The 54,422-nt window shown below is 67.5% G+C and carries 59 protein-coding genes (2 of these 59 cut by a window edge); 31 read left to right on the top strand and 28 right to left on the bottom strand.

Features of this window, described 5'->3' with window-relative positions:
• Positions 1-633 carry the 5' portion of an HPP family protein gene (locus JI745_RS23990; RefSeq protein ID WP_201812911.1) on the bottom strand. Its footprint begins 531 nt before the window's first position, so only the first 633 of its 1,164 coding nucleotides appear in the window; the start codon lies at positions 631-633; the stop codon falls past the left edge of the window.
• A 133-nt stretch (positions 634-766) separates the two neighbouring features.
• On the opposite strand from JI745_RS23990, the gene JI745_RS23995 reads away from it, so the two are divergent.
• Complete coding sequence (locus JI745_RS23995; protein WP_201812913.1) at positions 767-1,894, top strand: aminotransferase class V-fold PLP-dependent enzyme; 1,128 nt, start codon at positions 767-769, stop codon at positions 1,892-1,894.
• Between the two features lie 12 nt (positions 1,895-1,906).
• Here the strand turns inward: JI745_RS23995 and JI745_RS26850 are convergent, their stop codons facing one another.
• Positions 1,907-3,484 carry a methyl-accepting chemotaxis protein gene (locus tag JI745_RS26850; RefSeq protein WP_201812915.1) on the bottom strand — a complete coding sequence of 526 codons (1,578 nt, stop codon included), beginning with the start codon at positions 3,482-3,484 and terminating at the stop codon, positions 1,907-1,909.
• A gap of 163 nt (positions 3,485-3,647) precedes the next feature.
• Here JI745_RS26850 and JI745_RS24005 point away from each other — a divergent pair, with 163 nt between their 5' ends.
• Positions 3,648-4,358 carry a winged helix-turn-helix domain-containing protein gene (locus JI745_RS24005; protein ID WP_201812917.1) on the top strand — a complete coding sequence of 237 codons (711 nt, stop codon included), beginning with the start codon at positions 3,648-3,650 and terminating at the stop codon, positions 4,356-4,358.
• Here the strand turns inward: JI745_RS24005 and JI745_RS24010 are convergent.
• Entirely contained in the window at positions 4,348-4,737 is a 390-nt protein-coding gene (locus JI745_RS24010; protein WP_201812919.1) for a BLUF domain-containing protein, read from the bottom strand. The two genes, JI745_RS24005 and JI745_RS24010, sit on opposite strands and share 11 nt — an antisense overlap.
• An 86-nt stretch (positions 4,738-4,823) precedes the next feature.
• Positions 4,824-7,502 (bottom strand): excinuclease ABC subunit UvrA, encoded by a 2,679-nt coding sequence (locus tag JI745_RS24015; protein WP_201812921.1) that lies wholly within the window; start codon positions 7,500-7,502, stop codon positions 4,824-4,826.
• A gap of 96 nt (positions 7,503-7,598) precedes the next feature.
• Here JI745_RS24015 and JI745_RS24020 point away from each other — a divergent pair, with 96 nt between their 5' ends.
• On the top strand, positions 7,599-8,492 hold the full coding sequence (locus tag JI745_RS24020) for an ion transporter (protein WP_201812922.1): 894 nt from the start codon (positions 7,599-7,601) through the stop codon (positions 8,490-8,492).
• 2 nt (positions 8,493-8,494) lie between these two features.
• Here JI745_RS24020 and JI745_RS24025 read toward each other — a convergent pair whose 3' ends face one another.
• Complete coding sequence (locus JI745_RS24025; RefSeq protein WP_201812923.1) at positions 8,495-8,887, bottom strand: BLUF domain-containing protein; 393 nt, start codon at positions 8,885-8,887, stop codon at positions 8,495-8,497.
• A 187-nt stretch (positions 8,888-9,074) separates the two neighbouring features.
• Between JI745_RS24025 and JI745_RS24030 the strand changes: the two genes are divergently transcribed.
• On the top strand, positions 9,075-10,640 hold the full coding sequence (locus JI745_RS24030; protein WP_201812927.1) for a Do family serine endopeptidase: 1,566 nt from the start codon (positions 9,075-9,077) through the stop codon (positions 10,638-10,640).
• A gap of 100 nt (positions 10,641-10,740) precedes the next feature.
• Positions 10,741-11,247, top strand: coding sequence for a hypothetical protein (locus tag JI745_RS24035; protein ID WP_201812929.1), 507 nt, complete (start codon positions 10,741-10,743; stop codon positions 11,245-11,247).
• 30 nt (positions 11,248-11,277) lie between these two features.
• On the opposite strand, the gene JI745_RS24040 is transcribed toward JI745_RS24035, so the two are convergent.
• The 6 genes from JI745_RS24040 to JI745_RS24065 form a co-directional block, all read right to left on the bottom strand.
• Positions 11,278-11,733, bottom strand: a complete 456-nt coding sequence (locus JI745_RS24040; RefSeq protein ID WP_201812931.1) for a VOC family protein — start codon at positions 11,731-11,733, stop codon at positions 11,278-11,280.
• A 66-nt stretch (positions 11,734-11,799) separates the two neighbouring features.
• Positions 11,800-12,630 (bottom strand): AraC family transcriptional regulator, encoded by an 831-nt coding sequence (locus JI745_RS24045; protein ID WP_201812933.1) that lies wholly within the window; start codon positions 12,628-12,630, stop codon positions 11,800-11,802.
• Between the two features lie 10 nt (positions 12,631-12,640).
• Positions 12,641-14,134, bottom strand: coding sequence for a bifunctional serine/threonine-protein kinase/universal stress protein (locus tag JI745_RS24050; protein WP_201812937.1), 1,494 nt, complete (start codon positions 14,132-14,134; stop codon positions 12,641-12,643).
• On the bottom strand, positions 14,124-14,867 hold the full coding sequence (locus JI745_RS24055) for a metallophosphoesterase (RefSeq protein ID WP_201812938.1): 744 nt from the start codon (positions 14,865-14,867) through the stop codon (positions 14,124-14,126). Before JI745_RS24055 ends, JI745_RS24050 begins: the two co-directional genes overlap by 11 nt.
• 10 nt (positions 14,868-14,877) lie before the next feature.
• A complete protein-coding gene (argF, locus tag JI745_RS24060) occupies positions 14,878-15,810 on the bottom strand; it encodes an ornithine carbamoyltransferase (RefSeq protein WP_201812939.1) in 933 nt (310 codons plus the stop codon).
• Positions 15,807-17,021 carry an aspartate aminotransferase family protein gene (locus JI745_RS24065; RefSeq protein ID WP_236675426.1) on the bottom strand — a complete coding sequence of 405 codons (1,215 nt, stop codon included), beginning with the start codon at positions 17,019-17,021 and terminating at the stop codon, positions 15,807-15,809. The genes argF and JI745_RS24065 overlap by 4 nt, the downstream gene beginning before the upstream one ends.
• Before the next feature lie 260 nt (positions 17,022-17,281).
• Here JI745_RS24065 and JI745_RS24070 point away from each other — a divergent pair, with 260 nt between their 5' ends.
• Positions 17,282-17,614 (top strand): DUF3579 domain-containing protein, encoded by a 333-nt coding sequence (locus JI745_RS24070; RefSeq protein WP_201812941.1) that lies wholly within the window; start codon positions 17,282-17,284, stop codon positions 17,612-17,614.
• Positions 17,615-17,712: 98 nt separating this feature from the next.
• Here the strand turns inward: JI745_RS24070 and rpsT are convergent, their stop codons facing one another.
• Positions 17,713-18,012, bottom strand: coding sequence for a 30S ribosomal protein S20 (rpsT, locus tag JI745_RS24075; RefSeq protein ID WP_201813457.1), 300 nt, complete (start codon positions 18,010-18,012; stop codon positions 17,713-17,715).
• Between the two features lie 97 nt (positions 18,013-18,109).
• Between rpsT and murJ the strand changes: the two genes are divergently transcribed.
• The 12 genes from murJ (at position 18,110) to JI745_RS24135 (ending at position 29,113) form a co-directional block, all read left to right on the top strand.
• A complete protein-coding gene (gene murJ, locus JI745_RS24080) occupies positions 18,110-19,660 on the top strand; it encodes a murein biosynthesis integral membrane protein MurJ (protein ID WP_201812943.1) in 1,551 nt (516 codons plus the stop codon).
• A gap of 9 nt (positions 19,661-19,669) precedes the next feature.
• Entirely contained in the window at positions 19,670-20,539 is an 870-nt protein-coding gene (locus JI745_RS24085; protein WP_201812945.1) for a SirB1 family protein, read from the top strand.
• A 103-nt stretch (positions 20,540-20,642) separates the two neighbouring features.
• On the top strand, positions 20,643-21,704 hold the full coding sequence (locus JI745_RS24090) for an AI-2E family transporter (protein ID WP_201812946.1): 1,062 nt from the start codon (positions 20,643-20,645) through the stop codon (positions 21,702-21,704).
• A 2-nt stretch (positions 21,705-21,706) separates the two neighbouring features.
• Positions 21,707-22,381 (top strand): DnaA regulatory inactivator Hda, encoded by a 675-nt coding sequence (hda, locus tag JI745_RS24095; RefSeq protein WP_201812948.1) that lies wholly within the window; start codon positions 21,707-21,709, stop codon positions 22,379-22,381.
• A complete protein-coding gene (locus JI745_RS24100; protein WP_201812950.1) occupies positions 22,378-23,046 on the top strand; it encodes an HAD family phosphatase in 669 nt (222 codons plus the stop codon). Before hda ends, JI745_RS24100 begins: the two co-directional genes overlap by 4 nt.
• Positions 23,046-24,587: a polynucleotide adenylyltransferase PcnB gene (pcnB, locus tag JI745_RS24105; RefSeq protein WP_201812952.1), complete on the top strand. Its 1,542-nt coding sequence runs from the start codon at positions 23,046-23,048 to the stop codon at positions 24,585-24,587. The genes JI745_RS24100 and pcnB overlap by 1 nt, the downstream gene beginning before the upstream one ends.
• Before the next feature lie 11 nt (positions 24,588-24,598).
• Positions 24,599-25,090: a 2-amino-4-hydroxy-6-hydroxymethyldihydropteridine diphosphokinase gene (gene folK / locus JI745_RS24110; protein WP_310738761.1), complete on the top strand. Its 492-nt coding sequence runs from the start codon at positions 24,599-24,601 to the stop codon at positions 25,088-25,090.
• A complete protein-coding gene (locus JI745_RS24115; protein WP_236675427.1) occupies positions 25,087-26,286 on the top strand; it encodes a serine hydrolase in 1,200 nt (399 codons plus the stop codon). The genes folK and JI745_RS24115 overlap by 4 nt, the downstream gene beginning before the upstream one ends.
• Before the next feature lie 38 nt (positions 26,287-26,324).
• Positions 26,325-26,678, top strand: a complete 354-nt coding sequence (locus JI745_RS24120) for a DMT family protein (RefSeq protein WP_201812954.1) — start codon at positions 26,325-26,327, stop codon at positions 26,676-26,678.
• The gene (locus JI745_RS24125; RefSeq protein WP_236675428.1) at positions 26,678-27,340 is read left to right on the top strand and encodes a deoxynucleoside kinase; all 663 of its coding nucleotides are present in this window, start codon (positions 26,678-26,680) and stop codon (positions 27,338-27,340) included. Before JI745_RS24120 ends, JI745_RS24125 begins: the two co-directional genes overlap by 1 nt.
• Positions 27,341-27,433: 93 nt before the next feature.
• Positions 27,434-28,081, top strand: a complete 648-nt coding sequence (locus JI745_RS24130; protein WP_201812956.1) for a DUF47 domain-containing protein — start codon at positions 27,434-27,436, stop codon at positions 28,079-28,081.
• An 18-nt stretch (positions 28,082-28,099) separates the two neighbouring features.
• Positions 28,100-29,113 (top strand): inorganic phosphate transporter, encoded by a 1,014-nt coding sequence (locus JI745_RS24135; protein WP_201812958.1) that lies wholly within the window; start codon positions 28,100-28,102, stop codon positions 29,111-29,113.
• A gap of 15 nt (positions 29,114-29,128) precedes the next feature.
• Here the strand turns inward: JI745_RS24135 and JI745_RS24140 are convergent, their stop codons facing one another.
• The gene (locus JI745_RS24140) at positions 29,129-29,575 is read right to left on the bottom strand and encodes an NINE protein (protein ID WP_201812960.1); all 447 of its coding nucleotides are present in this window, start codon (positions 29,573-29,575) and stop codon (positions 29,129-29,131) included.
• Between the two features lie 219 nt (positions 29,576-29,794).
• Between JI745_RS24140 and rpsP the strand changes: the two genes are divergently transcribed.
• The 6 genes from rpsP to JI745_RS24170 all read left to right on the top strand — a co-directional run bounded on the left by rpsP (position 29,795) and on the right by JI745_RS24170 (position 33,640).
• Positions 29,795-30,046 (top strand): 30S ribosomal protein S16, encoded by a 252-nt coding sequence (rpsP, locus tag JI745_RS24145; protein WP_201812962.1) that lies wholly within the window; start codon positions 29,795-29,797, stop codon positions 30,044-30,046.
• A gap of 8 nt (positions 30,047-30,054) precedes the next feature.
• On the top strand, positions 30,055-30,651 hold the full coding sequence (rimM, locus tag JI745_RS24150; protein WP_201812963.1) for a ribosome maturation factor RimM: 597 nt from the start codon (positions 30,055-30,057) through the stop codon (positions 30,649-30,651).
• Between the two features lie 12 nt (positions 30,652-30,663).
• Positions 30,664-31,416, top strand: a complete 753-nt coding sequence (gene trmD, locus JI745_RS24155; RefSeq protein ID WP_201812964.1) for a tRNA (guanosine(37)-N1)-methyltransferase TrmD — start codon at positions 30,664-30,666, stop codon at positions 31,414-31,416.
• Positions 31,417-31,510: 94 nt separating this feature from the next.
• On the top strand, positions 31,511-31,864 hold the full coding sequence (rplS, locus tag JI745_RS24160) for a 50S ribosomal protein L19 (RefSeq protein ID WP_201812965.1): 354 nt from the start codon (positions 31,511-31,513) through the stop codon (positions 31,862-31,864).
• A 73-nt stretch (positions 31,865-31,937) separates the two neighbouring features.
• Entirely contained in the window at positions 31,938-32,624 is a 687-nt protein-coding gene (locus tag JI745_RS24165) for a CoA pyrophosphatase (protein WP_201812966.1), read from the top strand.
• Positions 32,625-32,650: 26 nt separating this feature from the next.
• Positions 32,651-33,640, top strand: coding sequence for a CobD/CbiB family protein (locus JI745_RS24170; protein WP_201812967.1), 990 nt, complete (start codon positions 32,651-32,653; stop codon positions 33,638-33,640).
• Here JI745_RS24170 and rsgA read toward each other — a convergent pair whose 3' ends face one another.
• Genes rsgA through JI745_RS24185 form a run of 3 tightly spaced genes read right to left on the bottom strand, consistent with a single transcriptional unit; the run spans position 33,641 to position 36,148 of the window.
• Positions 33,641-34,543 carry a ribosome small subunit-dependent GTPase A gene (gene rsgA / locus JI745_RS24175; protein ID WP_201812970.1) on the bottom strand — a complete coding sequence of 301 codons (903 nt, stop codon included), beginning with the start codon at positions 34,541-34,543 and terminating at the stop codon, positions 33,641-33,643.
• Positions 34,533-34,862 (bottom strand): 4a-hydroxytetrahydrobiopterin dehydratase, encoded by a 330-nt coding sequence (locus JI745_RS24180; protein WP_201812971.1) that lies wholly within the window; start codon positions 34,860-34,862, stop codon positions 34,533-34,535. The genes rsgA and JI745_RS24180 overlap by 11 nt, the downstream gene beginning before the upstream one ends.
• Complete coding sequence (locus JI745_RS24185; RefSeq protein WP_201812972.1) at positions 34,859-36,148, bottom strand: M48 family metallopeptidase; 1,290 nt, start codon at positions 36,146-36,148, stop codon at positions 34,859-34,861. The genes JI745_RS24180 and JI745_RS24185 overlap by 4 nt, the downstream gene beginning before the upstream one ends.
• Before the next feature lie 49 nt (positions 36,149-36,197).
• Between JI745_RS24185 and orn the strand changes: the two genes are divergently transcribed.
• Together orn and JI745_RS24195 are read left to right on the top strand one after the other, a co-directional pair.
• Positions 36,198-36,773 (top strand): oligoribonuclease, encoded by a 576-nt coding sequence (gene orn / locus JI745_RS24190; RefSeq protein WP_201812973.1) that lies wholly within the window; start codon positions 36,198-36,200, stop codon positions 36,771-36,773.
• A 348-nt stretch (positions 36,774-37,121) separates the two neighbouring features.
• Positions 37,122-38,717 carry a DEAD/DEAH box helicase gene (locus JI745_RS24195; RefSeq protein WP_201812974.1) on the top strand — a complete coding sequence of 532 codons (1,596 nt, stop codon included), beginning with the start codon at positions 37,122-37,124 and terminating at the stop codon, positions 38,715-38,717.
• Between the two features lie 12 nt (positions 38,718-38,729).
• On the opposite strand, the gene JI745_RS24200 is transcribed toward JI745_RS24195, so the two are convergent.
• Both JI745_RS24200 and JI745_RS24205 read right to left on the bottom strand, forming a co-directional pair.
• Positions 38,730-39,623 (bottom strand): transglutaminase family protein, encoded by an 894-nt coding sequence (locus JI745_RS24200; protein WP_201812975.1) that lies wholly within the window; start codon positions 39,621-39,623, stop codon positions 38,730-38,732.
• Between the two features lie 77 nt (positions 39,624-39,700).
• Positions 39,701-40,048, bottom strand: a complete 348-nt coding sequence (locus tag JI745_RS24205; protein WP_201812976.1) for an FKBP-type peptidyl-prolyl cis-trans isomerase — start codon at positions 40,046-40,048, stop codon at positions 39,701-39,703.
• 141 nt (positions 40,049-40,189) lie between these two features.
• Here JI745_RS24205 and JI745_RS24210 point away from each other — a divergent pair, with 141 nt between their 5' ends.
• Positions 40,190-40,759, top strand: coding sequence for an NADPH-dependent FMN reductase (locus JI745_RS24210; RefSeq protein ID WP_201812977.1), 570 nt, complete (start codon positions 40,190-40,192; stop codon positions 40,757-40,759).
• On the opposite strand, the gene gluQRS is transcribed toward JI745_RS24210, so the two are convergent.
• Both gluQRS and JI745_RS24220 read right to left on the bottom strand, forming a co-directional pair.
• Complete coding sequence (gene gluQRS, locus JI745_RS24215; protein ID WP_404932856.1) at positions 40,717-41,628, bottom strand: tRNA glutamyl-Q(34) synthetase GluQRS; 912 nt, start codon at positions 41,626-41,628, stop codon at positions 40,717-40,719. The genes JI745_RS24210 and gluQRS overlap by 43 nt on opposite strands.
• 2 nt (positions 41,629-41,630) lie before the next feature.
• Positions 41,631-42,635 carry a LysR substrate-binding domain-containing protein gene (locus JI745_RS24220; protein WP_201812979.1) on the bottom strand — a complete coding sequence of 335 codons (1,005 nt, stop codon included), beginning with the start codon at positions 42,633-42,635 and terminating at the stop codon, positions 41,631-41,633.
• 93 nt (positions 42,636-42,728) lie between these two features.
• Here JI745_RS24220 and JI745_RS24225 point away from each other — a divergent pair, with 93 nt between their 5' ends.
• The gene (locus tag JI745_RS24225; RefSeq protein WP_201812981.1) at positions 42,729-43,430 is read left to right on the top strand and encodes a pirin family protein; all 702 of its coding nucleotides are present in this window, start codon (positions 42,729-42,731) and stop codon (positions 43,428-43,430) included.
• 34 nt (positions 43,431-43,464) lie between these two features.
• The gene (locus JI745_RS24230; RefSeq protein WP_201812983.1) at positions 43,465-44,184 is read left to right on the top strand and encodes a DUF599 domain-containing protein; all 720 of its coding nucleotides are present in this window, start codon (positions 43,465-43,467) and stop codon (positions 44,182-44,184) included.
• Here the strand turns inward: JI745_RS24230 and JI745_RS24235 are convergent.
• The gene (locus JI745_RS24235; protein ID WP_201812985.1) at positions 44,151-44,909 is read right to left on the bottom strand and encodes a sulfurtransferase; all 759 of its coding nucleotides are present in this window, start codon (positions 44,907-44,909) and stop codon (positions 44,151-44,153) included. The genes JI745_RS24230 and JI745_RS24235 overlap by 34 nt on opposite strands.
• 42 nt (positions 44,910-44,951) lie before the next feature.
• On the opposite strand from JI745_RS24235, the gene dnaE reads away from it, so the two are divergent.
• Positions 44,952-48,452, top strand: coding sequence for a DNA polymerase III subunit alpha (gene dnaE / locus JI745_RS24240; protein ID WP_201812987.1), 3,501 nt, complete (start codon positions 44,952-44,954; stop codon positions 48,450-48,452).
• Positions 48,453-48,538: 86 nt separating this feature from the next.
• Positions 48,539-49,786, top strand: coding sequence for a patatin-like phospholipase family protein (locus JI745_RS24245; RefSeq protein WP_201812996.1), 1,248 nt, complete (start codon positions 48,539-48,541; stop codon positions 49,784-49,786).
• Positions 49,787-49,855: 69 nt separating this feature from the next.
• On the opposite strand, the gene JI745_RS24250 is transcribed toward JI745_RS24245, so the two are convergent.
• From JI745_RS24250 to rpsA, 7 genes are all read right to left on the bottom strand, one after another.
• On the bottom strand, positions 49,856-50,164 hold the full coding sequence (locus JI745_RS24250; RefSeq protein ID WP_201812998.1) for a DUF655 domain-containing protein: 309 nt from the start codon (positions 50,162-50,164) through the stop codon (positions 49,856-49,858).
• 142 nt (positions 50,165-50,306) lie between these two features.
• Positions 50,307-51,308, bottom strand: coding sequence for an ADP-glyceromanno-heptose 6-epimerase (gene rfaD, locus JI745_RS24255; protein WP_201812999.1), 1,002 nt, complete (start codon positions 51,306-51,308; stop codon positions 50,307-50,309).
• Positions 51,305-52,243: a D-glycero-beta-D-manno-heptose-7-phosphate kinase gene (gene rfaE1 / locus JI745_RS24260; protein WP_201813000.1), complete on the bottom strand. Its 939-nt coding sequence runs from the start codon at positions 52,241-52,243 to the stop codon at positions 51,305-51,307. Before rfaE1 ends, rfaD begins: the two co-directional genes overlap by 4 nt.
• A complete protein-coding gene (lapB, locus tag JI745_RS24265) occupies positions 52,243-53,400 on the bottom strand; it encodes a lipopolysaccharide assembly protein LapB (RefSeq protein WP_201813001.1) in 1,158 nt (385 codons plus the stop codon). Before lapB ends, rfaE1 begins: the two co-directional genes overlap by 1 nt.
• On the bottom strand, positions 53,390-53,707 hold the full coding sequence (locus JI745_RS24270) for a lipopolysaccharide assembly LapA domain-containing protein (RefSeq protein WP_201813002.1): 318 nt from the start codon (positions 53,705-53,707) through the stop codon (positions 53,390-53,392). Before JI745_RS24270 ends, lapB begins: the two co-directional genes overlap by 11 nt.
• Before the next feature lie 55 nt (positions 53,708-53,762).
• A complete protein-coding gene (locus tag JI745_RS24275) occupies positions 53,763-54,116 on the bottom strand; it encodes an integration host factor subunit beta (protein WP_201813003.1) in 354 nt (117 codons plus the stop codon).
• A 55-nt stretch (positions 54,117-54,171) separates the two neighbouring features.
• Positions 54,172-54,422 carry the 3' end of a 30S ribosomal protein S1 gene (rpsA, locus tag JI745_RS24280; RefSeq protein WP_201813004.1) on the bottom strand. 1,468 nt of this gene lie beyond the right edge of the window, so only the last 251 of its 1,719 coding nucleotides appear in the window; its start codon lies off the right edge, out of view; it ends in the stop codon at positions 54,172-54,174.

Consider the following 54,422-nt stretch of genomic DNA (forward strand, 5'->3'; position numbering starts at 1 on the left):
GCGCAGCACGGCGTCGAGGTCGGCCTCGCTGAAGACGGGCCTTGGCGCGCTCGGGGCCGGCGTGGCCAGGCTCTGGCCGTGCGGGTAGCGTTTGCCGGTCGCGTTGTTGTAGACGATGCCGGCGGCCGCGAGTGCCAGCGAATGCGTGAAGACCGGCGTGAGCGCGAAGACCGGATCGTGCACGTTCGACAGCACCACCAGCAGCGCACTCGCACCCCCCGGCGGGTGCAGGCAGCGCGTGGCAAACATCGCCCCGATGGCGAGCGCGACCGCGAGCGCCGCGGTGCTGGGCGTGCTGCCGAGCGTGGTCGTGACGGCGATGCCCACCAGGGCCGACACCGAGTTGCCGCCCACCACCGACCACGGCTGCGCCAGCGGGCTGGCCGGCAGGCCGAACACCAGCACCGCGCTCGCACCGAGCGGGGCGATCAGCCACTGCAGGCCAGCCTGGCCGCCGAGGCTTGGTGCGACCGCAGCGCTCAGCAGCGCGGTGAACAGCAACCCGAGGCCCGCACCCGCGGCCACCCGCCAGCGCTCGCGCGCGTCCACCGGCAGGGCGGCGGGCCTGAGGTCGGCGAGTCGCTGTGCGAGACGCGCACGCCACGTCGGGGTGCTGAGGTCGGTGCTGGACATGGAGGGGCGAAGGGCGCGGTGCGCCTGTCTGGGAGGCCGGCATTGTGGCCGGCCACCTGTTCGCGCGTGCACGCGCGGGAATCGACGGTGCTAAGCTGGCCCGCGCTTGTCCACTCTCTCACGCGAGACCACCATGCCCGGATTGCTGCCCCACGTCGACCCCGAAGGCCTGCTCGAGTTCTCGGTCGTCTACACCGATCGTGCGCTCAACCACATGTCAAAGAAGTTCCAGGGCGTGATGCGCGACATCTCGGCCACGCTGAAGGAGGCCTACAACGCCAAGGCCGCGATCGTGGTGCCGGGCAGCGGCACCTTTGGCATGGAAGCGGTGGCGCGGCAGTTCGCCAGCAACCAGAAGGTGCTCGTGATCCGCAACGGCTGGTTCAGCTTCCGCTGGACGCAGATCTTCGAGATGGGGAACATCCCCTCGTCGGCCACCGTGCTCAAGGCCAAGCGCATCGGGGCGGCACCCGACGCACCGTTTGCCCCCGCGACCCTCGACGAGGTGGTGGCCGCCATCGAGCGCGAGAAGCCTGCCGCGGTGTTTGCCGCGCATGTGGAAACCGCGAGCGGCATGCTGCTGCCCGACGACTACCTGCGCGCCGTGGGCCAGGCCGTCACGGCGGCGGGCGGGCTCTTCGTGCTCGACTGCATCGCCTCCGGCGCGTTGTGGGTCGACATGGTGAAGAACCACGTCGACGTGCTGATCAGCGCGCCGCAGAAGGGCTGGAGCGGCTCGCCCGGCTGCGCCTTCGTGATGCTCGGCGAGCGTGCGCGCGCCCGCATCGACCAGACCACCAGCACCAGCTTCGCCTGCGACCTGAAGAAGTGGCTCACCATCATGGAAAGCTACGAGGGCGGCGCCTACAGCTACCACACGACCATGCCGACCGATGCGCTCACGCGCGTGCGCGACGTGATGCTCGAAACCAAGGCCTTCGGTTTCGAGAAGGCGCGTGCGGCGCAGCAGGAACTCGGCAGCAAGGTGCGCGCGCTGCTCGCAAAGAACGGCTTCAAGAGCGTGGCCGCGCCGGGCTTCGAAGCCCCCGGCGTGGTGGTGAGCTACACCACCGACCCCGAGATCCAGTCGTCGAAGAAATTCCTCGGCGCTGGCTTGCAGACGGCCGCCGGCGTGCCGCTGCAGTGCGACGAAGGCGCCGACTTCAAGACCTGGCGCATCGGCCTCTTCGGGCTCGACAAGCTCGGCAACATCGACCGCACCGTCAGCCAGCTCGACGCGGCGCTCAAGCACATTCGCTGACGGCGCGCTTCTTCAAGCCTCGGCCAGCTTGAAGACGTTGACCGCCTCCGAGAGGCGCGTGGCCTGATCGCGCAGGCTGGCGGCCGCGGCGGCGCTTTCTTCCACGAGCGCCGCGTTCTGCTGCGTCGCGCGGTCGAGCTGGGTCACTGCGTCGCTCACCTGGCCGATGCCGGCCGTCTGCTCCGAAGTGGCGCGAGAGATCTGGTCGATGAACCGGCTCACGTTCTGGATCTCGGCCACGATGGCGCCCATGGCGCGGCCCGCTTCGTGCACCTGGCGTTCGCCCTGTTCCACGTTGTCGACGCTCGCGCCGATGAGCGCCTTGATCTCACGTGCTGCACCGGCCGAGCGCTGCGCGAGCGAACGCACTTCGCTCGCCACCACCGCGAAGCCCCGGCCTTGTTCGCCGGCGCGCGCCGCTTCCACCGCCGCATTGAGCGCCAGGATGTTGGTCTGGAAGGCGATGCCGTCGATCACGCCGATGATGTCGGCGATCTTCTTCGACGAGGCGGCGATGTCCTGCATGGTGGTGATCACCTGGTGCATCGCCCCGCCGCCATCGACTGCCGCCTGCGAGGCCTTTGACGCAAGCGCGTTGGCCTGCTGCGCCGTCGCGGCGTTCTCGCGCACGGTGCCGGTCAGCTGCTCCATCGACGAGCTCGTCTGCTGCAGATGGCTTGCCTGGTGCTCGGTGCGCTGGCTGAGGTCGGCGTTGCCGGTCGCGATCTGTTGCGACCCGGTGGCGATCGAGTCGGAGGCGTCCCGCACATGCGACACGAGCTGCGCCAGGCTCGTCTGCATCGTGGCGAGCGATGCCAGCACGCTGCCCTCGGGCGCCTGCTCGGCTTTGGGCAAGGGGCTCAGGTCGCCGCTTGCCACGCGCTGGGCGGCGCGGCCCAGCTCGGCCGGCTCGGCGCCGAGCGCGCGGGTGAGGCTGCGGGTGATCGCCACGCCGCAGCCCACGGCCACGGCGAAGGCAAGCACGCAGGCCGCCAGGAGCAGCCGCTGCTGCGCCTGGTAGTCGGCGGTGGCCTGTGCCACCTGGGCCTGCGCGCGTCGCTCGGTGTATTCGGCATAGCGGCTCGAGGCCTGCAGCAGCGCGGCGAGCCTGGGCCGGCACTCCTGCGCCAGCTTGGTGAGCGCCGCCTCGCGCTGGCCCTTGTTCGCCAGGTCGACGATGGCCAGGGCGACGGGGCCGTAGTCCTGCTCCACGCGGGCCAGGCCGGCGATGAGTTCGCGCGCTTCGGCGGTGACCTGGGTGTCTTCGGTGGCCAGGCGGTTCAGCTCGGCGAGGCCTTGCTGCACGGTCTCATGGGCGCGGGCGGCTGCCTGGCGCTCCGACTCGAGCTCGCCTGGGTCGGTGAGCAGCAACAGGTTGCGCGCCGCAATGGCGCGGGCGTCGACCGCCTTGTGCACCTTGACCGCTGCGTTGGCGCGAGCCGTCACGCCTTGCACGTAGTCGACGAACGCGCGGTCCGTCTGGGCCAGCGCTTGCAGCGACAGGGTGGACACCAGCAGCACGAAAGCGGCGAGCAGCCCGAAGGCCAGGGCCAGCCGGGTCTTGACGGTGAGGGAGTGGGTGGAGTGCATGACGGTGCGAAATCAAAGTGAGGTCGCCACGATAGTTCATCAGAACTGACGTGACAAGCGTCAGAAATGATCGCCTGTGAACTACTTCACCCTCTTGGTGCAGGCGAACTTGATCCATATCAAAGGTCTTGTATTTCGTCAGAACTGACGTATGCTCTCGCGCATGACGCGACCCCCGACCGCTTCAGACACGGCGCCCCGCATCCTCCCGAGCCGACTGGCCTGGGTGGGCGAGGGTGTGCCGCGCCGCGCCGCGGTGGCAGGCGAACTCACGCGCTTCGACGACAGCGACGACTTCCTGCTCGCCCCCGATGCCTTTGGCTACGACTTCTACGTGGTGCACCTGTCACAGCGTGGCGTGCCGGGGCTCGACCTGGTGCGCCTGATCCGCAAACGTTCGGCGGCGGGCCTGGTGGCGCTCGACAAGGGCCCAGCCCTCGCCTTCGCGGCAGCGCTGGACCTCGGTGCCGACATGGTGCTGCCCGAGACGTGCAGTGCCGACGAGCTGGCCGCCGCGATCGCCAGCGTCCACCGCCGCGCGCAGGTGGCGCAGGCACCCGCCTCCACGAGGCCCTGGACCCTGGTCGAAGCCCGCTCCGCCTTGCAGGCGCCAGACGGCACGGAGATCTCCCTCAGCGCGAGCGACTTGGTGTTGCTGCAGTGCTTCGCCGAATCGGCGGACGGCAAGGTCAGGCGCGAGGCGCTGGTCAGGCGGCTGTGGGGCCAGGGCGTCGACGGGGCGATGGAGAACGCCTTGCACGCGACCGTGTACCGTCTACGCAAGCGCATCGAGCAGGCCGGCCATCCGCTCGTGCCGCTGCACTCGGTGGCGAAGGTCGGCTACGAATTCCGCGCGCCCCTCGTCAAGGCTTGAAGAGGCGCTCGAGCAGGCGCTCGATGCGCTCCTGCGGCAGGTCGGATGACGCGAGCAGGCTGGCCAGCAGGTCGTCGGTGCCCGGCGCTTCGGCGAAAGCCATCTGCCAGGCGGCAAAGCGGCGTGCCGGCAGCTTGCCCTCGCGCAAGGTCCTCACGGCTTCGTGGCGCGTGTCGGCCGTGATGGCTGCCAGGGTGTCGGCGACCGCACCGGCCGGGCCTTCCAGCCATTGCGCGAAGTGTCCGCCGGTGAAAACGAGAGACCCGGTCAGCCCGCGCCCGGCATTCGCGGGGCGTGCACGCGCGAGGATGTCTTCCACCTCCAGCGGCGTGGCCAGTGAGCGGCTGATGTAGACGATGTGGTGGAGGGGGGCGTGCATGGGGCGGGCGGTGAAGCGAACCGAGGGTAGCGCCGGCGTCGGGCGCGGATGCCGGGAACAGCGCCCGGCAATGGGGCCTGTTCTGGCTATCCGGTGCGGCGTTGCTTCCCGGGCGTCTCGTCCGTGCCCAAGGCCTGCGCCAGGTAGGGCGCGGTGCGGCTCTCAGTAGCCTGCGCCACCTCCGCTGGCCGGCCACAGGCCACCTGCCGGCCGCCATCCTGCCCGGCGCCGGGGCCCATGTCGATGACCCAGTCGCTCGCGGCCGCCACGCGCATGTCGTGCTCGACCACGACCACCGTGTTGCCGGCGTCGACCAGCCCGTTGAGCTGCGTCATCAGCCGGTCGACGTCTGATGCATGGAGGCCGGTCGTCGGCTCGTCGAGCACATAGAGCGTCTCGCCGCGCTGCGTGCGCTGCAGCTCGGTGGCGAGCTTAATGCGCTGGGCCTCGCCGCCCGAGAGCTCGGTGGCCGGCTGGCCGAGGCGCAGGTAACCGAGGCCGATGTCCTGCAGCAAGTGCAGCGGACGGCGCAGCGCCGCTTCGTCGGCGAAGAAGGCGAGTGCTTCGCCGACCGTCATGCCCAGCACTTCGGCGATGTTCTTCTCGCGCCAGGTCACCGTCAGGGTCTGCTCGTTGTAGCGCGCGCCGTGGCAGGTGGGGCAGGGGGCGTAGACGCTCGGCATGAAGAGCAGCTCGACGCTGACGAAGCCTTCGCCCTCGCAGGTGTCGCAGCGGCCCTTGGCCACGTTGAACGAGAAACGGCCGGCGTCGAAGCGGCGCCGGCGGGCCGCGGGCGTGGCGGCGAAGAGCTTGCGCACATGGTCGAAGAGGCCGGTGTAGGTGGCGAGGTTGGAGCGTGGCGTGCGGCCGATGGGCTTCTGGTCGACGCGCACCAGGCGGCGGATCGCCTCCATGCCCGAGCCGATGTGGCCGCGTGCGGTCTCGGTGATCTCGCCGGCGGCATCGTCACCCTCGTCGTCGGCCGGGGGCGGCTCGTGGCCGAGTTGTGCCGACACCAGTTGCACCAGCGCCTGGCTCACCAGGCTCGACTTGCCCGAGCCCGACACCCCGGTGACGCAGGTGAAGGCGCCGATCGGGAAACGCGCATCGAGCCCGTGCAGGTTGTGGCAGGTGACGCCTTCGAGCGTGAGCCAGCGGGTGACCGCGCGCTGCGGCGCGGCGAGGCGCCGCTCGCCGAAGAGGTGTTTCGCGGTGTGCGAGGCCGTGACATGGCGCAGGCCCTCCGGCGGCCCGCTGTACAGCACCTGGCCGCCGAGCTCGCCCGCATCGGGGCCCACGTCGACCAGCCAGTCGGCACGGCGCATCAGCGACACGTCGTGCTCCACGACGAAGATCGAGTTGCCGCCATCCTTGAGCCGCCCGAGCGCGCGCAGCAGCGCTTCGCCATCGGCAGGGTGCAGGCCGGCCGATGGTTCGTCGAGCACGTAGACCACGCCGAAGAGGTTGGAACGGATCTGTGTCGCCAGCCGCACCCGCTGCAGCTCGCCGGGCGAGAGCGTGGGCGTGCTGCGGTCGAGCGAGAGGTAGCCCAGGCCCAGGTCGCACAGCGTGCTCACGCGCTCGAGCACGTCGTGGGCGATGCGCTGGGCGGCGATGCGCTTTTCTTCCGAAAGGTGGGGCGTGAGCCGCACGTCGGGCGCGGCGGCGTGCGCCGGCCCGCCGGCGGCCACGCGGCGGGCCGTGTGCTCGCGGCTGGCCGTGCGGCTCAGGCTGGGCGACGCGGGGGTGTCGCTGTCGAAGCGGCCTTGCGCGGCGGGCAGCAGCGCGTCGGCCAGCCGGGTGAGCGGCATCTGCGAGAGCTCGCCGATGTCGACCCCGGCGAAGGTCACCGACAGCGCCTCGCGCTTGAGCCGCTTGCCGTGGCATTCGGCGCAGAGGCTGCCCACCATGTAGCGCGAGACGCGCTTCTTCATCAGCGCACTCTGCGAGGTGGCGAAGGTCTGCAGCACGTACTTGCGCGCGCCGGTGAAGGTGCCGTGGTAGCTCGGCTCTTCCTTGCGGCGCAGCGCGGCGCGGGTCTCGGCGGGCGTGAAGCCGGCGTAGACGGGCACTGTCGGCTGCTCGTCGGTGAAGAGGATCCAGTCGCGGTCTTTCTTCGGCAGGTCGCGCCAGGGCGTGTCGACGTCGTAGCCGAGGCTGACGAGGATGTCGCGCAGGTTCTGCCCATGCCAGGCGGGGGGCCACGCGGCCACCGCGCGCTCGCGGATGGTGAGCGAATCGTCGGGGACCATGGACTTCTCGGTCACCGCGTACACATGCCCGAGCCCGTGGCAGACCGGGCAGGCGCCCTGGGGTGTGTTGGGCGAGAAGTCTTCGGCATAGAGCATCGGCTGCCCGCGCGGGTAGGTGCCGGCGCGTGAATACAGCATGCGAAGCAGGCTGCCGATGGTGGTGACGCTTGCCACGGTCGAGCGGGTGCTGGGCGTGCCGCGCTGCTGCTGCAGCGCCACCGCCGGCGGCAGGCCGTCGATCGAGTCGACATCGGGCACGCCCACCTGGTCGATCAGGCGGCGGGCGTAGGGCGCAACCGATTCGAAATATCGGCGCTGCGCCTCGGCGTAGAGCGTGCCGAAGGCGAGCGACGACTTGCCCGAGCCCGAGACGCCGCTGAAGACGACGAGCGCGTTGCGTGGCACGTCGAGGTCGACGTTCTTGAGGTTGTGCTCGCGTGCGCCGCGCACGCGCACGAAGCCGTCGTCTTGTGGGGCGCGGATCGGGGTCTGGGCAACGGTGGGCTTGGGCATGGCAGAGGGCTTCGGCAATTCACATACCGCGGGGGTGGATGGTCCGGCCTGGCTCCTGACGCCCTCCTGTCGCGTGCTCGCATACGATCGGCGCCCATGAGCATCGCCACACCAACCCGCGCCGAGACGCGCGAGGGCTCCGACGCTGAACTCCACCCTTACGGCCGCCCGGCGGGTGGATGGCGGCGCCGCCTCTTCCGCGTCATCTTCGAGTCTGACACGCGGGCGGGAAAGTTGTTCGACGAAGTGCTGATCGGGCTCATCCTCGCGAGCCTGGCGGTGGTGGTGCTCGACAGCATCGCCTCCATCCACGCGAAGTATGGTCGCTTGTTCACCGTGCTGGAGTGGAGCTTCACCCTGCTCTTCACCGTGGAATACATCGCACGGCTCGTCTGCGTGCAACGCCCGATGCGCTACGCGCGCAGCGTGTTCGGCGTGATCGACCTGGTGGCGGTGCTGCCCACCTACCTGGCCATCCTCGTGCCGGGGCTGCACGCGCTGATCGACGTGCGGATGCTGCGGCTGCTGCGCGTCTTCCGCATCTTCAAGCTCAGCGCCTACATCGCCGAGTACGGTGCGCTCGGCCGGGCGCTCTACGAGTCACGCCGCAAGATCTTCGTCTTCCTGTCGTTCGTGATGATCGTGGTGCTCATCATGGGCACGCTGATGTACGTGGTGGAAGGGCCGCAGAACGGCTTCCACAACATCCCGACCGGCGTGTACTGGGCGATCACCACGATGACGACGGTGGGTTTCGGCGACATCACGCCGAAGACGGACCTCGGGCGCTTCATCGCGTCGATCATGATGCTGCTGGGCTGGGGCACGCTGGCCGTGCCGACGGGCATCGTGAGCGCCGAGTTCACCGCGCAGAAGCTGCGGCCCCGCACCCGCCATTGCCTGGCCTGTGGCAGCGACGGGCATTCGATGTCGGATCGCTTCTGCCGCGATTGCGGTGCCGCGCTGCCGCCGACGACCACGGCGCGCTGAACTCAGGGCTGGAACATCAAGTCCAGCACACGCTGGGCACGCTTGGTGTTCACACGGCGGGTGTCGATCAGGTTGGCGATCAGCTCGTTGGCGCCCGGGGCTTCGGTGTAGGCCATCTGCGTCTCGCCGTGGCGGCGCTCGGCGAGGCGGCCCTTGACGAGCGTGCGCACGTTGTCGTGCCGGCTGTCGGCGGCGATCGCCACCATGGTCTCGGCCAGCGTGGCCGCAGGGCCTTCGATCACCTGGGCGAAATGGCCTCCGGTGTAGAGCAGCGAGCCCGTCACCTGGCGGCGGGCGTTGAGTTCACGCGAGTGCTGGAGGATGTCCTGCACCTGCTGGGGCGACGCGAGCGAGCGGCTCACGTAGAAGATCTGGTAAAGGTCGGGACGGTCCACAGGCTGAAGCGTATCGGCGGACGACCGTGCGGCATGCCGAGAAGACACGCCTCAAACCTGCCCTATTCGCGCGGCACGTTCTTAACGTTCGCCTAACCCTGGCCTAAGCCAGCCTTCATCCAGGCTTTCTATCTTTCGCGGCATGGCGGGGGAGGCCCCGCGTGGTTCTTGAGACGAAAGGCTCGCGATGAAACTCAATCCCTTGAATGCCACGCTCGTGGCAGCCGGTGTGCTCGCCATGGGCGCAGCCGGTGCGTTCAGCCTGAAGCCCTGGGGCCAGGACGAGGCCAAGGCTTCCACCCCGCCCGCGGTCGTGGCGATGGCCACGCCGGCGGCAGCCGCCACCACCCCCGCAGCGGCGACGGCGCCGATCGCGCCCGTGCCGGCGCAGGGCATGGTGCCCAACTACCGCGCGATCTTTGCCCAGGCCGGGCCGGCGGTGGTCGGCGTCACGGTGTCGGGCACGCACAAGCTGTCGCAGGAAGAGCAGCAGATGCAGCAGCGCCTGCCGCCCGGCATCGAGAACGACCCCTTCTTCCAGTTCTTCCGCGGCCTGCCGCACATGCAGCCGCGCGGCCGCGGCGGCGTGCCCGAGCAGCCCTTCCGCGGCCAGGGCTCGGGCTTCATCATCAGCTCCGACGGCCTGATCCTCACCAACGCGCACGTGGTGCGCGACGCCAAGGAGGTGACGGTCAAGCTGAGCGACCGGCGCGAATTCAGCGCCAAGGTGCTCGGCGCCGACCTGGCGACCGACGTGGCGGTGTTGCGCATCAACGCGAAGGACCTGCCCACCGTGCGCCTGGGCAACCCCAAGCAGCTGCAGGTGGGCGACCCGGTGATGGCCATCGGCTCGCCGTTCGGCTTCGAGCAGACGGCCACGCAGGGCATCGTGAGCGCCAAGGGCCGCTCGTTGCCGGAGGTGTCGACGACCACCGGCCGGGTCTCGAGCGCGGTGGTGCCCTTCATCCAGACCGACGCGGCGGTGAACCCCGGCAACTCGGGCGGCCCCCTCTTCGACGGCACCGGCGCGGTCGTGGGCATCAACGCGCAGATCTACTCGCAGTCGGGCGGCTACCAGGGCCTGTCGTTCGCGATCCCGATCGACGTGGCGCTGAAGGTCAAGGACCAGATCGTGGCCACCGGTCGCGCTCAGCACGGGCGGCTCGGGGTCTCGGTGCAGGACGTGACGCACTCGCTGGCCGAATCCTTCGGCATGCCGAAGCCGGATGGCGCCCTGATCTCGGGCGTGGCCCGTGACAGCGCGGCGGCCAAGGCCGGCCTCAAGCCCGGCGACGTGATCACCGAAGTGAACGGCGAGCCGATCGTGCGCTCGGGTGCGCTCAGCAGCACCATCGGCATGTCGAGCCCTGGCGAGAAGGTGAAGCTCAAGGTGTGGCGCGACCGTGCGCCCATCGAGATCGAGGCCACGCTCGGCAGCGCCGAGGAGGCGAAGCAGGTGGCGGCCAACGAGGAGAAGGGCAACGCGGCCGGCCAGCTCGGCCTTGCGCTGCGGCCCCTCTCGCGAGACGAGCGCCGGCAGATCGGCAGCGAGGGTGTGCTGCTGATCGAGAACGCGACCGGTGCCGCCGCACGCGCCGGCATCGAGCGGGGCGACGTGCTGCTGGCGATCAACGGCAAGCCGGTCACCTCTGTCGAGCAGGTGCGCAGCCTGATGTCGGGCAAACCCAAGAGCGTGGCGCTGCTGGTCGAGCGTGACGGAGATCAGCTCTTCGTCCCGGTGAACCTCGGCTGATGAGACCGTAGGACTTGGCCGCGATCTGGCTGGGCGGTGAAACAGCAGGCTGGTTTTGAGCGACAAATGGCGACCCTTCCAACAACCTTGAGAGGACGCCATGAAGAACGCGATGACCCACCTGCTGATTCCTGCCGCCATCGCGGCGCTGGCCCTGACCACCCACCCCGTCAGGGCGCAGGACGACGCTGCTTCACCGCCGCCGGGGGCTTCGGCCCGCTCGGTGCTGCCGGGTGAAGCCGTCCCGCTGCCCGAAGTGCAGACCTCGGGCAACGTGAGCTACGTGTCGGGTGGCATCCCCTACGAGCAGCTGCCGGCCTTCCATGCGGCGCGCAGCCAGTTCCCGCTCAACATCGAGGTGTACGAGCGCGACGGCAACCGCAATGCCTTCACGGCCGAAGCCGACGTGCGCGTGATCAACGTGAAGACCGGCGACGTGGTGCTCGAGACCAAGACCGAAGGCCCGTACCTCTGGGCCAAGGTGCCTCCGGGGCAGTACAAGGTCGAGACCACGCTCAACGGCAAGGTCAAGGAAGCGCGTGTGGCGGTGAGCGGCTCCAAGACGGCCCGCACCATCGTCGTGTTCCCGGACGGGACCACGGAGTGACCAACGGCACGGGGGCTCAGCCCCCGTTTTTCATGCGCTCCCGTTCATGAGTTCGGTGTAGCGCCGCTGCATCTCTTCGGGTTCGACCTTCTCGATCGAGTGACCGATGAGCCAGGTGTGGCCGAACGGGTCGCGCACCTTGCACGAGCGCTCGCCGTAGAACTGGTTGGTGGGCGGGCTCACCATCGTGGCCCCGCAGGCCACGGCCTGTTCGCCCATCGCATCGCAGTCGTCCACGTGCAGGTGGATCACCATGCCCGAAAGGCCCTGCGGTGGCGGGGCGGTGATGCCGTACTCGGGGTACTCCTCCGAGACCATCAGGATGGCGCTCGGCCCCATCTGCAGCTCCACGTGGCCCACGCGGCCCGAGGGCTCGGTCAGGCGGTACAGCTCCTCGGCGCCGAAGGCGCGGGTGTAGAAGTCGATCGCCTTCTGCGCGCTGGGCACGCAGAGGTAGGCATACAACTCGTGGATGGAATTCTTCATGGGCGTCTCCTGGTGGTCGATGGACCCATGCTAGGAACGCCAGGGCTGCGTGTATTGGAGATTTTTTCAGCGGGCCCCGGGCGCGGCCATGTGCGTGGGCTGGTCCGGTTGCAAGGGGGCGTAGGCGGTGGGCGTCATGCCGGCGATGCGCCTGAACTCGTGGATGAGGTGCGACTGGTCGGCGTAGCCGGCCTGTACGGCGGTAAGGGCCCAGTCGCTGGGCGGGGCGGTCGCGATCTGCGACAGCAGCGTGTGGAAGCGCAGCACGCGCAGGTAGCGCTTCGGCGTGAGGCCCACCTGCCGCTCGAAGCGTGAGATGAAGCGCGTGGGCCCGAGGCCGCTGGCGCGTTGCAAGGGCTCGATGCTGGCGGTGGCCGGGTCTTGCGCCATGGTGTGCAGGGCCTGGGCCACGAGCGCGTCGCCGGGCCGGGCGAGCGACAGGCGCGCCATCAGGTAGGCCTCGAGCCGCAGCAGCCGCGCATGCGGGCCGCTCGTGTCCTGCAACTCGTCGCGCAGGGCACGGGCACTCGGGCCCCACAGCGCCTCGAGCGTCACGGTGCGGTTGCGCAGGCTGGGCAAGGCGCCGCCGAAGAAGGCGGCCGCACCGCCCGGCTTGAAATGCACGCCGACCACGCTCGAGGCGCCGGTGGTGTCGCGCTGGGTCGCGTGGTCTTGTGCGCCGTGGACCACGCCGCCGGGGTGGTGCTCGCCGACCGTGTCGCTGCTGCCCTGGTAGCGGCTGATGCACTGGCCGTCGAGCAGGGGGATCACGATGTCCACGCGCCCGGTCGGGAGGTTGAACTCGCGCGCGTGGGGCAGGGCGGCGCCGCGCTCGTTGGCCCACAGCGTCTCGACGTACGGCACCAGCGGGGCGGTGGGGCGGCGCGTCAGCAGCATGGTGGGCGGGCTATTTGCTGCGGGCCGACGCGCGCACGACAGTCACGCTGCACTCGGCCTGCGAGGCGACCTCGGTCGACACGCTGCCGAGGTAGCGGCGCAGGCCGCCGCTGCTGCGCGCGCCCATCACGATGTGGTCGACCTGGTTCTTGCGCGCGTAGTCGACGATGGCCGTCGCCGGGTCGGGCGCTTCGAGCACGTGGCAGGTGATGCGCGTGGCCTGCACCTCGGGTGGCAGCTTCATCGCCTGCGCGATGGGCCGCGCCCAGTGCTTCAGCTGCACCAGCAGGTTGACGTGCTTGCTGCTGCCATCGGCTTCGAGCAGGTCGTCCATGCCGATGCGGGCGGTCCTCATCACGGCCAGGCAGGCCAGGCGCGCATTGGGCTCGGTCTGCAGCAGTCGCAGGGCGGTCAGGCGCAGGGTCTCGAGCAGCTCGGCCTCGGCGCCGCCCACGTCGACCGCGGCCAGCACGATGGGGCTGCGGGCGAGCTGCGTCGTCGCACTGGCACGCGCGTTGGGCTCGGCGCCGAGGGCGGAGAACCAGCGCGACATGCGCTTCATCGTGCCGCTGCGTTCGCGCCTTTTCGCGCGCTCGGTGAGCGGCACCTGGGCCGGGTTTTGCAGCTGGAAGGCGAGCTGGGCACCCGTCTGCTGGCGCTGCTCGGGCTTGGGCTCGAGGGCCTGCAGGATGATCTCCTGCAGCCAGGGCGGGCAATCCTTGCGCAACGTGATCGGTGGCACCGGGTCTTGGTACAGGCGCTCGCGCAGGCCGCGCACCGAGTCGGGCGCGCCGAAGGGCCGCTCGCCGGTGGTCAGGTGGTAGAGGATCACGCCGAGCGCGAAGAGATCGCTGCGCGGGTCGTTGCGCACGAACTGAACCTGCTCGGGCGAGATGTACGGGCCGGTGCCCATCGGCAGCTCGAACTCTTCGTCGAGCAGGTCGGGCAGCTGGTCGTGGCGCGAGAGGCCGAAGTCGACGAGCACCGCCTCGCCGGTGATGCGGAACATGATGTTGCTCGGCTTCACGTCGAGGTGCACCAGGTGCTGGCGGTGCAGGTCGTGCAGGGCGGTGGCGACCCTCACGCCGATGTCGACCACCTTGGCGATGGGCAGCGGCGCATCGTCGAGCAGCGGGCGCAGCGAATCGCCGGGGATGCGCTCCATCACGATGTAGGGCTGCGAGGTGAAGTCGCCCTTGGCCACGAAGCGCGGCACGTGCGGGCCGCTGAGCTTGGGCAGGATCATCTGCTCGACCTCGAAGCCGACGATGCTCGCCGGGTCTTCGCCGCCGAGGATGCGCGGCACCTTCATGATGAGGTCCATCGGGTCGTCGCTGGCGACGTCGACCACCTTCCACAGGTGCGCCATGCCGCCCTGGTGCAGATGGCGTTCGAGCTTGAAGCTGTCGATCAGCTCGCCGGCCTGCAAGGGGCGCAGCGGGTGCGTCGCGGGTGCGGCCGCTGCCCCGAAGTTGCTGGGAGGGTTGCCGAGCTCAGCCGCCATCTTCGAGCCGTTTCGCGAGACGTTGAGGCAGGCCGGCCGCACGCACCTTGGCGGCGGCGGTCTCGTGGTCGTAGGGCACGCGGAAGTAGGTGAGCTCGGAGCCCTCGCTGTCGTAGAGGGCGTAGCAGGCGGCGGGGTTGTTGTCGCGCGGCTGGCCGGCGGAGCCGGGGATCACGAGCCACTGGCGCTGCAGCGACAGCGGGATGGGCACGCCGGGGACCGGCTGGAACTCGCCGATCTTGCCGGTCGGCGCCAGGTGGTACAGGCGGGGCTCGTGCACATGCCCGCAGAAGGTGAAGCGGCAGGCGGTGGCCTGCATGCTGCGCACCGCGTCGACCCGCGCATGGATGTAGCCCCACTCGCCGGGCGCGTACGCGTTGGCGTGCACGTAGAGGCGGCCGTCGTCGATGGCGGTCAGCGGCAGGGTGGCAAGGAAGTCGATCTGCGCGGCGTCGAGCTGCTCGCGCGTCCACGCGACGGTGAAGCGGGCGTCTTCCACCATCGAGGGCTGCGGGCCGGCCACGGTGGCGGCGTCGTGGTTGCCACGGATGGCGATCGCGCCTTTCGCCACGTGCTCGCGGATCTGGTCGACCACCCAGGCCGGGTCGGCACCGTAGCCGACGAAGTCACCGAGGAAGACGTACTTGGTCGCCTGCTGTGCCTTGGCATGCGCGAGGACCTCCGACACCGCCTCTCGGTTGGCATGGAGGTCGGTGATGAGGGCGATCTTCATAAAGCGGCGTTCAGCCGATCCTGCCAATCAAGAGGAACTCCATCAGCGCCTTCTGGACGTGCATCCGGTTCTCGGCTTCGTCCCAGACCACGCTCTGCGGGCCGTCGATCACCTCGGCTTCGACTTCCTCGCCGCGATGGGCCGGCAGGCAGTGCATGAAGACCGCGTCGGGCTGGGCCGCGGCCATCATTTCGCGGTCGACGCACCAGTCGGCAAAGGCCTTCTTGCGCGTCTCGTTCTCGGCCTCGTAGCCCATGCTCGTCCACACGTCGGTGGTCACGAGGTGGGCGCCACGGCACGCGTCGAGCGGGTTCTTGAAGGTCTTGAGGCACTTGGTGTTGGACACACCGGCGACCTTGGGGTCGATCTCGTAGCCCGACGGCGTGCTCACGTGCAGCGTGAAGCCGAGGATGTCGGCCGCCTGCAGCCAGGTGTTGGCCATGTTGTTGCCGTCGCCGACCCAGGCGACGACCTTGCCCTTGATGGAGCCACGGTGCTCGATGAAGGTGTAGACGTCGGCCAGGATCTGGCACGGGTGGTACTCGTTGGTGAGGCCGTTGATCACCGGCACGCGCGAGCTGGCGGCGAAGCGCTCGATCTTCGACTGCTCGTAGGTGCGGATCATCACCAGGTCGACCATGCGGCTGATGACCTTGGCCGAGTCTTCCACCGGCTCGGCGCGGCCCAGCTGGCTGTCGCCGGTGGTGAGGTGCACCACCGAGCCGCCCATCTGGTACATGCCGGCCTCGAAGCTGACGCGGGTGCGCGTGCTGGCCTTCTCGAAGATCATGGCCAGCGTGCGGTCGGTCAGCGGCGTGTACTTCTCGTAGTTTTTGAAGCGCTTCTTGATGACGGCGGTGCGCTCGAAGAGGTAGGCGTACTCCTCCGCGCGCAGGTCCTTGAACTGCAGGTAGTGCTTGATGAGACTCATGCCGGGCTTCATGACGCAGGTTTGGCGAGGAAGGCCTTGACCAGCGGGCAGAGGATCGCCAGCAGCTGCTTCACTTCGTCTTCGTTGATGATGAGCGCGGGCAGCAGGCGCACGACCTTGTCGGCAGTCACGCTGATGAAGAGGCCGGCTTCGGCGGCCTGGCCCAGCAGCTCGCCGCAGGGGCGGTCGAGCTCCATGCCGATCATCAGGCCCTGGCCGCGGATCTCGACCACGCCGGGCAACGAGCCCAGCTCGCGCTTCAACCCATCGGTGAGCAGCTTGCCCATGTTGGCGGCGTTGTCGAGCAGCTTGTCTTCTTCGACGATGCGCAGCGTTTCCACACCGGCGCGCATGGCGAGCGGGTTGCCGCCGAAGGTGGTGCCGTGGTTGCCAGGGCCGAACACGTTGGCCGCGCGCGGGCCGCAGACGAAGGCGCCGATGGGCACGCCCGAGCCCAGGCCCTTGGCGAGCGGCATTACGTCGGGCTTGATGCCGGCCCACTGGTGGGCGAACCACTTGCCGGTGCGGCCCATGCCACATTGCACCTCGTCGAGCATCAGGAGCCAGCCCTTTTCGTCGCAGATGCGGCGGGCCTGGCGCAGGTATTCGGCGTGTGTGGGGTTGATGCCGCCTTCGCCCTGGATCACCTCCAGGAAGATGGCGACCACGTTGGGGTTGCTTGCGGCGACCTTCTCGATGGCGGCGATGTCGTTGAGCGGCACCCGCACGAAACCTTCGACCAGCGGTCCGAAGCCGGCCTGCACCTTGGGGTTGCCGGTGGCCGAGAGCGTGGCGATCGAGCGGCCGTGGAAGGCGCGCTCGTAGACGATGATCTCGGGCTTCTCGATGCCCTTGTCGTGGCCGAACTTGCGCGCGACCTTGATGGCGCCCTCGTTGGCTTCGAGCCCCGAGTTGCAGAAGAACACGTTGGTGAGGCCGGAGATCTCGACGAGCTTGGCCGCCAGCTGCTCCTGCAGCGGCACCTGGTAGTAGTTGGAGCTGTGCATCAGCTTGCCGACCTGGTCTTGCAGCGCGGGCACGAGCTTGGGGTGGGCGTGGCCCAAGGTGTTGACGGCAATGCCGGAGAGGCCGTCGAGGTACTTCTTGCCGTTGGTGTCCCACAGCCAGACCCCTCGGCCGTAGGCCAGCGCCATCGGCAGGCGGCCATAGGTTGGCATCACGTGCGGCATGGGGGAGGCAGACAGCTTGTCGGGGGCGTTCATGGAGGGGCTCCGGAGGGAAGGACGCTGAAAGAGACAAGGCCCGCAGGAGATGCGGGCCTGGCGCGTTTGATTCTAGAGGGGGCGTGTGACCCCGGTTCACGGTGTGAAGTGCGTCGCTCTTTGAGAATCGCAAAGGGGTCATTCAGCGATGGCAACGTGCTGCATCGCAGCACATGCGAGGCACAATAGCGCCTTCACCGCAGGCCGTACCAGGGCACGACCCGATCGCGGCGCGCCGTGCCGACCCCGCGTGCCACCGCATGACTCCCTCCAAACCCCGCGAAGTCTTCATCCAGGGCCTGACCAAAGACGGCAGGACCTTCCGCCCGAGCGACTGGGCCGAGCGTCTGGCGGGGGCGATGTCATGCTTTCGACCCGGTGGCACCACCGGCGGCCCCGGCGCCTTCATCGGCTACTCGCCGTACTGCGTGCCGCGGGTGATCAACGGCGTCAAATGCGTGATCGTCAACGAGGCGCTGCGCGAGGTCGAGATCATGGCCTGGGACTTCGTCATGAACTTCGCGCGTGACAACGAACTGCAGGTGACCGAGGCCTGCCTGCTGCCCGAGACGCCCCCGAAGCGCTCCGAGTGAAAAGCTCGCACCCATGAAAAACCCGCCGAGAGGCGGGCCTGAAAACGAAAAACCCGCCAAGAGGCGGGTTTTGTCTTCGCGGTACCGGGAAATCAGTGTCAGGCGGCGGTGGCGAGGGCCTTGACCTTGGCCGAAAGGCGGCTCTTGTGGCGAGCGGCCTTGTTCTTGTGGAAGAGGCCCTTGTCGGCCACGGAATCGATCACGCTCTGGGCGGCCTTGAAGATCTCGGTGGCTTTCGCCTTGTCGCCAGCGGCAACTGCCTTCTGGACGTTCTTGATGACTGTGCGGAACTTCGAACGCAGCGCGGTGTTGGCGGCGTTGAGCTTGACGTCTTGACGCGCGCGCTTGCGGCCGGAGGCAATGCGGACGGTCTTTTTGGCTTTGGAGGAGGTGGCCATTGAGCTTTTACCCGGGTTGAGCGAAGTCCGCGAGTATAGCAGGCACTGGTATGCGGCCGCAAACTGTGAGCAGGCGCTACCTATAATCCCGCCGCCCATGAACCTGCTGCGCGCCGCGTCCACCGTCTCCCTGCTGACCCTGGCGTCGCGCATCACGGGGCTCGGCCGCGAGCTCGTCATCGCCGCCGCCTTCGGGGCCGGCGCCTGGACCGATGCGTTCAACGCCGCCTTCCGCATCCCCAACATGCTGCGCCGGCTGTTTGCCGAAGGCGCATTCGCGCAGGCCTTCGTGCCGTTGCTGGGCAACACGCGCGCGAAGGAGGGCGATGAGCCCACCAAGCTGCTCGTCAGCGCGGTGGCCACGGTGCTCTTCTGGGCGCTGGTCGTGACCTGCGTCGTCGGCGTGGTGGTGTCGCCGGTCATCGTGTGGCTGATGGCCTCGGGACTGCAGGAATTCGACGCCGCCGTTCTGATGACGCGCTGGATGTTCCCCTACATCGGCTTCGTGTCGTTGGTGGCGCTGTCGGCCGGCATCCTCAACACCTGGAAGCATTTCGCGGTGCCTGCGGCGTCGCCGGTGTTGCTCAACCTCGCGATGATCGGCGCCGGCTGGTGGCTCGCGCCCTGGTTCGGGCGTTGGGGACTGCAGCCGATCTATGCGATGGCCGCCGGCGTGATGCTGGGGGGTGTGCTGCAGCTGGCGGTGCAGATTCCCGCGCTCAAGCGGCTGGGCGTGTTGCCCCGCATCGGCCTCTCCTGGGGTGCGCTGAAGGCGGCCTGGGGCCATCCCGGTGTGCACACGGTGTTGCGCAAGATGGCGCCGGCGCTGCTGGGCGTGTCGGTCGCACAGATCTCGCTGATGATCAACACGCACATCGCCTCGCGCATCGGGGTTGGCGCGGTCTCGTGGCTCACCTATGCCGACCGCCTGATGGAGTTCCCGACCGCGCTGCTCGGAGTGGCGCTCGGGGTGGTGCTGATCCCTCAGCTCTCGGCGGCGCAGGGCAAGGGCGACACCCGGGAATATTCGGCCATGCTCGACTGGGGCCTGCGCCTGACGCTCATGCTGGCGCTGCCCTGTGCGGTGGCGCTGCTGGTGTTCGCGCAGCCGCTGGTGGCGGTGCTGTACCACCGCGGAGCCTTCGTCGCGCGCGACGTGGTGCAGACCCAGTACGCGTTGATGGCCTATGGCGTGGGCCTCCTCGGCCTGATCGGGGTGAAGGTGCTCGCGCCTGGCTTCTATGCGCGCCAGGAGCTGCGCACGCCGGTGAAGATCGCCATCGGTGTGCTCATCGTCACGCAGCTGCTCAATCTGTGTCTCGTGCCCTGGCTGGGCCACGCCGCGCTCGCGTTGTCCATCAGCCTGGGGGCGATCCTCAATGCGAGCCTGCTCTACGTCGGGCTGCGCCGGCGTGGTGCCTACCGCCCGGAGCCCGGCTGGTGGGGCTTCAGCGCGCGGGTGGTGCTGGCCAGTGCGGTGCTGGGCGGCGGGCTGGCCTGGGCCAGCCGCGCGGTGTCGTGGGTGCATGCCGACGAGTGGCTGCGCATCGGTGTGATGACGGCTTGCCTGGTGCTCGGAGTGCTGGTGTACTTCGCCACCTTGCTGGCCACCGGGCTCAAGTTCCGGCAGTTCATGCGGCGCGGATAATCGCCCGCCATGCCTTCCTTCCCGCAGTTTCAGGCGCAGACACCGCTGGAGTATTTCGGCCTGCTCGTCGCCGACGACGACAATTTTTCCCTGCTCGAAGCGGCCATCTCCATCGGGCAGGACGACAACCCCACGCTCGACACCCAGGCGGTGCTGCACCAGATCGACCTGCTGGCGCAGCGGCTCAAGGTGCGGGTGCCGGCGGATGCCGGGCCCCGCCAGCGCCTGCGGGTGCTGAACCAATTCTTCTTCAACGAGCTGGGCTTTGCCGGGAACGTCAACAACTACTACGACCCGGCGAACAGCATGCTCGCCACCGTGCTGGAGACGCGGCGCGGCATCCCGATCACACTGGCACTGCTGTACATCGAGTTCGCCACGCAGGCCGGCCTGGTGGCGCGGGGCGTCTCCTTTCCGGGCCACTTCCTCGTGAAGCTCAAGCTGAGCGAAGGCGAAGTGGTGATCGACCCCTTCACCGGCCAGTCGCTGTCGCGCGAGCGCCTCGACGAGCTGCTGCAGCCCTATCGCCGCCGCCAGGGCCTGACGGGCGACCTGGACGTGCCACTCGGCGTCTTCCTGCAGGCGGCGCAGCCACGCGACGTGCTCGCCCGCATGCTGCGCAACCTGAAGGAGATCTACCGCACGTCCGGCGACACCGCGCGCCTGCTGGCCGTGCTGAACCGGCTGGTGGTGCTGTTGCCGCAGGCATGGGACGAGCGGCGCGACCGGGGCCTGGCCCAAGCCGAGCTGGGCGCATTCGACGCCGCCCTCCACGACCTCGGCGCCTACCTCGCGCACAACCCGCAAGCGCCCGACCGCGAGGCCATCGGCCAGCGCCTCCTCGCACTGCGACAGCCTGGAGCGGGCCCGCTCCACTGAGAGTCCTGTATGGACGGCCAGCACACGGTTGCATGGCCCTAGAATTCGCCCCGTTCCGCGAGGCCCGGGCTTCGCTCCTCGCTCTGCTTCTTCCTGGGCAAAGATGCAACTCACACCCGCTCAGCGGCAAACCCTCTCCTGGCTCCTGATCGCCGCGGCCGGCGTGTTGCTGGTGTGGCTGCTGGCGCCGGTGCTCACGCCCTTCCTGTTCGCCGGCATCCTGGCCTACATCCTCGAGCCGGCGGTCGAGAAGCTGGTCAAGCGACGGGTGCCGCGTGTATTGGCCGTCACGCTGGTCGAGGTGGCCGCCTTCGTGGTGATCCTGTCGGTGCTGCTGCTGATCGTGCCCATCGTGTCGAAGGAGCTGCCGTTGCTGCGCGAGCAGCTGCCGCTCCTGGCCGACAAGTTGAACCAGACGGTCTCGCCCTGGCTCGCGCAATACGGCATCTCCGTGGCGCTTGATGTCGCGAGCATCAAGGCCTTCATCGTGAAGTACCTCGGGGCCAACATCGAAGACGGCCTGACCACGCTGCTCAGTTCCGCCCGCATCGGCGGCAGCTTTCTGCTGGCCCTGATCGGCAACGCGGTACTGATCCCGGCGGTGCTCTTCTACCTGCTGATGGACTGGCCCCAGCTCCTCAACCGCATCGATGGCCTGGTGCCGCCGCGCCTGCGCGACAACGTGCGCAGCTTCATGCGCGAGAGCGACGAGATGCTCGGCCAGTACCTGCGCGGCCAGCTTCTGGTGATGGTGATCCTGGCGGTGTTCTACAGCGTCGGGCTGGCGCTTTTCGGCTTTGATCTGGCGGTGCCGGTCGGTGTCTTCACCGGGCTCGCGGTCTTCATTCCCTACCTCGGCTACGGCCTCGGGATGCTGCTGGCGCTGATCGCCGGGGTGCTGCAGTTCGCCAGCTGGTACGGCGTGGTCGCCGTGGCGGTGGTCTACGGGCTCGGGCAGGTGATCGAAAGCTTCTTCCTCACGCCGCGCCTGGTGGGCGAGCGCATCGGCATCAACCCGTTGACGGTGATCTTTGCGCTGCTGGCCTTTGGCCACCTCGCCGGGTTCGTCGGCGTGCTGCTCGCGCTGCCGGTGTGCGCGGTGCTGGTCGTGGCGGGCAAGCGGGTGCTGGCTTGGTACACCGGCAGCAAGCTTTATCTGGGCTGAGCGTGAGACAGATTCCCCTGGCCATCGCCGACGAGCCGGTCCGGTCATTCGACAGTTATGTCTCCGGGCCGAATGCAGCGGCGGTGGAGCACCTGCGCGGCGTGATGCAGCAGGCGGCGCCGGTCTACCTGTGGGGCCCCTCGGGCGTGGGCAAGACGCACCTGCTCCAATCGCTCGCGCACCAGGTGCAACGCACGGGCGGGCGGGTGGGGTGGTTCAACGCCGCCTCGGCCACGCCCTGGGAGTTCGACGAAAGCGATGCGCTCATCGTGTTCGATGACTGCGACCGCTTTGACGAGGCCCGCCAGCACGCGGCGTTCGCCCTCTTCGTCGAAGCGACGACGCACCGCATTCCGGTGGCCGCGGCGGGCCGCGTGCCCCCCGTTGACCTGGCCTTGCGCGATGACCTGCGTACCCGCCTGGGCTGGGGCCACATCTTCGCGCTGGAACCGCTGGCCGAGCCTGAAGCGCGTGCCGCGATGCGCCGCGAGGCCGACCGGCGCGGCCTCTTTCTTTCCGATGACGTGATGAGCTACCTCCTGACGCGCTTTGCGCGCGACCTCAAGCACCTGATGACGGTGCTCGACCGACTCGACGAATTCGCCCTCGTCCACAAGCGCGCGATCACCGTGCCGCTGCTCAAGCAGATGCTGGCCGAAGAGAAGGGCATCGCGTGAACCTCTGTCTCTTCGACCTCGACGACACGCTGATCCCACTCGACTCCGACCACGCCTGGGGACGCTTCATGATCCGCCAGGGCTGGGTCGACGGCGAGGCGTTCGACAAGCAGAACGACGTCTTCTTCGCCCACTACAAGGCCGGCACGCTCGACATCCACGCCTACATCGCCTTCTCCACCGCCCCCTGGCGCGACCGCTCGGCGGCTGACCAGAGAGCCGCGCAAGACCTTTTCATGGCGGAAGTGATCTCGCCCCAGCTGCGCCCCGCGGCGCGGGAGCTGGTCCAGCAGCACCAGCAGCAGGGCGACCTGGTGGCCATCGTGACCGCCACCAACGAGTTCGTCACCGCCCCGATTGCCCGCGCCTTCGGCGTGGAGCACCTGCTGGCCGTCCAGCTTGAAAAAGACCCCGGGGGTAACATCACCGGCCGCATCGCCGGGGTGCCCTCGTTCCGCGAAGGCAAGACGGTGCGCACGCACGAGTGGCTCGCAAGCCTTGGTCACAAGCTGCAGGACTTCGAGCGCATCAGCGTCTACAGCGATTCGGCCAACGACCTGCCGCTGCTCGAAATGGCGACCGACCCCGTGGCCACCAACCCTTCCGCACCGCTCGAAGCCATCGCTCGCGAGCGGGGCTGGCGCATTCTTCGGTTGTTCGACTGATGATCAAGAAGTTCATAGACAAATTGCTCGGCAAGACCGCCAAGCCCGCGGTGCCCAAGGGCAAGCGCGTGGAAGTGCCTCTGGCTGAGCACAACATCGACCTCAAGCTCGTCGACGACAACGCCATCCGCGTGGTCAAGACCCTGGCCGACGCTGGCTACGAGGCCTACATCGTGGGCGGCGCGGTGCGCGACCTCCTGCTGGGCCTGCGTCCGAAGGACTTCGACGTGGCGACCAACGCCACGCCCGAGCAGGTGAAGGCGCTGTTCCGCCGTGCTTTCATCATCGGCCGGCGCTTCCGCATCGTGCACGTGGTGTTCGGCCGTGGGCGCGAGCATGAAGTGATCGAGGTGTCGACCTTCCGCGCGGTGCTCGATGCCTCGGCCTCGGAGCAGGTGGCCGGCAACGAGAAGACCTCCAAGGCCGAGCTCGCCGACAAGCACCACGCGGTGGACGCGAGCGGCCGCGTGCTGCGCGACAACGTGTGGGGCCCGCAGATCGACGACGCCGCCCGCCGCGACTTCACTGTCAACGCGATGTACTACGACCCGCAGAAGCAGATCGTGGTCGACTACCACGGCGGCATCAAGGACGCGAAGAAGAAGGTTCTGCGCATGATCGGCGATCCGGTCACGCGCTACCGCGAAGACCCGGTGCGCATCGTGCGCGTGGTGCGCTTCGCGGCCAAGCTCGGCTTCACGATCGACCCGAAGACACGCGCCCCGATCCGCGAGCTGGCAGGCCTGCTCGACGACGTGCCGGCCTCGCGCACCTTCGACGAGATGATCAAGCTCCTGCAGACCGGCCATGCGCTGGCGAGCATCGAAGAACTGCGCAACCAGGGCCTGGTGGGCGAGCGCACCGGCGTGTTCCCCATCCTCGACGTGGTGCTGGCCGATGCCAACAAGCACCCCGAGCGGCAGAAGTTCGTGGAGCTGGCGCTCGCGGACACCGACCGCAGGGTCAACGAAGGCAAGCCGGTCGCACCGAGCTTCATGCTCGCCTGCATGCTGTGGCACGACGTGCTCGACCGCTGGGAAAAGCTGAAGAAGAAGGGCGAGCCGCCGTTCCCGGCGCTGCAGCAGTCGGTGGATGCGGTGTTCGATGCACGCATCGGCGACATCTCCGGCCGCGGCAAGCTGGCCGCCGACATGCGCGAGATCTGGCTCATGCAGCCGCGCTTCGAGCGCCGCACCGGCAACGGCCCGTTCGCGCTCGTCGAGCAGCCTCGCTTCCGTGCGGGATTCGACTTCCTGCGCCTGCGGGCCGACGCGGGCGAGAGCGATCCGGAACTCGCGCGCTGGTGGGAAGAGTTCTCGCTGGCCGACGAGGACAAGCGCGCACGCCTCATGGAGCAGGTGCGCGGGCCGGGCGGCTCGCGCAAGCGCACCCCGGCGCCGGCGGCTCCCGCGGCGGCCGAGGGCGACGCCGAGGGCGAAACCCTCGAGGCGAGCAGCGGCGACGCGCCTCGCAAGCGCCGCCGCCGGCGCCGCAAGCCCGCAGGCGCTGCCGGTACGGCCACGCCACCATCCAACGCCTGACGCGCCGCCCCGTGGTGCCGTTGCTCGCCTATGTGGGCCTGGGCGCCAATCTGGGCGACCCGGCGGAGGCCGTGCGCACGGCCGTCGACGCGCTGGGACGCATGCCGGCGAGCCGTGTCGAGGCGGTGTCAGGTCTGTACCGCAGCGCGCCCATCGACGCTGAAGGGCCGGACTTCATCAACGCCGTGGCGGCGCTGCACACCACGCTCACGGCGTATGAACTGCTCGCGCAGTTGCAGGCCATCGAAGCCGAGTTCGGCCGCGAGCGCCCTTACACCAACGCCCCGCGCACGCTCGACCTCGACCTGCTGCTCTACGGCGACCGCGAGATCGTGTCCGACGACCTCACCGTGCCGCATGCACGCATGCACGAGCGGGCCTTCGTGCTGAGGCCCTTGGCCGAGTTGACGGGCGAGACTTTTCCAATTCCGGGGCGCGGGCCCATCGCAAGCTTGCTCGAAGCCGTGTCGGCGCAACCCATCACGAAACTGGAGAACGAATGAACATGACCCGCACCCGGCTGCCCGAGCGTGCCTCGCCGCAGGAGGCGGGCTTCCGGCCCGAGGGCTTGGCCCGGCTGACGGCCGCCTTCCAGGAGCAGATCGACCGCCAGCGCATCCCGGGTGTCGTGGCGATGGTGGTGCGGGGCGGCAAGCTCGCCTACTTCGAGGCGCTGGGCCGGCGCGACCCCACGCAGCCCGACCCGATGCAGCGCGACAGCATCTTCCGCATCTACTCGATGACCAAGCCGGTAGTGTCGGTGGCGGCGATGATGCTGTTCGACGAAGGGCGGCTCTTCCTCCACGATCCGGTGGCGAAGTACCTGCCCGTGTTCAAGAGCGTGCAGGTCGGCACCGTGCGCGCCGACGGGCAGATCGACCTCACGCCGCCCGCGCGGGCGATGACGGTGCAGGACCTGCTGCGCCACACCTCTGGCCTGACCTACGAGATCCTGGCCGAAGCGCCGATCCGCAAGCTCTACGCCCGCGCCAAGATCTACCGCCGCGACTGGACCAACGACGAGTTCAGCCACGCCCTGGCCCAGCTGCCGCTGATGTACCAGCCCGGCACGGTGTGGGACTACAGCCGCGCGACCGACCTGCTGGCGCGCGTGGTGGAGGTCGTATCGGGCGAGCCGCTGCGCGATTTCTTCGCACGGCGCATCTTCGGCCCGCTTCGCATGGTGGACACCGGCTTCCACGTGCCGGCGATGTCACACCCACGGCTAGCCGAACCGTTTGCGCAGGACCCCGACACCGGCGCCGACGTGCGAGTGCTCGAAGTGCGCGAGCCGGTGGCGATGGACATGGGCGGCGGCGGCCTCGTCTCGACCGCCACCGACTACGCCCGCTTCACTCAGATGCTGCTGAACAAGGGCGTGCTCGATGGGCAGCGGCTGCTCAGCCGCAAGACCGTCGAACTGATGACGAGCGACCACCTCGGCGCCATCCCGAGCGTCAACGACCTGCTGCCGCCGGGGCACGGCTTTGGCCTGGGGTTTGCTGTGCGTCTGCAAACAGGCATCGCGCCGGTGGCGGGCTCGGCCGGTGCCTACTTCTGGGGCGGCATGGCCGGCACGACCTTCTGGGTCGACCCGGCCGAGGACATGCACGCCGTGCTGATGGTGCAGGCGCCGGGTCAGCGCGACGAGGTGCGGGCCTTGTTCCGCAACCTGGTCTATGGCGCGATCGGCGATTGAGTTTGGTGACGATTCAGACAGAAAAAGGGCAGCTCGACATGACCGGCATTTCGATCCCATTGCAGACGGTGGTGCTGCTCGTGGCCTCGAACGTCTTCATGACGTTCGCCTGGTACGGGCACCTGAAGAGTCTGTCGGCGAGCCCCTGGTACATCGCCGCGCTCGTGAGCTGGGGCATCGCGCTCTTCGAGTACCTGCTGCAGGTGCCGGCCAACCGCATCGGCTACAGCGGCGGCTTCACGCTTGCGCAACTCAAGATCACGCAGGAGGTGATCACGCTCGCGGTCTTCGTGCCCTTTGCGATGTTCTACATGAAGGAGCCGTTCAAGCTCGACTACCTGTGGGCCGGCTTGTGCCTCGTCGGGGCCGTGTACTTCATCTTCCGCAGCTGATGGAAGAGCTGGGCCTCGAGCGCTTCCGTCACATCGCCATCGAAGGCCCGATCGGCGCGGGCAAGAGCTCGCTTGCCCGTCGCCTGGCGGCCCACCTTGGCGCCGAGCTGATGCTGGAAAAGGCCGAGGAGAACCCGTACCTCGAGCGCTTCTACGCCGACGTGCCGGGCTATGCGTTCCAGACGCAGGTCTTCTTCCTGTTCCAGCGCATGCGCCAGGTGCGCGAGCTCGCGCAGCCCCGCCTGCTCGCGCCGGCGGTGGTCAGCGATTTCATGCTGGCGAAAGACGCACTCTTCGCCCGCATGAACCTGAGCGACGAGGAATACCACCTGTACAGCCAGATGTACGCCCAGGTGTCTGCGCAGCTGCCGCAGCCGGACCTCGTCATCTGGCTGCAAGCCACCCCGCACACGCTGATCCAGCGCATCAAGCAGCGTGGCATCGCGATGGAGCAGCGCATTTCCCCCGAGTACTTGCAAAAGCTCTGCGATGCGTATGCCGACCACTTCCGGAGCTTCGAGGGGGCGCCGTTGATGGTGGTGAACAGCGAGAACTTCAATCCGGTGGAGCGGGATGGGGATTTCCACGCGCTGGTCAACGCCTTGGCCCAGTTCCGAGGCCCCCGGGCGATGTTCGACCTGCGCCAGCCCGGCTCAGGGTGAACCCCGGCGCTACACTCTGCGCCTTGTCGTTGTGACCGTTTCGTGACAGAGCCGCATCAAGCGGCCTCAAGACCCCCTCCCTGGAGAACAACCATGTTGTTTGGCAAGCTGCTGCCACGCGAAGGCAATTTTTTTGAGCTTTTCAACCAGCATGCGAACTTCATCGTCGAAGGTGCCCGTGCCTTCATCTCGATGATCGAGAACTACAGCAACCTCGACCAGCGTGAGAAGTACGCCAACCTGGTGGTGTCGGCCGAGCGTTCGGCCGACAAGGTGACCGCCGAGGTCAACCGGCTGCTGCACAAGACCTTCATCACGCCGATCGACCGTGAGCAGATCCACAGCCTGATCAATGCGATGGACGACATCGTCGACCTGCTGCAGGACGCGACCGAGACCATGCAGCTCTACGACGTGAAGGCGATGACGGAAGAGGTGCTGCGCCTGGGTGACCTGAGTGCCAAGTGCTGCGAGCGCGTTCAGCACGCCGTCTCGCTGCTGCCCAAGCTGAGCCAGAGCGATGCGGCCGAGGCTGCCATCAAGACCTGCGAAGAGATTGACAAGCTCGAGTCGGACGCCGACCGGGTGATGCGCTCGGCGATGTCGAAGCTCTTCCGCGAAGAGACCGACGTGCGCGAGCTCATCAAGCTGAAGGCGATCTACGAGCAGCTCGAGTCCATCTCCGACCGCTGCGAAGACGTGGCCAATCTCATCGAGGGCGTCGTCCTCGAAAATTCCTGATCCCACCCGGAGCTTCGGATGCAAACGATCCAGGTGGCGTTCTGGGTGGTGGCGATGCTTGTCGTGCTCGCCCTCATGTTCGACTTCATGAACGGCTTCCACGACGCGGCGAACTCGATCGCGACGGTCGTGTCCACCGGCGTGTTGAAGCCGCAGCAGGCGGTGCTGTTCGCGGCCTTCTTCAACGTGCTGGCGATCATGGTGTTCCACCTCAACGTGGCGGCCACGGTGGGCAAGGGCATCGTCGACGCGGGCGTGGTCGACCACCACGTGGTCTTTGGGGCACTGATCGGGGCGATCACCTGGAACGTGATCACTTGGTGGTACGGCATCCCGTCGAGTTCCTCGCATGCCTTGATCGGCGGCATCTGCGGTGCGGTGATCGGCAAGGCCGGTGTCGGCGCGCTGATCGGCAAGGGTGTGCTGAAGGTGGTGGCCTTCATCTTCGTGTCGCCGCTGCTGGGCTTCATCCTGGGGTCGCTGCTGATGGTGGTGGTGGCCTGGGTCTGCCGGCGCAGCTCGCCGCTGCGCGTCGACAACTGGTTCCGGCGCTTGCAGCTGGTGTCGGCGGGGCTCTACAGCCTTGGCCATGGTGGCAACGACGCCCAGAAGACAATCGGCATCATCTGGATGCTGCTGATCGCGACCGGCTACTCGACGGTGGGCGACAAGCTGCCGCCGAACTGGGTGATCTGGTCCTGCTACCTCGCGATCGGCTTCGGCACGATGTTCGGGGGTTGGCGCATCGTGAAGACCATGGGGCAGAAGATCACCAAGCTGAAGCCGGTAGGCGGCTTCTGTGCCGAGACGGGTGGGGCGATGACGCTCTTTCTCGCCACGGCGCTGGGCGTGCCGGTGTCGACCACCCACACCATCACCGGCGCCATCGTGGGCGTGGGGTCGGTGCGCAGCGCGTCCTCGGTGCGCTGGGGCGTGGCCGGCAACATCGTCTGGGCCTGGGTCTTCACCATCCCGGCCTCGGCCTTCGTGGCAGCCATCTTCTACTGGATCAGCCTGACGCTGTTCCCCTGACCGCACGCCACCGGATCACTGGCTGATCTTGCGGCCTTCTTCCACCTGGTATTCGAAGTAGCGCTGGCCACCGTAAGCGATGGTGGCCATGAGCACGGTTGCCCCGATCCCCAGGCACAGCACGAGCGCGAACACCACACCCCAGCCCGCCTGGTGCTGCCGTCCTGCATTCGTGTTGTAGCGGGCGTTCCATTGCTCGTCGGGCGTCAGGCCATAAACGATGCCGGCCAGCATGGCGCCCGCCAGGGCCAAGCCGAGCAGTGGCACCAGCGCCCAGGAGAGGTGGTCATCCTGGCCAAGGGTGTAGGCACGCAGCACACCGTAGAGGCCGATGAGGGTGGGCACCGGCCAGAGCCACGCCCAGGGGTCGCGCGAGCCGTAGAGGTAGAAGCGGTGAAGCCCGAAGCCGCCGGCGATCAGGGCCAACCAGGCGGCCAGGGTCTTGGATTTGTAGGCGTTCATGCGTGAGCGCTTGCGCGTTTCGGGTGCCGCGCCGGTGCGCCAAAGGGAGCCGGTGAGTTTATAATGCGCGGTTTCGATGGCGGTGGGCCCTGAACCTCAGGGCCTGCGTATCTACGACATCGAGCCCATTGGCAGGAGTCTCACTTCTGCTTGTCGATCTGCCTGGCCCTGAGTGTCTCCTGTGGTGCGGTGGATGTTGTCAGGAATCGAGGAAACAACATGGTCGTGATTCGACTCGCACGTGGTGGCGCCAAGAAGCGCCCCTTCTACAACATCGTCGTCGCTGATTCGCGCAACCGTCGTGACGGCCGCTTCATCGAGCGCGTCGGCTTCTACAACCCCGTGGCTTCCGGCGCCGAGCAGCCGTTGCGCGTGGCTTTCGATCGCGTCGACTACTGGACCGGCAACGGCGCCCAGCTGTCGCCGACCGTGGCGCGCCTGGTGGCCGACGCCAAGGCCAAGGCGGCCTGACGACGGCCGTGGCTTCCGCTGCACCGCCGGTCGGCACCCCAGCCGATTGGCCTGAAGACGCGGTGGAAGTCGGTCGCATCGTCGATGCCTGGGGTGTGAAAGGCTGGATCAAGGTCCAGCCTTTTGCATCTGATCCCCAGGCTTTGTTCTCGTCGAAACGCTGGTACCTCCAGCCGCCCGAGGACTCGGCCGTCAAGCGGCCCGCTGCCGCCAAACCGGCGGCAGCCTTCCCCTCCTTGCTCAAGATCACGCAGGCGAAGGACCACGGCGACGTCGTGGTCGCGCAGGTGCAGGAAGTCGAGGACCGCAGCGCGGCCGAAGCCCTGCGGGGCGGGCGCATCTTCATTGCGCGGTCCAGCTTTCCCACGGCCGATGCCGATGAGTACTACTGGGTCGACCTGATCGGCATGGCCGTGGTCAATCGAAAAGGCGAAGCCTTGGGCACCGTGGTCGGCTTGATCGACACCGGTCCGCACAGCGTCTTGCGCATCCAGCCGGCCGACGCCAAGGCGGAAGAGCGGCTCGTGCCCTTCGTCTCGGCCTATGTCGACGAGGTGAAGACGGCCGACAAGCTGATCACGGTCGATTGGGGCCTCGACTACTGAGGCTCGAGAAGCATGCGCTTCGATGTCGTCACGATCTTTCCCGAGCTGTTCACTCCGCACCTGACGCAGGGGGTGACGCGCCGTGCCTTCGAGTCGGGGCAGGTCGACGTCCGCTTGTGGCCGTTGCGCGACCACGCCGACAACAACTACCGTCGTGTCGACGACCGCCCGTACGGCGGCGGGCCGGGCATGGTGATGCTGGTGGAGCCGCTCCAGAGGGCGCTGGCGGCGATCCGAGCGTCTCGTGCTGACCACGCGCCTGTGGTGCATTTCACGCCCACTGGTCGCCGATTGGACCAGTCGGTTGTGCAGGAATTCGCGCAAGGCGAGGGCGCCGTGCTGCTTTGCGGCCGCTACGAGGGCATCGATCAGCGCTTCATCGACCGCCACGTGGACATTGAATTGAGCCTGGGGGACTTCGTGCTTTCCGGCGGCGAAATCCCGGCCCTGAGCCTGCTGGACGCGGTGGCCCGCCTGCAAGACGGCGTGCTGAACGATGCACAGTCGCACCAGCAGGACAGCTTCTCCGACGGGCTGCTCGACTGCCCCCACTACAGCCGACCCGAAGTGCTGGAAACGCCCGAAGGCCCGGCGCCGGTGCCGCCGGTGCTGCTGTCCGGGCACCACGCGGCGATTGCCCGATGGCGGCGTGAGCAGTCGCTCGCCTTGACCGCCCGCCGCCGGCCTGACCTGATCGAGGCGGCCCGGGCGCGGGGCACGCTGTCGGCCGCGGATGAGAAGTACTTGCTCTCGCTTGGGCTATAATCCCGGGTTTTCCGATCCTCTGCCCCGGAGAGGTGAGCCACCTGGCCACCCAGATCAATCAAGACCCGCGCTGGCACGATCACTAGGAGCATCTGTGGACCTCATCCAAACCCTCGAGCAAGAAGAGATTGCTCGCCTCGGCAAGAAGATCCCCGCGTTCGCCCCAGGCGACACCGTGATCGTCAGCGTCAACGTCGTTGAAGGCACCCGCAAGCGTGTCCAGGCCTACGAAGGCGTGGTCATCGCCAAGCGCAACCGTGGCCTCAATTCCAGCTTCATCGTGCGCAAGATCTCCAGCGGCGAAGGCGTGGAGCGTACGTTCCAGCTGTACAGCCCGCTGATCTCGAACATCGAAGTGAAGCGCCGCGGCGATGTGCGCCGTGCCAAGCTTTACTTCCTGCGCGACCGTTCGGGCAAGTCGGCTCGCATCAAGGAGAAGCTGGCCTGATACCCCTGGTATCTGCCCCCTTCGGAAAGCCGCCCCTCACAGGGCGGCTTTTTCGTTTCCAATCCAATTCCGTATGGCCCTGAGTTTCGATCCGCTGGAGTTGCCGGTCGCGTCGATCGACGATCACTTGCCGCCGGTGTCGCTGGAAGAGCTGCGCGCGGAAGCCTTGCGCCGCCGCTTCGTGGCGCCGCCGGTGTGGTCGCCCGAAATCGCGGTCGAGCGGCAGTTCACGCAGCGTGAGCCGACCCATGCCTCGGTGCTGGTGCCGCTCACCCAGCGAGACGAAGGCCTCGCTGTCTTGCTGACCCAGCGCACCGATCACTTGCACGACCACCCCGGGCAGGTGAGCTTTCCCGGTGGACGCGCAGAACCGGAAGATACCGACGCGGTGGCAACCGCACTGCGTGAAGCCGAGGAAGAGATCGGCCTCCGGCCCGCGTTCGTCGACGTGATCGGCCAGCTGCCCACCTACACCACCGGCACCGGCTTCATCGTCACACCGGTCGTGGGCGTGCTGCAGCCGGGCTACAGCCTGGAGCCTGATCCGTTCGAGGTGGCTGAGGTGTTCGAGGTGCCGCTGTCTTTCCTGATGAACCCGGCCAACCACCGCTGGCACGAAGTCGAGACGGGCGGCGTGAAGCGCGAATTCCTTTCCATGCCATGGACGGGGATCGATGCGTCCGGCCAGCCTCGGCGCTACTTCGTCTGGGGCGCCACGGCGGCGATGCTGCGCAACCTCTATCGCTTTCTTGCCGCGTAAATGAGCGCCGCTATCATCCGCGGCACATGAGTTTCTTCGCCGTTTTGTTCGCGCTCCTGATCGAGCAGCTCAAGCCCCTGCCGCGCGTCAACTTCGTCCACGATTCCCTGCGGGGCTGGATGCATTGGACCGGGCGCAATTTCGACGCAGGCCAGTCCCACCATGCCTGGGTCGTCTGGTGCGTCACGGCACTCGTGCCGGCCTTGCTGGCCTGGGGCATCTACCTCGCGGCGCTGCAGTTCGGCTTTGCCGCCGCGCTGATCTGGAACGTCGCCGTGCTCTACGTGACGATGGGCTTCCGGCAGTTCAGCCACTACTTCACCGACATCCGCGACGCCCTGCAGCGCGGTGACGAAGCCACTGCCCGCAGCCTGCTCGCGGAGTGGCGCCACCTCGACGCGAGCGAGCTCCCGCGCACCGAACTGCTGCGGCATGTGATCGAGCATTCGCTGTTGGCGGCGCACCGGCACGTGTTCGGCGTCTTCTTCTGGTTCGTGGTGCTGTCGACACTGGGCTTCGGCCCGGCAGGCGCGGTGCTGTACCGCATGGCCGAGTTCGCGAGCCGCTACTGGGGCTTCAAGAGCCGTGTGGTGGGTGTGCCCAGCAACGAGCGCCTCCTGGCTCTGTCGCAACGGGTCTTCAGCCTCATTGACCACCTGCCAGCCCGCCTGACGGCCTTTGGCTTTGCCGTGGTGGGGAACTTCGAGGAAGCTGCGGCGTGCTGGCGCCGCGATGCGCACCTGTGGAAGCACGCCAACGAAGGGATCATCCTGGCCGCGGCGGCCGGTGCCGTTGGTGTGCAACTGGGTGGTGCGGCGGCGCCTGGCGTCACGCCCGATCGCTCGAAGACTTTCGACAGTGGCGCAGGCGAAGACACCGCCGGCGCCGAGGGCTCCACGCCGGGAGCACTGCCTCAGCTGGACCACCTGCGCAGCATCGTTGGCCTCGTGTGGCGTTCGGTCGTGCTGTGGATGCTGCTGCTGGCGCTGCTGTCGCTGGCCAACCTGATCGGCTGATCAGTAGCGCGTCGGCGCCGACAGTTCGGCGAACAACTCCGAGTAGATGCGGTAGCGCGACTCGCTGATCTCGCCCGCCTGCAGTGCCGCGCGCACGCCGCAGCCCGGTTCGTGCAGGTGCGTGCAGTTGTAGAACTTGCACTGCTGAGACGGGCCGGCAAGGTCAGGCATCAGGCGGGGGAGGTCTTGCGCGCTGATCTGTCGGAGGCCGAATTCCTGGAAGCCTGGGGAGTCGATGAGCCCCGTGGTGCGGTCTTCGTCCAGCCAGTACCACTGCGTGGACGTCGTGGTGTGCTTGCCGGAATTGAGCGCCTGGGAGATCTCGCCGACCTGCGCGCGGGCATCGGGTGCGAGCAAGTTGATCAAGGTGCTCTTGCCGGTGCCGCTCGGCCCCAGCACCAGTGTCGCCTGGCCTTGCAGCAGCGAGAGCAGCGCGGTGCGGGACTCATCAGGTCGCGCCTTCAGCGCGACCTCGCGCACGTCGTAGCCCATCGCGGAATACGGCTTCAACCGCCCACGTGCCGCCGCGATCTGCGGCAGGTCGGCCTTGTTCAACAGGATGCGCGCCGCGATGCCGGCGCTTTCGGCCGCCATCAGCGCACGGGCCAGCTGCGATTCGCTGAACACCGGCTCGGCCGCCACCATCACCAGGATCTGATCGAGGTTGGCCGCGAAGGACTTGGTCTTCCACTCGTCCTGGCGGAAGAGCAGGTTGCGCCGCGGCTCCACGTGCTCGATCACACCTTCGTCCCCCGTCGGCTGCCAGCGCACGCGGTCTCCGACGACGCAATCGCTCTTCTTGCCGCGCGGGTGGCAGATGACCCGCTGACCATCGGGCGTTTCGACGACGTAGTGGCGGCCGTAGCCGGCCACCACCAGACCCGTGTCGAGCTCAGCCGACAAAGGCCACCAGCGCGTCGGCCTTGGCCGCGCAGATGAAGTCGTTGACCGAGATCCCGCCCACCGAATGCGTGTTGTAGCGGACCACGCAGCAGCTGTAGCTGACAAGCAGGTCGGGGTGGTGGTCTTCGGTGTGGGAAATCCAGGCGAGCGCGTTCACGAACGCCATGGTCTCGTGGTAATTCTTGAAGCTGAAGGTCTTCTCGATCGAGCCGTTGCTGAGCTGCCAGCCGCTGACCTGTGCCAGGTGGTCGTGAATTTCGCGCTCGCTCATCGGAGCGCCGCTGAGTGGCTGGCACTTGCGGTTCAGCAGGTGGGTCATGCGCGACTCGCTTGAAGACTGGCTTGCGACTGGATGGCGTTCAACCGTTCCAGCGCCGCCGGGTGGGAATAGTAGAAGCGAACGTACACCGGATCGGGTGTCAGCGTCGAGGCATTGTCTTCATGCAGCTTGAGCAGGGCGGCCGCGAGGTCATGGCCGCTGGCCTGTGCGCAGGCGTAGGCATCGGCCTGGAACTCGTGCTTGCGCGACAGCTGGGCAAAGATGGGCGAGATGAAGAAGGCAAACACGGGCACGACCAGGAGGAAGAGCAGCAGCGCGACCGCATCGTTCGGCGCGCCGAGCGAGGGCTGCACGCCGAGCGCGGTGTAGAACCAGGTCTGGCTCGACAGCCAGCCCAGCAGGGCAAAGCCGGCCAGGCTCATCGCGAACATCGACAGCATGCGCTTGGTCACGTGCTTGTGCTTGAAGTGGCCCAGTTCGTGCGCCAGCACGGCCTCCACTTCGCCCGGGGTGAGCTTGTTGAGCAGCGTGTCGAAGAACACCACACGCTTGGCGGCGCCCATGCCGGTGAAATAGGCGTTGGCGTGGGCCGAGCGTTTGCTGCCGTCCATGACGAACAGTCCCTTCGCCTGGAAGCCGCAACGCTGCATCAGCGTCTGCACGCGCGACTTGAGCGACTCGTCGGCCAGCGGCTGGAACTTGTTGAAGAGCGGCGCGATGACCGTCGGGTAGAGCACGAGGATCAGCAAGTTGAAGCCCATCCACGCGCCCCAGGCCCAGAGCCACCACAGCGTGCCCGCGGCGCCCATCAGCCAGAGGATCAGCGCGGCGATCGGCAGGCCGATCAGCGCGCCGACGATCACCCCCTTGACCATGTCGGCGAGGTAGAGCTTCCACGTCATGCGGTTGAAGCCGAAACGCTGCTCGATGCGGAAGGTGCTGTAGAGCTCGAAGGGCAGGTCGAGCAGGCCGCTGATGAAGGCAAAGGCGGCCAACAGCGCGAGTTGATAAGCCATGCCGCCGAAACGCGGCTCTATGGAGTCACGCACCGCGACGTTGAGCGTATCCAGGCCACCGAGGAGCGTCCAACCCAACAGCACTGCGGTGCCGAAGGCGGTGCTCAGCAAGCCAAAGCGTCCTTTGGCCAAGGTGTAGTCGGCGGCCTTCTGGTGGGCGGCCAGTGTGATGGTCTGTGCGAAGGCGGCTGGCACGGCATCGCGGTGGGCGGCGACGTGCCGCATCTGCCGCGTGGACAGCCAGAACTTCACCAGCAACGAGGTGACGAGCGCAACAGCGAAGAGCAGGGTGAGGGCGGTGCTTTGCATGAGGATCAGAAGTGTAGGCTGCGAGAATGCCCGCAAGAAGGAGATCAGCATGACCGACGAGACCACCCACAACCCCAACCTGCCCAGCAGCGACCAGAACCTGATCTGGATCGACCTCGAGATGACCGGCCTGTTCCCCAACACCGACCGCATCATCGAGATCGCCGTGGTTGTGACCGATGCCAATCTGACCCAGCGCGTCGAAGGCCCGGTGTTCGCCATCCACCAGAGCGACGCGACGCTCGACGCGATGGACGCGTGGAACAAGGGCACGCACGGCAAGAGCGGGCTGATCGACCGGGTGAAGGCGTCGACCATCGACGAAGAGAGCGCCCAGGCGCAGATGATCGAGTTCCTGAAGCGCTATGTGCCCAAGGGCAAGTCGCCGATGTGCGGCAACAGCATCTGCCAGGACCGCCGCTTCCTGGCCAACTACATGCCCGCGCTCGAAGACTTCTTCCACTACCGCAACCTCGATGTCAGCACGCTGAAGGAACTCGCCAAGCGCTGGAAGCCCGACATCCTGACCGGCTTCAAGAAGGCCCAGGCGCACACGGCGCTGGCCGACATCCACGAGTCGATCGACGAACTCGTGTACTACCGCGAGCACTTCTTGGCGAAATAGCCCTGGCGAAATAAATGGGTGAGCCCTGGTGAAAACCCGGGGCGGCCGCTACAATCCGCGCTTCGCCGAAATCTCCGTGTTTCGGCGTTTCGTTCATCCCCTCTGACCTCATCGAGTCTTCCCACAGCAAGTGCTGTGCGGCCTGTTCGAACCCAATGGCCTGGTGCCAGGGAATGGTTGGCGGCGATGCCGTCGCTTTGACTGTTCCTGATCCCCACCGCTGGCAACTTGGCCAGTAACGGTTCGGACCTTCTCCCCAGCGACTTCACCAGCGAGCCCTATGAGGCTGCGCGTGGTGCCGTTTGCGCGTCGTCGCGCGGGCGGTGCTTTGTTTCGAGAAAGAAGACGATGAGTTTCGACACCCTGGGCCTGAACCCGGCCATCACCCGTGCCCTGGCCGACGCCGGCTACTCCCAGCCGACCGACGTGCAGGCCAACGCGATCCCGCCCGCCCTGGAAGGCAAGGACCTGATGGTCGCCTCCAGCACCGGCAGCGGCAAGACCGCCTCCTTCATCCTGCCCGCGCTGCAGCGCATCCTCGCTGCCCGTGGCGACAACACCAAGCGCCGCGAAAAAGGCGTGGTCTACGGCCCGCGCGTCCTCGTGCTCGCGCCGACGCGTGAACTGGCGATGCAGGTCGACAAAGCCGCGATGACCTACGGCCGCCACGTGCAAGGCCTGCGCTGCACCACCGTCGTGGGCGGCGTGCCCTACGGTGCCCAGCTCAAGGCCCTGCGCGGCCCGCTGGACATCATGATCGCGACCCCCGGCCGCCTGCTCGACCACCTGACAAGCGGCAAGGCCGTGCTGGAGAATGTGGAGATGCTGGTGCTCGACGAAGCCGATCGCATGCTCGACATGGGCTTCATCGACGACATCCGCACCGTGGTCGACCACCTGCCCGCCGGCCGCCAGACGGTGATGTACAGCGCCACCTTCGTGGGCCACGTCGGGCGCTTGGCGCAAGACCTGCTGCGCGACCCGCAGCGCATCGAGATCGCCTCGCACACCGACACCCATGAAAACATCGAACAGCGCCTGCACTGGGCCGACAACAAGTCGCACAAGGACGCGCTGCTGGACCACATCCTGACCGAAAAGGAAATGGAGCAGGCCGTGGTGTTCACCAGCACCCAGCGCGACGCCGACTGGCTCGCCGACCGCCTGGCCGACATGGGCCACCAGGTCGCCTCGCTGCACGGCGGCATGCCGCAAGGTCGCCGCAACCGCGTGCTGCAGGGACTGCGCAATCGCCAGCTGAAGGTGCTGGTGGCCACCGACGTGGCTGCCCGCGGCATCGACGTGCCCTCCATCAGCCACGTCATCAACTATGGTCTGCCGATGAAGGCGGAAGACTACGTGCACCGCATCGGCCGCACCGGCCGCGCGGGCCGCAACGGCCTCGCCGTCACGCTGGCCGAGCGCATGGACGTGAGCATGATCCGCCGCATCCAGCACTTCACGACGCAGAACATCCCGGTCTCGACCATCACCGGCCTCGAACCCAAGCAGCCCGAGCCGCGCATGTTCGCGCCGCGTCCTGATGCCAAGTTCGGCGGCAAGCCGTTCCAGGGCCGCCCGGGTCACGGCAAGGGCGGGTTTGGCCACAACGGCGGTTTCGGTGGCGGTGGCAACTTCGGCGGCAACAGCAAGCCCTGGCAGAAGCCGCACCAGCAGCGTGCCGGCGAAGGTTTTGCACCGCGTGAGCGTGCGCCGTTCGACCGCGACAGCGCCCAGCACAACCGCTACAGCGTCGACCGCCCGAACGATCGGCACAACAGCACCTTCGTGCCGCACGGCCAGCCGATGCCGCGTGGCGCTGCTGCCTTCGATCGCGCGCCGGTCGATCGCAATGCCGGCGGCTTCGCGCCGCGCAAAGCCGGCCCGGCAAAGGGCGGCTTCAACAAGCCGCAGCGCCCGCGCCAGGGCGGTTTCAGCCGCTGAAGCGGATGAGCGTCAGGCCACGCGCTTGACGCTCACGTCTACCTTCATCCCGAGGTAGGACGCCGGCTCGCCGATCCAGCTGCCCGACACAGGCGAGGCCTGTTTCGGGTCGCGCGCCACGCCGACGCGCAGGAGCTGGAAGCCGCCCAGCAGGTTGTTCGTCGGATCGAACGGCACCCAGCCCGCACCCGGCAGGTAGGCCTGCAGCCACGCGTGAGTGGAACCCGCGCCGACCACGTTGGGCTCGGCTTCGGGGTTCGCCTCGTCGAGCGACGGGTCGTACAGGTAGCCCGACACGAAGCGCGTCGCCACACCCAGGCGCCGCGCCGCTTCCATCATCAGGAGCGCGAAGTCGCGGCAGCTGCCGCTGTTCTTCTCGAGCGTCTGCAGCGGTGTCTGCGTGCCTTCCTCGTCGCGTGCGGCATAGCTGAAGTTGTCGCGGATGTGCTGGTTCATCTTCACCAGCAGGTCGCGCGTGCCCGTCGGGCCTTCGGGGTTCATGAACTGCCGCGCCCAGCTGGTGAGCTTGCCGTCGGGGTCGTCGTAGTGCGGCCGCAGGAAATGCTCCAGGTCGAAGCGCTCATCCACCGAATAGGCGAACGGGAAGAACTCCGCTGAAGGCGAGAGCGGCAACTCGAGGTTGTTGCTGTGTGCATGCTCGATGGTGAACGAGCACACGATCTTCAACTCGGCCGCTTCCGTGAGCGGCTGCACCAGCGCCACCGAGTTGGAGAACTGGTCCTGGATCAGCCGGATGTTGGCCTCGGGGCTCACCACCAGGTCGGTGGCCAGCACGCGCAGGTCGTGGCTGTCGAGCGGCCGGAACATGACCCGGTGCTCACCGAAGGTCACCGGCTTGGAATAGCTGTAGGTCGTCGTGTGGACGATGTCGTACTTGATGGGCATGGCCCCTCCTCGAACGCGAGGCCGCAGTGTGCGGCCTCGTCAGTTTCACGTCTGTAGGAGGGCCGTGATGGAAAACGTCAGACGCCCAGCAGTTCCACCTCGAACATCAGCGTCGCGTTCGGCGGGATCACGCCGCCGGCGCCGCGTGCACCATAACCGAGCTCGGGCGGGATCACGAGGATGCGCGTGCCACCGACCTTCATGCCTTGCACGCCTTCGTCCCAGCCGCGGATCACCATGCCGGCGCCCAAGCCGAAGTCGAACGGGTCGCGGCGGTCCTTGCTGCTGTCGAACTTGGCGCCCTTGACGCCGTTGTTGTAGAGCCAGCCGGTGTAGTGCACGGTGACGTGCTGGCCGGCCTGGGCTTCGGGGCCGGAGCCGACGGTGGTGTCTTCGTATTGCAGGCCGGAGGCGGTGGTTTGCATGTTGGGGCTCGCTGAGTAGAAATGAGGATGGCGATGCTAACCGCGCAAACCCGCCCCGGTGCCGTGGGCAATCCCGGGCCCGTCATGGTCATGTCGCCGCGCTCACTAGAGTGGGCCCCTGTCGAATGAAAGGGCCATGCCATGACGCAAGACAAACGCAAGGTCGCAGTGCTCGTGGGCAGCCTGCGCAAGGACTCGATCAACCGCAAACTCGCCCTGGCGATTGCCAAACTGGCGCCTGCGCGGTTCACGTTCGAGCATCTCGAGATTGGCGACCTGCCGCTCTACAACCAGGACCGCGACAACGACATGCCCGAGCCCGCGCTGCGCCTGAAGCGCGAGGTGAGCGCGGCCGATGCGCTGCTCTTCGTGACGCCGGAGTACAACCGCTCGATCCCCGGCGTGCTGAAGAACGCGCTCGACACCGCGTCTCGCCCCTACGGCAAGAACGCGTTCGCCAGGAAGCCGGGTGGCGTCATCGGCACGTCGGGCGGGGGCATCGGCACGGCGCTCGCGCAGCAGCACCTGCGCAACGTGCTGGCCTACCTCGACGTCCCGACGCTCAACCAGCCCGAGGCTTACATCCAGTACAGCGAGAACCTGGTGGACGACGCCGGCACGGTGACCGACGAGAAGAAGCGCGCCTTCCTGCAGACCTGGGTCGACGCCTACGTCGCGTGGGTCGACCTGGTGTTGTCGGCGCCGCGCTGAGCCGACCAGGCCGCGACCATCGCGGCGAGCCAGTCGGGCTGCGGTGCGGCCAGGTCCGGCAGCCCGAGCGTTCGTGCAGCATCGCGCAGTGCGCGGGAGGGGTCGCGCAGGTCGAGCGCCTGCGCGCCGTTCTGCTTCGACAGCTTTTCGCCGTTGGCGCCCAGCACCAGCGGGGTGTGCAGATAGGCCGGAGTGGCGACCCCGAGCAACCGCTGCAGGTGGATTTGCCGAGGCGTGTTGTCGGCCAGGTCTTCGCCCCGCACCACGTGGGTGATGCCTTGTGCCGCGTCGTCGACGACCACGGCCAACTGGTAGCTCCACAGCCCATCGGCCCGCTTGAGCACGAAGTCTCCCACCTCCTGCGTGAGGTTCTGGTGCTGCAGGCCGAGGCGCCGGTCGTGCCAGGTGACCTGGATGTCGTGGCCTTCAGGCGTGCTGGTGAGGCAACGCACCGCCCGGGCAGGCTTGCCGTGCAGGCCACTGCGGCAGGTGCCGGGGTAGACAAGCTCACCGTGTCGCGGTTTGCTGCGCCCTGCGGCGGCGAGCGCGCGCTCGATGTCGCTGCGGGTGCAGCCGCACGGGTAGGCCTGGCCTTGGGCAGTCAGCGAATCGAGCGCCGGTTGATAGAGCGAGGCGCGCTGCGATTGCCAGACGGGCGCTTCGTCCGGGGGCAGGCCGCAGGCGGCGAGCTGCTGCAGGATGAACTGGTCCGCGCCGGGCACGCAGCGGGGAGTGTCCACGTCTTCGATGCGCACGAGCCATGTGCCGCCATGGGCCTGCGCGTCGAGCCAGCTTGCCAGCGCCGCCACGAGCGAGCCCGCGTGCAAGGGCCCGGTGGGCGACGGGGCGAAGCGGCCGCGGTAGGCCACGTTCAAAGACTGCCGAGCGGCACCCGGCTGGCGTGGCGCTGCAACAGCGCCTTGCGGGTGGTTGCGCTCTCCAGCTGGTCGAGCCACCAGCGCAGCGCGAGGCCCATCTGCGGCTTGCGCGCGCCTCCGGTCGCTGTCCCACGCCACGCGTAGCCCATGCGGGCGTTGAGTTGTGGGCGCTGCACCGTCTTCACAACCAGGTGCCCGGCCTCGATGTGCTCGCGCACCATCGGCTCGGGAATGAAGCCGCAGCCCATGCAGCGCAGCAGCGCCTCGATCTTGGCGGGCATGGTGCTGACGGTGAACACGTCCTGCCCCGGCAGCAGGTTGACGGTGAGCGGAGCGAGGCGCTGGGCCGAGTCGGCCACGGCAATGGCGCGGTGGCGCATCAGTTCGGCGTCGGTGATCGCATGGTTCAAGGCGGCCAGCGGGTGGTGGGGCGCGACGACGAAGACAAAGGGCAGGGTGCCGAGCGACTGCAGCTGCACACCCGCGGGCGGTGTCTGCTCCATGCCGACGCCGATGGCCAGGTCGGCCTGCCCATTGACCAGCGCCTCCCAGGTGCCGGCGAGGATCTCGTTGCGCAGGCGCAGCCGGGTGCCGGGGCCGCTGCGATCGGGGTCGTCGCCGCGCGGGCACTGCGCGTAGAAGGCCTCGCAGATCTCGAACATGGTCACGCGGGAGATGGCGCCGTCGACGGCCACGGTGAGCTGCGTCTCCCAGCCGGTGGCGACGCGCTTGACCCGGTTCGCCACCGCGTCGACCTGTTCCAGCAGGCGCCGGCCTTCGTTCAGCAGCTCCTCACCCGCCGCGGTGAGCTTGGCCTGGCGCGACCGGCGGTCGAAGAGCAGCACATCGAGCGCGTCTTCGAGCTGGCGCACGTTGTAGGTCAGGGCCGAGGGCACCTTGCCCAGCTCGCGGGCGGCGGCCGCAAAGCTGCCGGTGCGGGCGATGACGTCCATCATCGCCAGGGCCTCGGGGGTGAGCACATTGCGGGCGTTCAGCATGGGTTCATCTTATTTGAATGAACGCTTCAAGCGGCGACGGCTGTGAGCGCGGCCAGGAGGATCAACATTCCTCCCCAGAAAGGAACGACTCACATGATCACTCTGCGCAAATCCTCCGAACGCGGCTATGCCGACCACGGCTGGCTCAAGTCCTTCCACAGCTTCTCGTTCGCCGACTACTACAACCCCGATCGCATGGGCGTGGGCAACCTGCGCGTCATCAACGAAGACCGCATTGCCCCTGGCACCGGCTTCGGCACGCATGGCCACCGCGACATGGAGATCGTGTCCTACGTGCTCGACGGCGCCCTCGGCCACAAGGACAGCATGGGCAACGGCACCGAGATCGTGCCCGGCGACGTGCAGCGCATGAGCGCCGGCACGGGCGTGCAGCACAGCGAGTTCAACCATGCGAAGGGCCAGACCACGCACTTCCTGCAGATCTGGATCATTCCGGACGAGCGCGGCATCAAGCCCGGCTACGAGCAGAAGCACTTCGACGCGGCGAGCAAGCGCGGCAAGCTGGCGCTGGTGGCGAGCCGCGACGGGCGCGACGGTTCGGTGACCATCCATGCCGATGCGGCGCTGCGGGCCGGCCTCTTCGACGGCGACGAGCGCGCCGAGCTGAAGCTCGACCCCGGCCGCCACACGTATGTGCACGTGGTGCGTGGCAGCGTGCAGGTGAACGGCCAGGCGGCACAGGCGGGTGACGCCGTGGTGCTGCAGCGTGAAGAGGCGCTGAGGCTCGAACAGGGCCAGGACGCCGAGGTGCTGGTGTTCGACCTCGCGCCGTAAGCCTCTTGCCCGAAGCCCTTGATACAGTGCCCGCATGGACACGGTGATCAAGGTCTTCAGCATCCTTCCCTGGGGCGACTGGGTCGCGCTGGCGGCCTTCTTCTTCGGCTGGTCGGGCTACGCCTGGTTCGCCAAGGACCGCTCGCAAACGCGCCCCTCGGTGCTGGCCACCACCAACCGCTACCGGCGGCTCTGGATGATGCAGACCACCTACCGCGACGTGCGCGTGATCGACGGGGTGGTGATCCAGAACCTGTCCACCAGCCCCTCGTTCTTCGCGTCCACCACCATCCTGCTGATCGGCGGCTTGCTGGCCGCACTCAGCGCCGGCGACAAGGCCAGCGACCTCGTGCGCGACATCCCGTTCGCCGCGCGCACCACCGTGCTGATCTTCGAGCTCAAGCTGGTGCTGCTGCTCGTGATCTTCGTCTACGCCTTCTTCCGCTTTACCTGGTCGATGCGGCAATACACCTTCGGTGCCCTGATGATCGCGGCCGCGCCCGAGGCCAAGCAGTTCGACGCGCTGGGTGACGAAGGCGAAGAAAAGCGCAAGGCCTTCGCCGACAAGGCGGGTCGGGTGGTCGGCCTGGCGGCCGAGACCTTCAACGACGGACTGCGGGCGTATTACCTGGCATTCGCCGCGGTGGGTTGGTTCTTCTCACCGCTGATCTTCATGCTGGCCACGGCGGGCGTGATCTGGATCCTGTACCAGCGCGAATTTCACTCCGAGGTGCTGGGGGCGCTCAACAGCTGAGGCGCAAGCGACGGAGCGAGCGACTCCCGCTCGTCGAACACGAAGCAGCCACCCTCGTAGTGCTGGCCGCCCACTTCCTCGAAGTACTTGAGGATGCCGCCTTCCAGCTGCACCACGTTCTCGATGCCGGCCTCGGCCATGTAGATCGCCGCTTTCTCGCAGCGGATGCCACCGGTGCAGTAGCTCACCACGCGCTTGCCGCGCAGCTCGTCGCGATGCGCCTGCACCTGCGCCGGGAACTCGGTGAACTTGGCGATGTTCCAGTCGATGGCGTTGCGGAACTTGCCGTAGCCGACCTCGAAGGCATTGCGCGTGTCGAGCGTGACGACCGGGCGGCCGTCGTCGTCGACGCCAGCGTCGAGCCAGCGGGCCAGCGTCTTCGCATCCACCGCCGGGGCACGGCCCACCTGCGGGCGGATGGTCGGGTGGTTCATGCGGATGATCTCGCGCTTGACCTTCACCAGGAGCTTGCCGAAGGGCACATGGTCGGACCAGCTTTCCTTGGGTGCCAGCGGCGAAAAGCGGGCGTCCTGCTTCAGCCAGGCGACAAAGCCGCGCACCGCCTCGGCCGAACCCGCGAGGAAGAGGTTGATGCCTTCTTCCGCCAGCAAGACGGTGCCTTTCAGCTGCCGTTCCGCGGCTTGTGAGCGGATGCTCTCGCGCAGCGCGAGCGTGTCCGTCAAGGGCACGAAAAGGTAGGAGGAGATGTTCAAAACTGCTGACACACCGGGGATTTTAAGGAGCCCTGCGCTCCCTAAAATGCCCCGATGGCCTTCGTACACCTGCGCACCCACACCGAGTTTTCAGTCGTCGACGGCACCCTGCGCATCGACGAAGTCGTGGGCGCCGCAGCGAAGGATGGGCAGGTGGCCCTCGCCATCACCGACCTCTCGAACATCTTCGGTGGCATCAAGTTCTACAACACCGCGCGCAAGAAGGGCGTGAAGCCCATCCTCGGCGCCGACGTGTGGCTGGAGCCGACCGACGGCGAGAAGCAGCCGAGCCGCATCGTGCTGCTGGTGCAGAGCAAGACGGGCTACCTGAACCTGTGCGAGCTGCTGTCGCGCGGCTGGCTCGACCCCTCGGCGCGAGGGCAGGCGCTGCTGAAGTGGGAATGGCTCAGCGCTTTGAACGGCGGCCTCATCGCGCTCTCGGGAGCCGAGCTCGGCCCGGTCGGCCAGGCGCTGATGGCGCAAGACAACGCGCGTGCATCGGCGGTGGCGCAACGACTCGCCGCGATCTTTCCGCAGCGCTTCTACATCGAGCTGCAGCGCGCCGGCCAGCCGACCAACGAAGCGCACGTGCGCGCCGCCGTGCCGCTGGCCGCGCACCTCAAGCTGCCGGTCGTCGCCACGCACCCGGTGCAGTTCCAGACGCCGGAAGACTTCGAAGCCCACGAAGCCCGCACCTGCATCGCCGAAGGCGAGACGCTCACCAACCCGCGCCGCATCAAGCGCTTCACCCGCGAGCAGTACTTCAAGTCGCAGGCGCAGATGGAGGCGCTCTTCGCCGACATCCCGAGCGCCATCCACAACACCGTCGAGATCGCCAGGCGCTGCAGCCTCTCGCTCGTGCTCGGCAAGCCACGCCTGCCCGACTTCCCGGTGCCCGAGGTCAACGGCGAGAAGATGGAGCCCGAGGCCTACTTCCGTTATGCCTCGCACGAGGGCCTGAAGGAGCGCATGCTCCATCTCTACCCCGATGCGGCCGAGCGCGAACAGCAGCTGCCGCGCTACGTGGAGCGGCTGGAGTTCGAGCTCAACACCATCCTGAAGATGGGCTTCCCCGGCTACTTCCTGATCGTGGCCGACTTCATCAACTGGGCCAAGAACAACGGCTGCCCGGTCGGGCCGGGCCGCGGCTCGGGGGCCGGCTCGCTGGTTGCCTACGCGCTCAAGATCACCGACCTCGACCCGCTGCGCTACAACCTGCTGTTCGAGCGCTTCCTGAACCCGGAACGTGTGTCGATGCCCGACTTCGACATCGACTTCTGCCAGGGCAACCGCGACCGCGTGATCGACTACGTGAAGGACAAGTACGGCCGCGATGCCGTGAGCCAGATCGCGACCTTCGGCACCATGGCCGCCAAGGCCGCGCTGCGCGACGTGGGCCGCGTGCTTGGCATGGGCTACGGCCACGTCGACGGCATCGCCAAGCTCGTGCCGGCGCCGCCCGGCAAGACGGTGACGCTCGCGCGCCCCGGCGACAAGCCCGACCCCGGCCTCATCTACGCCCGTGTCGAAGCGCCCGAGATCGAGCAGCGCGAGAAGAACGAAGAAGAAGTCGCCGAGCTGCTCGCGCTCGCGGAGCGTGTGGAAGGCATGGTGCGCAACATCGGCATGCATGCCGGTGGCGTGCTGATCGCGCCCGGCAAGATCACCGACTTCTGCCCGCTCTACATGCAGCCGGGCAGCGACTCGGCGGTGAGCCAGTACGACAAGGACGACGTCGAAGCCATCGGCCTCGTGAAGTTCGACTTCCTGGGCCTGGCCACGCTCACGATCCTCGAGCTGGCGAAGGACTACATCCGCGCCCGCCGCCCCGGCCAGGAGAACTTCGCGCTCGAGAACATCCCGCTCGATGACCGCGCCGCCTACCGGCTGATGAGCGAAGGCAAGACGGTGGCAGTGTTCCAGCTGGAATCCTCCGGCATGCAGCGCATGCTGAAGGACGCCAAGCCCAGCGTCTTCGAAGACATCATCGCGCTCGTGGCGCTGTACCGGCCGGGCCCGATGGACCTGATCCCGAGCTTCTGCGCGCGCAAGCACGGCCGCGAAGAGGTCGAGTACCCGCATCCGATGATGGAAGAGGTGCTCAAGGAGACCTACGGGATCATGGTCTACCAGGAGCAGGTGATGCAGGTGGCGCAACGCCTGGGCGGCTACTCGCTCGGCGGCGCCGACCTGCTGCGCCGCGCGATGGGCAAGAAGAAGCTCGAGGAGATGGTGGCCCACCGTGCCACCTTCGCCCAGGGGGCGGCGAAGAACGGCATCGAGGAGCCGCTCGCCAACGAGATCTTCGACCTGATGGAGAAGTTCGCGGGCTACGGCTTCAACAAGTCGCACGCCGCGGCGTATGCGCTGCTCGCGTACCACACGGCCTACCTCAAGGCGCACTACCCGGCCGAATTCACCGCGGCCAACATGAGCGTCGCACTCGACGACACCGACAAGCTCAAGATCTTCCACGACGACGCGGTGCAGAACCTCGGCCTCACCTTTGAGCCGCCGAACATCAACACCGGCAACTACCGCTTCGAGCCGGTGGCCGACAAGATCGTGCGCTACGGGCTGGGCGCCATCAAGGGCACGGGGCAGAGCGCCATCGAAGCCATCATCCAGGCACGCAAGGAAGGCGGCCCGTTCAAGAGCCTGTTCGACTTCTGCGCACGGGTCGACCGCAGCCGCATCAACAAGCGCACGGTCGAAGCGCTCATCAAGGCTGGCGCCTTCGACCTGCTGCACCCGGAGCGCTCGCAGGCCGTGGCCAGCATCGGCCTTGCCTTCGACTATGCCGACACCCAAGCCGCGCATGCCGACCAGGGCGGGCTCTTCGACTTCGGCGACTCGCATGCGGCGTCCACCCAGGAGCCCGAGCTGGTGCAAGCGGCCCCGTGGAGCATCAAGGAGCGCCTGAGCCTGGAGAAGGTCGCGCTCGGCTTCTACCTCTCGGGCCACCTCTTCGACCAGAGCGAAGACGAGGTGCGTCGATTTGCCAAGCGCAAGATCGCCGACATCATCGATTCGCGAGAGCCGCAGCTGCTGGCCGGCATCATCGGCGACCTGCGCGTCATCAACGGCCAGCGCGGGCGCGTGGCCATCTTCAAGCTCGACGACAAGAGCGAGGCCATCGAGTCGGTGGTCAACGAAGACGTGCTCAACGCCAACAAGGACCTGCTGAAGGACGATGAGCTCGTCATCGCGCTGGGCAAGGTGCAGCCCGATCGTTTCTCGGGCGGCATGCGCTTCAACATCCAGCAGGTGTGGGACCTCGCCACCGCGCGCTGCAAATTCGGCAAGTACCTGCGAGTGGAGGTCAACGGCAGCGTGCCGCCGGTGGCCGAGGTGCTGCGCGACTTCCCGAGCCGGCGCATCAACACCGAGCAGGGCACGGTCACCAATGGCCTCGGCGTGCGGCTGGTGCTGCAGCGACAGGCCGCCAGCGGTGAGCTGGACCTGGGGGAAGAGGGCCGTTTCTTCCCCACCGATGAAGCGCTGGCCCGTTGGCTGGCCGGCACCCACGGCAAGGCGCAGGTGGTCTACGACTGAGCGAGTGCAAGTGTGGTGGTGCTCCCACCACGGTCAAGGGCTGGCCCTGATCTTGTGCTCGCCGAGGCGTGCCTAAACTGCGGCGCATGCCCGAAAACAACCCCACGACAGGTTTGATCCTCACCGGCGGCGGCGCCCGCGCGGCCTACCAGGTGGGGGTGCTGAAGGCAGTGGCGAGGATTCGCCGGGACGCCGCTCCCTGGCAGTACGGCAACCCCTTCCCGGTCATCACCGGCACGTCGGCCGGTGCCATCAACGCGGCCGCGCTGGCCACCCACTGCGACGATTTCGATGGCGCGGTGAAGGCCATGGCCGACGTCTGGGAGAACTTCCGCGCCGAGCAGGTCTACCGGAGCGACGCGCTGGGCGTGATCCGCACCGGCGCACGCTGGCTGACGATGATGTCGCTCGGCTGGGTCATCGCCCGCTGGCGCCGCGCACGGCTGCGTTCGCTGCTCGACAACAGCCCGCTCGAGACGCTGCTGGGCGAGATCGTCGCGGTGGATCGCCTGCCTGACGTCATGAAGTCAGGCCATCTGCAGGCACTGGCGGTCACCGCGTCGAGCTACAGCTCGGGCACGCACGTGACCTTCTACGACTCGCTGCAGGAGTTCGCGCCATGGAACCGCTCGCAGCGGGTGGCGGTGCATTCGCCGATCACCGTGCAGCACCTGCTGGCGTCGGCGGCCATCCCCTTCGTGTTCCCGGCCGTGCCGCTCGACTTCGATGGCGTCACCGAATACTTCGGCGACGGCTCGATGCGCCAGTCGGCGCCGATCTCGCCGGCGGTGCACCTGGGCGCCCGCCGCATCCTCGTGATCGGTGCCGGCCGCATGCACGAGCCGCCGGGCCGGCGCAAGGTCAGCGGCGCGTATCCGAACTTCGCGCAGATCGCCGGTCATGCCCTGTCCAACATCTTCCTCGATGCGCTGGCCGTCGACGTGGAGCGCCTGCAGCGCATCAACAACACGCTCTCGCTGCTGCCGCCCGAGGCCCTGGCCAACACGACCTTGCGGCCGATCGAGGTGCTGGTGATCGCACCCTCGCAGCGGCTCGACGATCTGGCGGCCAAGCATGTGAACGCGCTACCGACCTCGATCCGCGCGCTGCTGCGTGGCATCGGGGTCAGCGGCAAAGGCACCGACACGCGCGGTGCGGCGCTCGCCAGCTACCTGTTGTTCGAACAGGCGTACACGCGAGAGCTGGTCGCGCTCGGTTGGGCCGACACGATGGCGCGGCGCGACGAGGTGACCGGCTTCTTCGGCTGGGAGCGCCGGCGCGAGCGTCGCGGGCCGGTGCCCGACACCGACTTCCAGACCACCGAGCTGGAATGAAGAAGGCCCGCTGCGCATGTGCGCAGCGGGCCTTGTGATGACAGCGATCGATTCGTTTGGTCTGTCGGCTTACTTGCCGCTCTTGGCCGGGCTCTTCGCTTCGGAGGCGGGCGCGTAGGCCGTGCCGTTGACCGTCAGGCCTTCCTTCGAGAGACGGGTGGCGGCGCCGCTCTTGATGCCCTTCACACGGGCCATCAGGTCGGCCCAGTCCTTGAACTGGCCCTTCTTGCGCTCGTCGAGGATGCGCACGGACACCTTGGTGCCGATGCCCTTGACCGATTCGAGCGTGGCCTGGTCGGCCTTGTTGACGTCGACGGCGGCGAACGCGGTGGCCGCGGCAAACAGCATGGCGAGCGTGCAGATCAGCTTCTTGAACATGTTGATGAACTCCCTTTGATTCGTCTTGGTGTTGACGGGGAGCAGCCGTTCTGCACCCCTGGCGGCACTGTAGCCAAGGGCTGCGTCGGCGTCTTTCCCCTTGAGGGACGCCGACGAAAGGGGGTCGAGCGAAAAGGGGAGGTCAGGTCGGCTGCTGGCTGAGCCATTGCACGTAGCGCGTGACCCCCGTCGTGACGTCGGCGAAGCGGTGGTCGCAGCCGGTGGCGCGCAGCTGCGTCATGTCGGCCTGGGTGTAGCACTGATACTTGCCGACGAGGGCGGGCGGGAAGTCGAAGTACTCGATGAAGCCCTTCGTCACCAGCTCGGTGAGCGACAGCGGGGCTTCGCCCTTGAGGCCGCGCGAGGCGTTGACCACGGCGGCGGCCACATCGTTGAACGGCTGCGCCCGGCCGGTGCCGAGGTTGAAGATCCCGCTCTTCTGGGGGTGCTGCAGGAACCACAGGTTCACCGCCACCACGTCGTCGACCGAGATGAAGTCGCGCGACTGCTCGCCCGCGTTGTAGCCCCCGTAGGGGCCGAAGAGGCGTACGCGGCCCTTCTCGCGGAACTCGTTGAAGTTGTGGAAAGCGACCGACGCCATGCGTGCCTTGTGCTGCTCGCGCTGGCCGTAGACGTTGAAGTAGCGGAAGCCGGCGACCTGTGACTTGCTCGACGAGAGCATGCGCCGGACGACGTTGTCGAACAGGAGCTTGGAGTAGCCGTAGACGTTGAGCGGTTTCTCGAACTGCGGGTCTTCGCGGAAGGTGTCGCTTCCGCCGTAGGTGGCGGCCGACGAGGCGTAGAGCAGCCGCACGCCCTGAGCCTGGCAGGCGTCGAGCAGGTCCTTCGAGCAGCGGTAGTTAGTGTCGAGCATGTAGCGCCCGTTGTGCTCCATGGTGTCGGAGCAGGCGCCCTGGTGCAGCACGGCCTCGACCTTGCCGAACTCGCCGCGTGCGAAGCGGGTGTAGAAGTCGCTCTTGTCGAAGTAGTCGCTGATCTTGGCGCCCAGCAGGTTGCGGTACTTCGGGCCGTCGGTCAGGTCGTCGACGGCGATCACGTCGTCGATGCCGATGGCGTTCAAGCCGTGGACGATGTTGCTGCCGATCATGCCGGCGGCGCCGGTGACAACGATCTTCGTGCTCATTGGAAGAGCTCCTCGTAAGTCAGGGTCGCGTTGCCGAACTTGCCGACGGCGAGGCCGCCGGCCTTGTTGGCGATGGGCACCGCCTCCTGCACCGACAGGCCGCAGGCCATCATGGCGGCGAGCGTGGCGATCACGGTGTCGCCGGCGCCGGTGACGTCGAACACCTCGCGCGCCTGCGCGTGGAAGCGGGTCTCGCCCTTGGCGTCGAAGACGGACATGCCTTCTTCCGAACGCGTCAGCACCAGGCTGTCGAGGCGCAGCTTCTTGCGCAGCGCTTCGGCGCGCTCGTGCAGCTGCGCTTCGCTGCTCCAGTTGCCGATCACCTGGGCCAGCTCGGCGCGGTTGGGGGTGATGGTGGTCGCACCGGCATACCGCTCGTAGTCGTTGCCCTTGGGGTCGACCAGCACCGGCTTGCCGGCCTTGCGGGCCAGCTCGATCATGCGTGGGATGTGCTCGAGGCCGCCCTTGCCGTAGTCGGAGAAGAGCACGACGTCATGCACGGCGAGTGCCTTCTCGAACTCGGGAATCATCTCGGCAAGCACTTCGTGGTCGGGCACGTTCTCGAAGTCGATGCGGATCAACTGCTGTGAGCGGCCGATGATGCGCAGCTTGACGATGGTGTAGAGCTGCGGGTCGTGGCCGAGCAGCGTCTTCACGCCTTTCTGTTCGAGCAGCTGCTGGAGCTTCTGCGCGGGCTCGTCCTGGCCGACGACGGTGAGCAGCGTGGTCTGTGCGCCGAGCGTCTTGGCGTTGAGCGCCACGTTGGCCGCGCCGCCCAGGCGTTCCTCTTCGCGGTTGACCTTGACCACGGGCACCGGCGCTTCGGGAGAGATGCGCTCGACGGCGCCGAACCAGTAGCGGTCGAGCATGGCATCGCCGACGACGAGCACACGGGCCGCTGCCAAACGCTCGCGCGTGACCACGGGTTGAGACATCAGAGATCCTCCAGGCGTTGCGGCGGGTAGCTGTCCCAGCTGAGGCAGCCCGGGCATTGCCAGAAATAGTGCTGGGCTTCGAAGCCGCAGGCGGCGCAGCGGTAGCGCTGCAATGGTTTGGCGGCACGGCCGATGGCCGTGCGCAGGCTTTGCGCTTCGTTTGCTTCGAGGGCGAAGCCTTCGGTGGTCATCTGGCGCAGCAGTTCCTGCGCGGCCGAGAGCGTGGGCTGCTCCTGCAGGTGGGTGAACACGCGGCTGCGTTGGGCGGCGGGGGCCGGGTCGAGCGTGGCAATGGCGGCCAGCAGGTCCATCGTGGGCGCGCGGCGATAGAGGCCCTGTAGGCGCTCGAGCGCGGTGGCTTGCTCGCCGCAGGCCAGCGCGCTCGCAGCGTAGTCGCGCGCGACGAGGTTGAAGGCGGTCGTGTGGGCGGTCAGCAGTTCGCCCCACAAGGTCATCGCCTCCGCGTGGTCGCCACGGGCATGGGCGCGCTGCCCGGCGAGCACGATGGGGCGGGCCGATTGCGGCGCGGCGTCACGCGCCTGGCGCAAGGCCTCGTCGGCTTCGGCGCTCTGCTTGCGCGCGTCGGCTTCCTGCGCGAGTTCACACCAGTAGTGCGCGATGCGCGAGGAGAACGACGCGGTGCCGCTGCGTTCAAGCTTCTGGGCCACCTCGACCGCGGCACGCCAGTCGCGCGAGCGCTCGTGCAGCGTCAGCAGGGCCAGCTGGGCTTCGGTGGCGAACGCGGTGCCTTCGAGCGCCTTGTAGGCCTCTTCGGCGCGGTCGAAGAGGCCGGCCTTCATGAAGTCTTGCGCGAGCGCGTGTTGCGCGCGGTCGCGCTCGGCCTTGGGCAGGTCGGCACGGCTCACCAGGTGCTGGTGAACGCGCACGGCGCGCTCGTATTCGCCTCGGCGTCGGAACAGGTTGCCGAGGGCGAAGTGGAGGTCGGAGGTGTCGGGGTCGTGCTGGACGGCTTCGATGAAGGCGTCGATCGCCTTGTCCTGCTGTTCGTTGAGCAGCAGGTTCAGGCCCTTGAAGTAGGCCTTGGGCGAATCGTGCTGCTCTCGCTTCCATTGCCGCAGGTCGAGGCGTGAACCGAGCCAGCCCAGCGCAAACGCGATCGGCAGGCCCAGCAGCAGCCACTGAAGGTCAAAGTTCATGCTGGAGCAGGCGTGCGTCGGACGGGAGGTTGGGGTCGGTACTGCGCGAGTCGATGCTTGTCCCCGGCATGCCGTCGTTCGGCTGCTGCTGGCGTGCAGCCTGCTTGGCGCGCCACCAGCTCGGCACCATCGCCAGCACGCCGAACACGCAGCCGAGCGTGAAGGCCGCAAGCACGACGAACACCATCGGCGTTCGCCACTCGTGGCCGAAGAACCATTTGAGGCTGGCCTCGTGCTGGTTGTTCAGCGCGAAAGCCAACAGGACGAAGAAGAGGGCGGCTCGAACGAGCCAGATGAAGATGCGCATCACGACTCCGGGCCTCAGATTCTAGGCCGGCGAATGTCGTATGGCGGGGGTGAGGTCAGGAGGAAGTCGACTCGGCAGAAGAGGCCGCAGCGGCTGCTTGTGCAGCGGCCGCGGCTTCCAGTGCGTCGCCACGGGCGTCAACGGCTTCGCGAAGCGCCTTGCCCGGTTTGAAATGCGGCACCAGCTTCTCGGGGATCACCACCTGCTCGCCGGAGCGCGGGTTGCGGCCCACGCGCGGCGGCCGGCGGTTGATCGAGAAGCTGCCGAACCCGCGGATCTCGATGCGGTGCCCGCGCGCGAGCGCGTCGGACATCGCATCCAGGATGGTCTTGACGGCGAACTCCGTGTCACGGTGGGTCAGTTGGCCGAATTGCTCGGCCAGCTTTGCAACGAGATCGGAGCGCGTCATAGAAGCCTGTCAGGTCCTTGAAGTACGGCGTTGGTGGTTCAGCTCAGGGAACGGCTCAGCCGTTGTCCTTGTTGTCGAGCTTCGCGCGGAGCAGGGCGCCGAGGCTGGTGGTGCCTGCGGTTTCACGCTCGTTGCTGGCCGACAGGCGCTGCATGGCTTCCTGCTGGTCGGCGCTGTCCTTGGCCTTGATCGACAACTGGATCGAACGCGTCTTGCGGTCGACGTTAATGATCAGGGCGGAGACTTCGTCGCCTTCCTTCAGCACGTTGCGCGCGTCTTCCACGCGGTCGCGGCTGATTTCAGAGG

The organism is Piscinibacter sp. HJYY11 (assembly GCF_016735515.1).
Taxonomy (GTDB): Bacteria; Pseudomonadota; Gammaproteobacteria; order Burkholderiales; family Burkholderiaceae_C; genus Rhizobacter.

What these genes read in the sequence shown, in the direction of transcription:
- JI745_RS23995 (WP_201812913.1), top strand. Translation starts at nt 767, where the DNA reads ATGCCCGGATTGCTGCCCCACGTCGACCCCGAAGGCCTGCTCGAGTTC.
- JI745_RS26850 (WP_201812915.1), bottom strand. Translation starts at nt 3,484, where the DNA reads ATGCACTCCACCCACTCCCTCACCGTCAAGACCCGGCTGGCCCTGGCC.
- JI745_RS24005 (WP_201812917.1), top strand. Translation starts at nt 3,648, where the DNA reads ATGACGCGACCCCCGACCGCTTCAGACACGGCGCCCCGCATCCTCCCG.
- JI745_RS24010 (WP_201812919.1), bottom strand. Translation starts at nt 4,737, where the DNA reads ATGCACGCCCCCCTCCACCACATCGTCTACATCAGCCGCTCACTGGCC.
- JI745_RS24015 (WP_201812921.1), bottom strand. Translation starts at nt 7,502, where the DNA reads ATGCCCAAGCCCACCGTTGCCCAGACCCCGATCCGCGCCCCACAAGAC.
- JI745_RS24020 (WP_201812922.1), top strand. Translation starts at nt 7,599, where the DNA reads ATGAGCATCGCCACACCAACCCGCGCCGAGACGCGCGAGGGCTCCGAC.
- JI745_RS24030 (WP_201812927.1), top strand. Translation starts at nt 9,075, where the DNA reads ATGAAACTCAATCCCTTGAATGCCACGCTCGTGGCAGCCGGTGTGCTC.
- JI745_RS24035 (WP_201812929.1), top strand. Translation starts at nt 10,741, where the DNA reads ATGAAGAACGCGATGACCCACCTGCTGATTCCTGCCGCCATCGCGGCG.
- JI745_RS24040 (WP_201812931.1), bottom strand. Translation starts at nt 11,733, where the DNA reads ATGAAGAATTCCATCCACGAGTTGTATGCCTACCTCTGCGTGCCCAGC.
- JI745_RS24045 (WP_201812933.1), bottom strand. Translation starts at nt 12,630, where the DNA reads ATGCTGCTGACGCGCCGCCCCACCGCCCCGCTGGTGCCGTACGTCGAG.
- JI745_RS24050 (WP_201812937.1), bottom strand. Translation starts at nt 14,134, where the DNA reads ATGGCGGCTGAGCTCGGCAACCCTCCCAGCAACTTCGGGGCAGCGGCC.
- JI745_RS24055 (WP_201812938.1), bottom strand. Translation starts at nt 14,867, where the DNA reads ATGAAGATCGCCCTCATCACCGACCTCCATGCCAACCGAGAGGCGGTG.
- argF (WP_201812939.1), bottom strand. Translation starts at nt 15,810, where the DNA reads ATGAAGCCCGGCATGAGTCTCATCAAGCACTACCTGCAGTTCAAGGAC.
- JI745_RS24065 (WP_236675426.1), bottom strand. Translation starts at nt 17,021, where the DNA reads ATGAACGCCCCCGACAAGCTGTCTGCCTCCCCCATGCCGCACGTGATG.
- JI745_RS24070 (WP_201812941.1), top strand. Translation starts at nt 17,282, where the DNA reads ATGACTCCCTCCAAACCCCGCGAAGTCTTCATCCAGGGCCTGACCAAA.
- rpsT (WP_201813457.1), bottom strand. Translation starts at nt 18,012, where the DNA reads ATGGCCACCTCCTCCAAAGCCAAAAAGACCGTCCGCATTGCCTCCGGC.
- murJ (WP_201812943.1), top strand. Translation starts at nt 18,110, where the DNA reads ATGAACCTGCTGCGCGCCGCGTCCACCGTCTCCCTGCTGACCCTGGCG.
- JI745_RS24085 (WP_201812945.1), top strand. Translation starts at nt 19,670, where the DNA reads ATGCCTTCCTTCCCGCAGTTTCAGGCGCAGACACCGCTGGAGTATTTC.
- JI745_RS24090 (WP_201812946.1), top strand. Translation starts at nt 20,643, where the DNA reads ATGCAACTCACACCCGCTCAGCGGCAAACCCTCTCCTGGCTCCTGATC.
- pcnB (WP_201812952.1), top strand. Translation starts at nt 23,046, where the DNA reads ATGATCAAGAAGTTCATAGACAAATTGCTCGGCAAGACCGCCAAGCCC.
- JI745_RS24115 (WP_236675427.1), top strand. Translation starts at nt 25,087, where the DNA reads ATGAACATGACCCGCACCCGGCTGCCCGAGCGTGCCTCGCCGCAGGAG.
- JI745_RS24120 (WP_201812954.1), top strand. Translation starts at nt 26,325, where the DNA reads ATGACCGGCATTTCGATCCCATTGCAGACGGTGGTGCTGCTCGTGGCC.
- JI745_RS24125 (WP_236675428.1), top strand. Translation starts at nt 26,678, where the DNA reads ATGGAAGAGCTGGGCCTCGAGCGCTTCCGTCACATCGCCATCGAAGGC.
- JI745_RS24130 (WP_201812956.1), top strand. Translation starts at nt 27,434, where the DNA reads ATGTTGTTTGGCAAGCTGCTGCCACGCGAAGGCAATTTTTTTGAGCTT.
- JI745_RS24135 (WP_201812958.1), top strand. Translation starts at nt 28,100, where the DNA reads ATGCAAACGATCCAGGTGGCGTTCTGGGTGGTGGCGATGCTTGTCGTG.
- JI745_RS24140 (WP_201812960.1), bottom strand. Translation starts at nt 29,575, where the DNA reads ATGAACGCCTACAAATCCAAGACCCTGGCCGCCTGGTTGGCCCTGATC.
- rpsP (WP_201812962.1), top strand. Translation starts at nt 29,795, where the DNA reads ATGGTCGTGATTCGACTCGCACGTGGTGGCGCCAAGAAGCGCCCCTTC.
- trmD (WP_201812964.1), top strand. Translation starts at nt 30,664, where the DNA reads ATGCGCTTCGATGTCGTCACGATCTTTCCCGAGCTGTTCACTCCGCAC.
- JI745_RS24165 (WP_201812966.1), top strand. Translation starts at nt 31,938, where the DNA reads ATGGCCCTGAGTTTCGATCCGCTGGAGTTGCCGGTCGCGTCGATCGAC.
- JI745_RS24170 (WP_201812967.1), top strand. Translation starts at nt 32,651, where the DNA reads ATGAGTTTCTTCGCCGTTTTGTTCGCGCTCCTGATCGAGCAGCTCAAG.
- JI745_RS24180 (WP_201812971.1), bottom strand. Translation starts at nt 34,862, where the DNA reads ATGACCCACCTGCTGAACCGCAAGTGCCAGCCACTCAGCGGCGCTCCG.
- JI745_RS24185 (WP_201812972.1), bottom strand. Translation starts at nt 36,148, where the DNA reads ATGCAAAGCACCGCCCTCACCCTGCTCTTCGCTGTTGCGCTCGTCACC.
- orn (WP_201812973.1), top strand. Translation starts at nt 36,198, where the DNA reads ATGACCGACGAGACCACCCACAACCCCAACCTGCCCAGCAGCGACCAG.
- JI745_RS24195 (WP_201812974.1), top strand. Translation starts at nt 37,122, where the DNA reads ATGAGTTTCGACACCCTGGGCCTGAACCCGGCCATCACCCGTGCCCTG.
- JI745_RS24200 (WP_201812975.1), bottom strand. Translation starts at nt 39,623, where the DNA reads ATGCCCATCAAGTACGACATCGTCCACACGACGACCTACAGCTATTCC.
- JI745_RS24205 (WP_201812976.1), bottom strand. Translation starts at nt 40,048, where the DNA reads ATGCAAACCACCGCCTCCGGCCTGCAATACGAAGACACCACCGTCGGC.
- JI745_RS24210 (WP_201812977.1), top strand. Translation starts at nt 40,190, where the DNA reads ATGACGCAAGACAAACGCAAGGTCGCAGTGCTCGTGGGCAGCCTGCGC.
- JI745_RS24220 (WP_201812979.1), bottom strand. Translation starts at nt 42,635, where the DNA reads ATGCTGAACGCCCGCAATGTGCTCACCCCCGAGGCCCTGGCGATGATG.
- JI745_RS24225 (WP_201812981.1), top strand. Translation starts at nt 42,729, where the DNA reads ATGATCACTCTGCGCAAATCCTCCGAACGCGGCTATGCCGACCACGGC.
- JI745_RS24230 (WP_201812983.1), top strand. Translation starts at nt 43,465, where the DNA reads ATGGACACGGTGATCAAGGTCTTCAGCATCCTTCCCTGGGGCGACTGG.
- dnaE (WP_201812987.1), top strand. Translation starts at nt 44,952, where the DNA reads ATGGCCTTCGTACACCTGCGCACCCACACCGAGTTTTCAGTCGTCGAC.
- JI745_RS24245 (WP_201812996.1), top strand. Translation starts at nt 48,539, where the DNA reads ATGCCCGAAAACAACCCCACGACAGGTTTGATCCTCACCGGCGGCGGC.
- JI745_RS24250 (WP_201812998.1), bottom strand. Translation starts at nt 50,164, where the DNA reads ATGTTCAAGAAGCTGATCTGCACGCTCGCCATGCTGTTTGCCGCGGCC.
- rfaD (WP_201812999.1), bottom strand. Translation starts at nt 51,308, where the DNA reads ATGAGCACGAAGATCGTTGTCACCGGCGCCGCCGGCATGATCGGCAGC.
- rfaE1 (WP_201813000.1), bottom strand. Translation starts at nt 52,243, where the DNA reads ATGTCTCAACCCGTGGTCACGCGCGAGCGTTTGGCAGCGGCCCGTGTG.
- lapB (WP_201813001.1), bottom strand. Translation starts at nt 53,400, where the DNA reads ATGAACTTTGACCTTCAGTGGCTGCTGCTGGGCCTGCCGATCGCGTTT.
- JI745_RS24270 (WP_201813002.1), bottom strand. Translation starts at nt 53,707, where the DNA reads ATGCGCATCTTCATCTGGCTCGTTCGAGCCGCCCTCTTCTTCGTCCTG.
- JI745_RS24275 (WP_201813003.1), bottom strand. Translation starts at nt 54,116, where the DNA reads ATGACGCGCTCCGATCTCGTTGCAAAGCTGGCCGAGCAATTCGGCCAA.